The organism is Rossellomorea aquimaris (assembly GCF_003315075.1).
Taxonomy (GTDB): Bacteria; Bacillota; Bacilli; order Bacillales; family Bacillaceae_B; genus Rossellomorea; species Rossellomorea aquimaris_C.
The window spans coordinates 340,375-398,045 of the sequence record NZ_QNRJ01000002.1; the positions used below are offsets into that span (position 1 = coordinate 340,375).

General features: G+C 40.7%; 54 protein-coding genes (1 of these 54 running past the window's edge). 13 read left to right on the forward strand and 41 right to left on the reverse strand.

The features are described 5' to 3' along the window. Positions 1-171: 171 nt before the first annotated feature. The 5 genes from ctaF to cyoE form a co-directional block, all read right to left on the reverse strand. Entirely contained in the window at positions 172-504 is a 333-nt protein-coding gene (gene ctaF / locus DET59_RS04160) for a cytochrome c oxidase subunit IVB (protein ID WP_113968342.1), read from the reverse strand. A gap of 4 nt (positions 505-508) precedes the next feature. Continuing rightward, the gene (locus tag DET59_RS04165; RefSeq protein ID WP_113968343.1) at positions 509-1,138 is read right to left on the reverse strand and encodes a cytochrome (ubi)quinol oxidase subunit III; all 630 of its coding nucleotides are present in this window, start codon (positions 1,136-1,138) and stop codon (positions 509-511) included. Beyond that, the gene (gene ctaD, locus DET59_RS04170) at positions 1,138-3,009 is read right to left on the reverse strand and encodes a cytochrome c oxidase subunit I (protein WP_113968344.1); all 1,872 of its coding nucleotides are present in this window, start codon (positions 3,007-3,009) and stop codon (positions 1,138-1,140) included. Before ctaD ends, DET59_RS04165 begins: the two co-directional genes overlap by 1 nt. 29 nt (positions 3,010-3,038) lie before the next feature. Next, entirely contained in the window at positions 3,039-4,115 is a 1,077-nt protein-coding gene (gene coxB, locus DET59_RS04175) for a cytochrome c oxidase subunit II (protein WP_113968345.1), read from the reverse strand. A 103-nt stretch (positions 4,116-4,218) separates the two neighbouring features. Beyond that, a complete protein-coding gene (gene cyoE, locus DET59_RS04180) occupies positions 4,219-5,130 on the reverse strand; it encodes a heme o synthase (RefSeq protein WP_113968346.1) in 912 nt (303 codons plus the stop codon). A gap of 482 nt (positions 5,131-5,612) precedes the next feature. Here cyoE and DET59_RS04185 point away from each other — a divergent pair, with 482 nt between their 5' ends. After that, on the forward strand, positions 5,613-6,530 hold the full coding sequence (locus DET59_RS04185) for a COX15/CtaA family protein (RefSeq protein ID WP_309472427.1): 918 nt from the start codon (positions 5,613-5,615) through the stop codon (positions 6,528-6,530). 37 nt (positions 6,531-6,567) lie between these two features. Here the strand turns inward: DET59_RS04185 and pyc are convergent, their stop codons facing one another. The 4 genes from pyc to glsA form a co-directional block, all read right to left on the reverse strand. Continuing rightward, positions 6,568-10,008 carry a pyruvate carboxylase gene (pyc, locus tag DET59_RS04190; protein ID WP_113968347.1) on the reverse strand — a complete coding sequence of 1,147 codons (3,441 nt, stop codon included), beginning with the start codon at positions 10,006-10,008 and terminating at the stop codon, positions 6,568-6,570. 142 nt (positions 10,009-10,150) lie between these two features. Further along, entirely contained in the window at positions 10,151-11,368 is a 1,218-nt protein-coding gene (locus tag DET59_RS04195) for an FtsW/RodA/SpoVE family cell cycle protein (RefSeq protein WP_113968348.1), read from the reverse strand. A 114-nt stretch (positions 11,369-11,482) separates the two neighbouring features. Continuing rightward, a complete protein-coding gene (locus DET59_RS04200) occupies positions 11,483-11,764 on the reverse strand; it encodes an Fpa/YlaN family protein (protein WP_113968349.1) in 282 nt (93 codons plus the stop codon). A 215-nt stretch (positions 11,765-11,979) separates the two neighbouring features. After that, positions 11,980-12,906, reverse strand: a complete 927-nt coding sequence (gene glsA / locus DET59_RS04205) for a glutaminase A (RefSeq protein ID WP_397540915.1) — start codon at positions 12,904-12,906, stop codon at positions 11,980-11,982. A gap of 136 nt (positions 12,907-13,042) precedes the next feature. On the opposite strand from glsA, the gene DET59_RS04210 reads away from it, so the two are divergent. Further along, the gene (locus DET59_RS04210; RefSeq protein ID WP_113968350.1) at positions 13,043-13,540 is read left to right on the forward strand and encodes a peptidyl-prolyl cis-trans isomerase; all 498 of its coding nucleotides are present in this window, start codon (positions 13,043-13,045) and stop codon (positions 13,538-13,540) included. 95 nt (positions 13,541-13,635) lie between these two features. Here DET59_RS04210 and DET59_RS04215 read toward each other — a convergent pair whose 3' ends face one another. Then, entirely contained in the window at positions 13,636-14,964 is a 1,329-nt protein-coding gene (locus DET59_RS04215) for a PhoH family protein (RefSeq protein ID WP_113968351.1), read from the reverse strand. Between the two features lie 178 nt (positions 14,965-15,142). Here DET59_RS04215 and DET59_RS04220 point away from each other — a divergent pair, with 178 nt between their 5' ends. Further along, the gene (locus DET59_RS04220; RefSeq protein WP_113968352.1) at positions 15,143-15,745 is read left to right on the forward strand and encodes a YhcN/YlaJ family sporulation lipoprotein; all 603 of its coding nucleotides are present in this window, start codon (positions 15,143-15,145) and stop codon (positions 15,743-15,745) included. Positions 15,746-15,795: 50 nt separating this feature from the next. Here DET59_RS04220 and DET59_RS04225 read toward each other — a convergent pair whose 3' ends face one another. Further along, positions 15,796-16,251: a pyridoxamine 5'-phosphate oxidase family protein gene (locus DET59_RS04225; RefSeq protein ID WP_113968353.1), complete on the reverse strand. Its 456-nt coding sequence runs from the start codon at positions 16,249-16,251 to the stop codon at positions 15,796-15,798. 189 nt (positions 16,252-16,440) lie between these two features. Here DET59_RS04225 and DET59_RS04230 point away from each other — a divergent pair, with 189 nt between their 5' ends. Both DET59_RS04230 and DET59_RS04235 read left to right on the forward strand, forming a co-directional pair. Next, positions 16,441-16,641, forward strand: coding sequence for a YlaI family protein (locus tag DET59_RS04230; RefSeq protein WP_113968354.1), 201 nt, complete (start codon positions 16,441-16,443; stop codon positions 16,639-16,641). Beyond that, positions 16,631-17,083 carry a hypothetical protein gene (locus DET59_RS04235; protein WP_113968355.1) on the forward strand — a complete coding sequence of 151 codons (453 nt, stop codon included), beginning with the start codon at positions 16,631-16,633 and terminating at the stop codon, positions 17,081-17,083. The genes DET59_RS04230 and DET59_RS04235 overlap by 11 nt, the downstream gene beginning before the upstream one ends. Positions 17,084-17,132: 49 nt before the next feature. Here DET59_RS04235 and DET59_RS04240 read toward each other — a convergent pair whose 3' ends face one another. Next, positions 17,133-17,441 carry a YlaH-like family protein gene (locus tag DET59_RS04240; RefSeq protein ID WP_113968356.1) on the reverse strand — a complete coding sequence of 103 codons (309 nt, stop codon included), beginning with the start codon at positions 17,439-17,441 and terminating at the stop codon, positions 17,133-17,135. A 22-nt stretch (positions 17,442-17,463) separates the two neighbouring features. After that, positions 17,464-19,302, reverse strand: coding sequence for a translational GTPase TypA (typA, locus tag DET59_RS04245; RefSeq protein WP_113968357.1), 1,839 nt, complete (start codon positions 19,300-19,302; stop codon positions 17,464-17,466). Positions 19,303-19,591: 289 nt separating this feature from the next. Here typA and DET59_RS04250 point away from each other — a divergent pair, with 289 nt between their 5' ends. Continuing rightward, a complete protein-coding gene (locus DET59_RS04250) occupies positions 19,592-19,777 on the forward strand; it encodes a YlaF family protein (RefSeq protein ID WP_113968358.1) in 186 nt (61 codons plus the stop codon). Positions 19,778-19,822: 45 nt separating this feature from the next. Here the strand turns inward: DET59_RS04250 and DET59_RS04255 are convergent, their stop codons facing one another. Both DET59_RS04255 and DET59_RS04260 read right to left on the reverse strand, forming a co-directional pair. Continuing rightward, positions 19,823-20,620, reverse strand: a complete 798-nt coding sequence (locus DET59_RS04255) for an inositol monophosphatase family protein (RefSeq protein WP_113968359.1) — start codon at positions 20,618-20,620, stop codon at positions 19,823-19,825. 305 nt (positions 20,621-20,925) lie between these two features. After that, positions 20,926-21,120 (reverse strand): hypothetical protein, encoded by a 195-nt coding sequence (locus tag DET59_RS04260; RefSeq protein ID WP_113968360.1) that lies wholly within the window; start codon positions 21,118-21,120, stop codon positions 20,926-20,928. Between the two features lie 179 nt (positions 21,121-21,299). Between DET59_RS04260 and DET59_RS04265 the strand changes: the two genes are divergently transcribed. Next, complete coding sequence (locus tag DET59_RS04265; protein WP_113968361.1) at positions 21,300-21,920, forward strand: YktB family protein; 621 nt, start codon at positions 21,300-21,302, stop codon at positions 21,918-21,920. 65 nt (positions 21,921-21,985) lie between these two features. Here the strand turns inward: DET59_RS04265 and DET59_RS04270 are convergent, their stop codons facing one another. Next, positions 21,986-22,258, reverse strand: coding sequence for a UPF0223 family protein (locus DET59_RS04270; RefSeq protein ID WP_113968362.1), 273 nt, complete (start codon positions 22,256-22,258; stop codon positions 21,986-21,988). Between the two features lie 31 nt (positions 22,259-22,289). Next, the gene (locus DET59_RS04275) at positions 22,290-23,246 is read right to left on the reverse strand and encodes an NAD(P)H-dependent flavin oxidoreductase (protein ID WP_113968363.1); all 957 of its coding nucleotides are present in this window, start codon (positions 23,244-23,246) and stop codon (positions 22,290-22,292) included. 287 nt (positions 23,247-23,533) lie between these two features. On the opposite strand from DET59_RS04275, the gene DET59_RS04280 reads away from it, so the two are divergent. Then, on the forward strand, positions 23,534-25,003 hold the full coding sequence (locus DET59_RS04280) for an aminotransferase class I/II-fold pyridoxal phosphate-dependent enzyme (protein WP_113968364.1): 1,470 nt from the start codon (positions 23,534-23,536) through the stop codon (positions 25,001-25,003). Positions 25,004-25,098: 95 nt separating this feature from the next. Here the strand turns inward: DET59_RS04280 and DET59_RS04285 are convergent, their stop codons facing one another. From DET59_RS04285 to DET59_RS04295, 3 genes are all read right to left on the reverse strand, one after another. Continuing rightward, complete coding sequence (locus DET59_RS04285; protein ID WP_113968365.1) at positions 25,099-25,218, reverse strand: GapA-binding peptide SR1P; 120 nt, start codon at positions 25,216-25,218, stop codon at positions 25,099-25,101. Between the two features lie 281 nt (positions 25,219-25,499). Beyond that, entirely contained in the window at positions 25,500-26,339 is an 840-nt protein-coding gene (locus tag DET59_RS04290) for a polysaccharide deacetylase family protein (protein WP_113968366.1), read from the reverse strand. A gap of 65 nt (positions 26,340-26,404) precedes the next feature. Further along, entirely contained in the window at positions 26,405-26,653 is a 249-nt protein-coding gene (locus DET59_RS04295) for a hypothetical protein (RefSeq protein ID WP_113968367.1), read from the reverse strand. A 300-nt stretch (positions 26,654-26,953) separates the two neighbouring features. On the opposite strand from DET59_RS04295, the gene DET59_RS04300 reads away from it, so the two are divergent. Continuing rightward, a complete protein-coding gene (locus tag DET59_RS04300) occupies positions 26,954-27,349 on the forward strand; it encodes a hypothetical protein (protein ID WP_113968368.1) in 396 nt (131 codons plus the stop codon). Between the two features lie 113 nt (positions 27,350-27,462). Here DET59_RS04300 and lpdA read toward each other — a convergent pair whose 3' ends face one another. The 5 genes from lpdA to DET59_RS04325 form a co-directional block, all read right to left on the reverse strand. Then, the gene (gene lpdA / locus DET59_RS04305) at positions 27,463-28,872 is read right to left on the reverse strand and encodes a dihydrolipoyl dehydrogenase (RefSeq protein ID WP_113968369.1); all 1,410 of its coding nucleotides are present in this window, start codon (positions 28,870-28,872) and stop codon (positions 27,463-27,465) included. A 4-nt stretch (positions 28,873-28,876) separates the two neighbouring features. Continuing rightward, on the reverse strand, positions 28,877-30,238 hold the full coding sequence (locus DET59_RS04310) for a dihydrolipoamide acetyltransferase family protein (RefSeq protein ID WP_113968370.1): 1,362 nt from the start codon (positions 30,236-30,238) through the stop codon (positions 28,877-28,879). A 157-nt stretch (positions 30,239-30,395) separates the two neighbouring features. Next, complete coding sequence (locus DET59_RS04315) at positions 30,396-31,373, reverse strand: alpha-ketoacid dehydrogenase subunit beta (protein WP_113968371.1); 978 nt, start codon at positions 31,371-31,373, stop codon at positions 30,396-30,398. 3 nt (positions 31,374-31,376) lie between these two features. After that, a complete protein-coding gene (pdhA, locus tag DET59_RS04320; RefSeq protein ID WP_044337545.1) occupies positions 31,377-32,492 on the reverse strand; it encodes a pyruvate dehydrogenase (acetyl-transferring) E1 component subunit alpha in 1,116 nt (371 codons plus the stop codon). A 515-nt stretch (positions 32,493-33,007) separates the two neighbouring features. Then, positions 33,008-33,667 carry a YkyA family protein gene (locus DET59_RS04325; protein ID WP_113968372.1) on the reverse strand — a complete coding sequence of 220 codons (660 nt, stop codon included), beginning with the start codon at positions 33,665-33,667 and terminating at the stop codon, positions 33,008-33,010. A gap of 334 nt (positions 33,668-34,001) precedes the next feature. Between DET59_RS04325 and def the strand changes: the two genes are divergently transcribed. Then, positions 34,002-34,556, forward strand: a complete 555-nt coding sequence (gene def, locus DET59_RS04330) for a peptide deformylase (protein WP_113968373.1) — start codon at positions 34,002-34,004, stop codon at positions 34,554-34,556. 49 nt (positions 34,557-34,605) lie between these two features. On the opposite strand, the gene DET59_RS04335 is transcribed toward def, so the two are convergent. Next, positions 34,606-35,376 (reverse strand): Cof-type HAD-IIB family hydrolase, encoded by a 771-nt coding sequence (locus DET59_RS04335; protein ID WP_113968374.1) that lies wholly within the window; start codon positions 35,374-35,376, stop codon positions 34,606-34,608. A 955-nt stretch (positions 35,377-36,331) separates the two neighbouring features. On the opposite strand from DET59_RS04335, the gene DET59_RS04340 reads away from it, so the two are divergent. Then, positions 36,332-36,538 (forward strand): DNA-dependent RNA polymerase subunit epsilon, encoded by a 207-nt coding sequence (locus tag DET59_RS04340; RefSeq protein ID WP_113968375.1) that lies wholly within the window; start codon positions 36,332-36,334, stop codon positions 36,536-36,538. A 3-nt stretch (positions 36,539-36,541) separates the two neighbouring features. After that, entirely contained in the window at positions 36,542-38,209 is a 1,668-nt protein-coding gene (rnjA, locus tag DET59_RS04345) for a ribonuclease J1 (protein WP_113968376.1), read from the forward strand. Positions 38,210-38,261: 52 nt separating this feature from the next. Here rnjA and DET59_RS04350 read toward each other — a convergent pair whose 3' ends face one another. From DET59_RS04350 to DET59_RS04380, 7 genes are all read right to left on the reverse strand, one after another. Further along, complete coding sequence (locus tag DET59_RS04350; RefSeq protein WP_113968471.1) at positions 38,262-38,918, reverse strand: potassium channel family protein; 657 nt, start codon at positions 38,916-38,918, stop codon at positions 38,262-38,264. A gap of 112 nt (positions 38,919-39,030) precedes the next feature. Further along, positions 39,031-40,044 carry a cytochrome d ubiquinol oxidase subunit II gene (locus DET59_RS04355; protein WP_113968377.1) on the reverse strand — a complete coding sequence of 338 codons (1,014 nt, stop codon included), beginning with the start codon at positions 40,042-40,044 and terminating at the stop codon, positions 39,031-39,033. Between the two features lie 73 nt (positions 40,045-40,117). After that, positions 40,118-41,455 carry a cytochrome ubiquinol oxidase subunit I gene (locus DET59_RS04360; RefSeq protein WP_113968378.1) on the reverse strand — a complete coding sequence of 446 codons (1,338 nt, stop codon included), beginning with the start codon at positions 41,453-41,455 and terminating at the stop codon, positions 40,118-40,120. Positions 41,456-41,763: 308 nt separating this feature from the next. Continuing rightward, a complete protein-coding gene (locus tag DET59_RS04365) occupies positions 41,764-43,587 on the reverse strand; it encodes an ABC transporter ATP-binding protein (RefSeq protein WP_113968379.1) in 1,824 nt (607 codons plus the stop codon). 10 nt (positions 43,588-43,597) lie between these two features. Further along, positions 43,598-45,352: an ABC transporter ATP-binding protein gene (locus tag DET59_RS04370; protein ID WP_113968380.1), complete on the reverse strand. Its 1,755-nt coding sequence runs from the start codon at positions 45,350-45,352 to the stop codon at positions 43,598-43,600. A gap of 205 nt (positions 45,353-45,557) precedes the next feature. Continuing rightward, positions 45,558-46,013, reverse strand: a complete 456-nt coding sequence (locus DET59_RS04375) for a TlpA family protein disulfide reductase (RefSeq protein ID WP_113968381.1) — start codon at positions 46,011-46,013, stop codon at positions 45,558-45,560. 131 nt (positions 46,014-46,144) lie between these two features. Continuing rightward, positions 46,145-46,687, reverse strand: a complete 543-nt coding sequence (locus DET59_RS04380; protein WP_113968382.1) for a peroxiredoxin — start codon at positions 46,685-46,687, stop codon at positions 46,145-46,147. A 357-nt stretch (positions 46,688-47,044) separates the two neighbouring features. Between DET59_RS04380 and DET59_RS04385 the strand changes: the two genes are divergently transcribed. Continuing rightward, on the forward strand, positions 47,045-47,911 hold the full coding sequence (locus DET59_RS04385; protein WP_113968383.1) for a mechanosensitive ion channel family protein: 867 nt from the start codon (positions 47,045-47,047) through the stop codon (positions 47,909-47,911). 36 nt (positions 47,912-47,947) lie between these two features. Here DET59_RS04385 and DET59_RS04390 read toward each other — a convergent pair whose 3' ends face one another. The 8 genes in view from DET59_RS04390 to DET59_RS04425 are tightly spaced (at most 11 nt apart) and all read right to left on the reverse strand, a layout consistent with a single transcriptional unit that may run on beyond the window. Beyond that, positions 47,948-50,719, reverse strand: a complete 2,772-nt coding sequence (locus DET59_RS04390; protein ID WP_113968384.1) for a VWA domain-containing protein — start codon at positions 50,717-50,719, stop codon at positions 47,948-47,950. After that, entirely contained in the window at positions 50,703-52,466 is a 1,764-nt protein-coding gene (locus tag DET59_RS04395) for a vWA domain-containing protein (protein ID WP_113968385.1), read from the reverse strand. Before DET59_RS04395 ends, DET59_RS04390 begins: the two co-directional genes overlap by 17 nt. Before the next feature lie 6 nt (positions 52,467-52,472). After that, positions 52,473-53,354: a DUF58 domain-containing protein gene (locus tag DET59_RS04400; RefSeq protein ID WP_113968386.1), complete on the reverse strand. Its 882-nt coding sequence runs from the start codon at positions 53,352-53,354 to the stop codon at positions 52,473-52,475. After that, positions 53,351-54,352: an AAA family ATPase gene (locus DET59_RS04405; protein WP_113968387.1), complete on the reverse strand. Its 1,002-nt coding sequence runs from the start codon at positions 54,350-54,352 to the stop codon at positions 53,351-53,353. The genes DET59_RS04400 and DET59_RS04405 overlap by 4 nt, the downstream gene beginning before the upstream one ends. Continuing rightward, the gene (locus DET59_RS04410) at positions 54,349-55,854 is read right to left on the reverse strand and encodes a hypothetical protein (RefSeq protein ID WP_113968388.1); all 1,506 of its coding nucleotides are present in this window, start codon (positions 55,852-55,854) and stop codon (positions 54,349-54,351) included. The genes DET59_RS04405 and DET59_RS04410 overlap by 4 nt, the downstream gene beginning before the upstream one ends. A gap of 11 nt (positions 55,855-55,865) precedes the next feature. After that, a complete protein-coding gene (locus DET59_RS04415; RefSeq protein WP_113968389.1) occupies positions 55,866-56,711 on the reverse strand; it encodes an ABC transporter permease in 846 nt (281 codons plus the stop codon). Next, on the reverse strand, positions 56,708-57,643 hold the full coding sequence (locus tag DET59_RS04420; RefSeq protein ID WP_113968390.1) for an ABC transporter ATP-binding protein: 936 nt from the start codon (positions 57,641-57,643) through the stop codon (positions 56,708-56,710). The genes DET59_RS04415 and DET59_RS04420 overlap by 4 nt, the downstream gene beginning before the upstream one ends. Beyond that, a protein-coding gene (locus DET59_RS04425; protein WP_113968391.1) for a hypothetical protein crosses the window boundary here: on the reverse strand, positions 57,640-57,671 show its end. 2,371 nt of this gene lie beyond the right edge of the window; the window shows 32 of its 2,403 coding nt (coding positions 2,372-2,403); its start codon lies off the right edge, out of view — the gene reads right to left on this strand; its stop codon occupies positions 57,640-57,642. Before DET59_RS04425 ends, DET59_RS04420 begins: the two co-directional genes overlap by 4 nt.

Sequence of the window (57,671 nt, forward strand, 5' to 3'; positions counted from 1 at the left end):
TACCGGAAAGGCGCTCTTTGCCTTTTTGGTATGTTTGACTTATGACCTCGAGCCTCTAAGCCCCGGAGCTGGACAATTAGAAAAGCGGAGCCGACTTGGTTGGCCCCACAAGCATACGGGAAAACCCAAACTCCACACAAAAAAAGCCAGCCATCCGGCTGACTTTTTTCTTTAGATCCATACAATCGTTACAAATGCTAACACTGTGATCAATGCAACAAGTGCACCAGAGTACAGGAACAATGCAGGTGCTTCATGACCTTTATGACTCATATGCATGAAGTAATAAAGTTGAAAAATTAGTTGAACAACTGCAAGTAAGAGGATGAAAGGTACAATAAAGTACTTATCAAAATCTCCTGCCACTGCAATGAACGCCACCAATGTTAAGAAAATCATTAACATGAAGGATGTAACCTGCATTCTCATATCCTCTGCATTTTTCTTACGACGATATTCGTAATCTACACTTGGGTTACCTGAATTTGATTGTTGATTCGCCATCAGTTTATCCCACCATTCCCATTAAGTATACTACTGTAAAGATAAATACCCATACAACGTCGATAAAATGCCAGTATAGAGAAGCTAAATAGAACTTTGGAGCATTGTAAAGATTTAGTCCACGTTTAGCGTTACGAAGCATTAAGCTAACAATCCATAGAAGACCGAAAGCTACGTGCGCACCGTGGAATCCAACCAGTGTATAAAAGGCTGAACCAAATGCACTACTAGTAAAAGTATGCCCGTATTCCTTTACGTATTCACTAAACTCATAAATCTCTAGTCCCAGGAATGCTGCACCTAGAAGAACTGTGACTAATAACCAAGCCTGCATGCGTTGGAAATTATAGTTCTTCATATGATACATTGCATAAACACTTGTAAGAGAACTTGTTAAAAGTAACATCGTTGCAATAAATGCAAGTGGTAAATCAAAGATGTCAGCAGCAAGTGCATGACTATCACTTGGTACTCTGTCTTTAAGCGCTAAATATGTTGCGAAAAGAGATCCGAAAAGGACTGTTTCTCCACCAAGGAAAAACCAAAAGCCCATAAACTTGTTTTTTCCCTCAAGGGTTGCCTTTTCAGGGGAGGCTGGCCAGGTCTTTGGGGTAAATTTTTCTTCAGTATGCATTATGCCTTACCCCCTTTATCATCATCCATTAAATCTTCTTTATGAACATGATATCCATGATCATCAATTACAGAACGGAAGAACATTGCACCCAATGTGATAAGCATTCCAATTACCAGAACAGGGATTGCCCATGCTTTATCTCCATCCGATTGATACATAGCACCAAATGATGCTATGAATAACCCAAGTGAAATGATTACCGGTAGTATCGAGTTATTCGGCATATGGATATCTCCGATAGGTTCTGCCGGTGTTAAATCTTTTTTACCTTCCATTTTTTCTAACCAATAAGCATCCAAACCACGGATAAGCGGAGTTTGCTTAAAGTTATAGAATGGTGGTGGTGATGGAATCGCCCATTCAATGGTACGTCCGTCTCCCCATGGGTCATTAGAAACTTTAACCCCTTTGACTTGAGTCATAATGACATTAACAAGAAGTACAATAACCGCGACTCCCATGAACCCTGCTCCAATAGAAGAGATTAAGTTTCCTGTTTCTAATCCTTGACCAGGCAAGAACTTCCAAATACGACGAGGCATGCCCATTAAACCAAGGAAATGTTGAATAAAGAATGTTAAGTGGAATCCGATAAAGAATAACCAGAAAGTGATCTTCCCCAAGAAATCACTTAACATTGTACCGAACATTTTTGGCCAGTAATAGTGAGTACCTGCCAATAGAGCAAATACTACCCCACCAACGATAACGTAGTGAAAATGGGCAACAACGAAATACGTATCATGGAACTGATAGTCAGCTGTTGCAGCTGCGTTCATGATTCCGGTTACTCCACCTGCTACGAAAGTAGGGATAAACGCAACTGCGTAGAGCATTGGAGTCGTGAAGCTGATACTTCCTCCCCACATCGTAAGGAGCCAGTTAAAGATTTTGATACCTGTAGGAACGGCAATGGCCATTGTCGCAACGGCAAAGATGGCATTTGCGATTGGTCCAAGACCTACTGTAAACATATGGTGAGCCCAAACCATGAATCCTAAGAAACCGATAAGTACGGTCGCAAATACCATGGATGAGTAACCGAATAAACGCTTTCTGGAAAAGTGTGGAATGATCTCAGAGAAAATTCCGAAAGCAGGTAATACAAGGATGTATACCTCAGGGTGACCAAAAATCCAGAAGAAATGCTCCCAGATAATGGTGTTACCTCCATTCGCTACATCAAAGAAATTCGATCCGAACATACGATCAAATAACATTAAGAATAATCCTACCGTTAAAGCAGGGAACGCGAATAAAATAAGTGCCGAAGTAACAAATACTGTCCATGTAAATAGGGGCATACGCATATATGTCATACCCGGAGCACGCATATTAATGATGGTTACAAGGAAGTTGATCCCACCTATTAATGTACCTGCACCTGAAATTTGTAACCCCAGTACATAGAAATCAATCCCATGTCCTTTAGATGCCATTGCGAGTGAAGCATATGAAGTCCACCCGGCATCTGGTGCTCCACCTAAGAACCATGAAAGGTTAAGGAAAACTCCACCTGCGAAGAATAACCAAAAACCTAATGAATTCAGGAAAGGAAATGCAACGTCACGAGCACCGATTTGTAAAGGTACAACCGCATTCATGAATGCGAATATTAACGGCATGGCCGCTAAGAAAATCATCGTTGTACCGTGCATTGTTAAAACTTCGTTGTATAAGCCGGCACTAACAAAGTCATTGTTAGGAACAGCAAGCTGTATACGAATGATAAGAGCTTCTAATCCACCGACTAAGAAGAAGAATCCTCCAGCCATAAGGTAAAGGATGGCGATCTTTTTATGGTCTACTGTTGTTAAATAGTCCCAAACAGTCGCGCCGAAGCCTTTTTTCTGTGCATAGCTACTCACGATTAAACCTCCCTTTAACTAATCCCCAATTAATCTTGAACTTTTAATCCCATCAGATATTCTGCAAGGGCATCAAGTTCGTCTTCCTGCAGGTTACCATATGTACCTGTCATTTTGTTACCTGGCTTATACTGTTCAGGATCTACCAGCCAATTTTTCAGCTCTTCTTTGTTGTGATCCAGAATACCTGCGATTCGAGTACGCTCACCAAATGTTGCTAAGTTAGGAGCAAGACGAGCTGATTCCGGACGTCCATCCTGAGGTGATACTGCGTGACAGCTTAAGCATTTTTGGTTGAAGATTTCTTGTCCTTGTTGTGCTAAATCAGAAGATGGGTTAGGTTCTCCTGCATTTTTCATATCTTCTACCCATGCCGTAAACTCGTCCTTAGGAAGCGCTTTTACTTTAAAGTCCATTAAAGCATGAGAAGGTCCACATAGCTCAGCACATTTTCCGTAGAATAATCCGCCTGCGTCTTTAGACTTTTCCCCATCAAATTCAAGGAAAAATGTGTTTACGTTGTCGACGTTTGAATCAATCTTTCCTCCAGCAGCTGGAATCCAGAATGAGTGCTTAACGTCAGAAGCTGTAACATTGAAGTAAACTCTTTGATCGGTTGGTACAACTAAATCCTGTGAAGTGATGATTTTTTCATCCTCATACTCAAATTCCCACCAGTAAAGGTTTGCGCGAACGTTTATAACTAAAGCTTCGCGATTACCATCTGCATCTTTTTTATCCATAGCCTTTGTATCAGCTAATTCGAAAGTAGACGTTACGGTCGGAACAGCCAGGATAAGAAGAAGGATGATTGGAATGACTGTCCACACGATTTCAAGTGTGTGACTTCCTTCAACCTGTTTCGGGATAGTAGTATCTCCCTTTTTTCTACGGAAACGAATAATCGCTACCATATAGACGATAACTACTACAATGATTACTAATACCATTATTAATGTAGACAGTATCATTAAATCATATTGTGACTGTGCTACTTCACCAGCTGGCTGTAATGTGGAGAGAAATGGCTCTCCACAACCAGAAAGAACCAGCGCTAACATTGCTACAATTGAGAATAAGCGCCACTTAGATAGCCTTGCTTTCATAGCTTAATCAAACCCCTCTTTCATGTAATATACTTTTGAATAAAACAAGGACTCATAAAAAATATCTATTTGGATTTCTTATCAGAAAGAATTCCCACTAATCTTATAGTACGGTAACGATAACCATCGCTACGAACAAGACAGTTAAATAATTCAGTGAATAGACAAACATAAGTTTTGACCACTTAATATCATCTTTCATTTTGTAACCTGCGAGGCCCAGTGCTAGCCAGCCAATGTTAAAGGCTGTTGCAAGGATAAAGAAGAACATTCCTAAATCCATCAAGAAGAATGGCAAAGGCAGTAAAGCTGCAACCCATGCAACGATATGGTGCTTCGTTGTAGCAAATCCCTTTACTACGGGAAGCATCGGTATATTCGCTGCTCTGTATTCTTCCACTCTCTTCATCGCTAAAGCGTAGAAATGAGGCGGCTGCCAGATAAACATCATCAGGAATAAAACCCATGCGGTGATATCCAGATTTGCATCTACAGCTGACCAACCGATAAGTGGTGGGACCGCACCTGATATACTCCCTACAATGGTGTTACTTACGTATTTCCTCTTAGACCACATTGTATATAATACAACGTAACTAAATACCCCAATGATTCCTATCACACCTGCAGTGACGGTGGTCATAAATAACATTATGATTCCCACTGCAATCATAATTAATCCCAAAGACAATGCTTTAGGTGCATTGATTTTACCTGTTACGGTAGGACGTCCTTTCGTACGTTCCATCAGAGGATCGATGTCTCGATCAAACACATTATTTATGGAGCAGGAACCTGCGATAATAAGGGAAGAACCTATCAATGTCAGGAACATCGTATCAAGAGAATTTAGAAAGTGTGTATTAGTAAAGTAAAAAGCTAACCACATACCTGTAAAGGTAGTAATTAAGTTGGAATTAACGATACCAATTTTGATTAGTGCTAAAAAATCCTTCCAAGCAGTTGAGGTTGTCAAATCTGCTTCTTGAGCGTTAGTCATCATTTGACTAGACATTCTCTTCCTCCTCTCTATAAAAAGCCAGAGGCCAATTGCCACCTCTATACTATATAGGAAATGATTCACTATTTCTATATCCATCTGTTAATTCATGTACAGATAAGAAATAGTATATATGCTATCAATATTATATTAAACCATATATTTTAGCCTTTTGGGGGGAGAATTAGACAAGAATGTGAAGAAATTGTGAAGAAAGAAAAATGCAGACGTTTCTTCATATTTCTACAAACATTTTAAACCCATCATACCATAAAAAGATGCTAAGCGCTTACAGATTTTGTTTTTCTGCAAATTAGTCATTATCTACTAATAGTTATTCTCTTCATATAAATATAAATCATGCTCATAATTCTGTAACATTTTATCGGTTGAGTTTTACCGACCTTTTATGTATTATCGTAGGGGCATATATATTTTTCTACTATATTTATAAATTAGAAAGTGTGTAGAGTCTATTAATTAAGAAGGTGAATAGATTGCATAAAGGTGTCCACAAAGGATTAAAGTGGCTTGCCGCCCTCACTACTCTTGGTATGTTATTTGTTCTATTGGGCGGAGCCCTCGTAACGAAGACCGAATCCGGTATGGGCTGCGGACGAACTTGGCCACTATGTAACGGACAATTGATTCCAAGCGATATAACGTTCGAGCTTGTCATAGAATTGGCACACCGGGTTGTCTCCGGTGGTGTAGGATTATTAGTGTTGGCATTATCGATATGGTCATGGAGAGCGATTGGATATAAGCGTGAAACAAAATTCCTTGCTGCACTCTCTTTCTTTTTCTTAGTACTGCAAGGTTTAATCGGGGCTGCCGCTGTACTCTGGGGGCAATCGGACTTCGTACTTGCCCTGCATTTTGGGATTTCACTTATATCATTTGCTTCGATTCTATTATTAACACTTCTGATCTTTGAAGTCGATCAGAAATTTGATGCCAACTCATTGGTCATTAATAAACGGATGAGATTCCATACAATAGGAGTCACTCTATATAGTTATATGGTTGTTTATACCGGTGCTTTAGTCAGACACACGGATTCGAGCTTAGTATGTAAAGATTGGCCGTTATGTGTCAACTCGTCTCCTGGTCTCCCCTCCAATCTGTATGAGTGGATTCAAATGGGGCATCGGACAGCAGCGGGACTCATTTTCTTATGGATTGCTTACATCACTTATATTGCGATTAAAGAGCATAAGCACCAAAAGGTTATTTATTGGGGATGGATCATCGCATTTACGCTGGTATCCCTTCAAGTCATGTCCGGAGCACTCGTGGTGTTCACAAGATTAAACTTGGGAATTGCTTTATTGCACGCTTTGATCATCTCTTGTCTATTTGGATTACTCTGTTACTTTATTCTGCTCATTTCAAGAAGTAAGCTGAAAGCATAAAAAAAAGGATTCCGGTCATGACCGGAATCCTTTTAATTTATGCTTTTTGAACTTCTATTAATAGGTCACCAGGACTGATGGCGTCACCATTTTGCACGTAGATGTCTTTCACTACCCCTGCAAACGGAGCTTGTACGGTCGTTTCCATTTTCATGGCTTCGGTGATCATTAAGTGATCCCCTTTTTCAACCGCCTCTCCTTTCTCTGCAATTACCTTAATCACGGTTCCAGGCATGGAAGCACCAATATGAGTCTCATTTTTAGCATCAGCTTTCATCTTGGTTGCGACTGTCGATTTAATGCTTTCATCTTTTATCACAATTTCACGTGGCTGACCATTCAGTTCAAAGTAGACGATTCGTGTACCATCTGCCTGAGCCTGGCCAATGGAAACGAGCTTGACAATAAGTGTTTTCCCGGTTTCAATTTCAACCTCGATCTCTTCACCCAGTCTCATTCCGAATAAGAAAGTAGGCGTGTCGAGAACGGAAATATCACCAAATTGATCCATTGTATGTGCGTATTCCATAAACACTTTAGGATATAGAGCATATCCAAGAGCATCGAAACTAGTGACAGGGCGTTGCAGGTCTTCGAATAGCTTTTCTTTGAGTGCTGTGAAGTCTACGTCATCGAGGAGCTCCCCAGGTCGAACGGTTAATGGAGTGCGCCCTTTCAGAATCACGCTTTGTAAGTCTTTCGGGAATCCGCCATGGGGCTGACCCAGATATCCTTCGAATAACTCAACCACTGAATCAGGGAAATCGATCTTTTCCCCTTTTTCAATGACATCTTTCTCTGACAGATCATTCTGAACCATGAACAACGCCATATCCCCGACAACTTTTGATGAAGGAGTAACCTTTACGATATCCCCAAAGAGGTGGTTGACCCTTGCATACATTTCTTTTACTTCTTCCCAGCGATGACCCAATCCTACAGCTTTTGCCTGCTGCTGAAGGTTACTATATTGTCCCCCGGGCATTTCGTGCTTGTAGACCTCTGAATGAGGAGACATCATGCCGCTCTCAAAGTCTGTATAGTATTTTCGAACGTCTTCCCAGTAGTGGGAAAGAGTCTCCAGTGATTGAATATCTACATTCGGTTCTCTTTCGGTTCCTTTCAAGGCGTAATAAAGTGTATTGGCACTTGGTTGAGAAGTTAATCCAGACATCGTGCTAAGGGCTGTGTCGACAATATCCACACCTGCTTCAACGGCTCTTGCGTAAGTGTATATACCGTTTCCACTTGTATCATGGGTGTGTAAGTGGATAGGCAGACTGACCGTATCTTTCAGTTCTGAAATAAGCCGGTAGGCCGCCTGTGGTTTTAAGAGCCCCGCCATGTCTTTAATCGCTAAAATATGTGCTCCGCTTGCTTCTAACTCTTTTGCCAGATTCTTATAGTAATCAATACTATATTTGGTCCGGGTAGGATCTTCAATGTCCCCTGTATAACAAATGGCTGCCTCGGCGATTTTCCCGCTTTGTCTCACCGCATCAATGGCTACTTCCATCCCCTTGACCCAGTTTAAACTGTCAAATATCCTGAAGACGTCAATACCTGCGAATGCTGATTTCTCAACAAATTCTTTAATGACATTATCGGGGTAGTTCTTATATCCAACGGCATTTGATGCTCTCAGCAGCATTTGGAATAGAACATTGGGAATGTCCTCTCTCATTGTTAATAATCGATTCCAGGGATCTTCCTTTAGAAAACGGTAGGCTACATCAAACGTTGCCCCTCCCCACATTTCATAGGAGAACATATCTGGAAGCAGGTGGGATGTCGGTTCTGCAATTTGCTTCAGATCATTGGTTCTGACACGCGTAGCCAGTAAAGATTGGTGAGCATCCCTGAAAGTTGTATCAGTAAGGAGCACTGAGTTTTGTTCCTTGACCCAATTAACCAACCCTTCTGCACCATGTTGATCTAAAATTTGCTTTGTCCCAGGTTTGAAGTCTTGTTTCAAGTCAAGAGCGGGAATCCTTGGCTTTGAAAATACAGGCTTTTTCTTCTTCTCGATTCCCGGGAAACCGTTCACGGTTACATTTCCGATATAAGAAAGCATCTTTGTGCCACGGTCTTTTCGTTTCGGAAAAATAAACAGTTCAGGTGTCGTGTCAATAAAGGATGTATCGTATTTACCTGTTATAAAGTTTTCATGCTTAACGACATTTTCCAGGAAAGGAATATTCGTCTTGATTCCACGTATTCTAAATTCTTGAAGATTTCTGACCATTTTGGATGCAGCTTGTTCAAATGTCAAAGCCCACGTGGACAGTTTAACAAGAAGGGAATCATAGTATGGAGTAATGACGGCTCCCTGGAACCCGTTACCTGCATCCAATCGAACCCCGAATCCGCCGCCTGAACGGTAAGCCATGATCTTGCCGGTGTCAGGCATAAAGTTGTTCAATGGATCTTCTGTCGTCACACGGGATTGAATCGCAAACCCATTTGTCCGGATTTCTTCTTGAACAGGTATGCCAAGCTTACTACTATGTAGTGCATGACCTTCGGCAATCATTAATTGTGATTGAACGATATCCACTCCGGTAACCATTTCCGTAATCGTATGCTCTACTTGAACGCGAGGGTTTACCTCGATGAAATAGAACTGCTCATTTGCAACGAGGAATTCAACCGTGCCTGCGTTCACATACTTTACTTTATCCATCAACCGGACCGCTGCCTCACAAATATCCTCTCTCAACTGATCACTCAAAGATACGGATGGTGCTATTTCTACTACCTTTTGGTGACGTCTCTGGATGGAACAATCGCGTTCATATAAGTGAATAATATTGCCGTCTTCGTCCCCAAGTATTTGAACTTCTATATGTTTAGGATTCTCAACAAATTTCTCAACATAAATTTCATCATTACCAAAAGCTGCTTTTGCTTCAGATTTAGCGCGCTCGTAAGCTTCCTTTAAGCTTTCCAGGTTACGGACGATACGCATTCCCCGTCCTCCGCCACCTAATGAAGCTTTGATGATGATCGGGAAGCCGTGGTCCTTCCCGAAGGCAATGACCTCTTCCAAAGTCTCTACGGGGCCATCTGTTCCAGGAATAACCGGTATATTGGCTAATTGGGCCTGATGACGTGCCTTTACCTTGTCACCGAACATATTTAAGTGCTCTGAATGAGGCCCTATGAAGGTGATCCCCTCTTCTTCACATCGTCTGGCAAAATGAATATTTTCGGACAAGAAACCATAACCGGGATGGATGGCATCGACATCGGCGTTCTTTGCGATTCGAATGATCCCCTCTATATCTAAATAAGCATCAATTGGTTTCATTCCTTCTCCTGTCAGGTAGGCCTCATCAGCTTTATATCGATGATATGCTCCCGAATCTTCTTTACTGTAAATGGCGACGGTTCTAATATTAAGCTCCGTACATGCACGAAACACACGGATGGCAATTTCACCGCGATTTGCTACTAATACTTTTTTGATTTTCTTCAATACACTCTCTCCTTTTGGCTATTCATGATTGAAAATCTCTGTAAAGCAGTCTATGAAAAAAGGGCTGACCCGAAAGATAATAAAGAAGTATCTTAGGGGGCAGACCCTAGACTTAGAGTTTTAGATACTCTATCAAAGTGACCTACATTTTTACACCATATATTTTTTTGCTATTATCCATATTCTCCGAAGGATAGCCATTTTCCTTCTTTATTTTATATTTTTCTTCATATTTTACAAACATCGACACATTCACAAGGACACCCATCGACAAAGATAGCACTAATAATGATGATCCTCCATAGCTGATGAATGGAAGTGGGACACCTGTAATCGGAATTAGTCCCGATACCCCTCCTAAATTAATGAAGGCTTGAATACCGATCATACTGGATATTCCGATGGCCAGCATCGTTCCAAACGGGTCCTGGCATTTAACTCCCGTATATATCCCCCGAAGCACGATATAAGAGAGTCCGAGTATGACGAAGCTTACACCGAATACACCTAATTCCTCAGCAATGATAGCCATAATGAAATCCGTTTGCGGTTCAGGAAGATAACCCAGCTTTTGAACACTCTGCCCTAATCCAAGCCCTTTTACCCCTCCAGAACCAATGGCAAGGTATGAGTTCACCAAGTGGTAGCCTTCCCCTTGGGCATATTTAAACGGTGATAAATACGCTTCAATCCTGCTAAGCCTTTCTCTTGTAAAAATAAAGCCTCTTGCAAGGTATATGACCGGTGACAGTACGACCAACAGACCTACTCCCAGACCAGCCAGCTTGGAGAATGTTTTAAAACTGATCCCTGAACAGGAAATAACGATTGCTCCAATGGCGAAAATGATAGCCGCCGTACCAAAGTCAGGCTCTAAAAAGACTAAAAAACATATAAAACCTAAAAATAGTAATGGCGGGGCAAGGCCCTTATTAAAATCATCTATGTATGCCTGTTTCTTGGAGTATACAGAGCCAAGATAAATAATGACGGCAAGCTTGGCGAACTCCGATGGCTGAATGGGCATGAAACCTAAATTAATCCAGCTTTTTGCGTTATTTACTTCATAACCGAAAATATGGACCCCGATTAATAATCCGATAACGATAAACATGAGTCCCTTGATTATTTTCCCCACTTGGAATGCTTTGTATGGAAACCATGCTGCTATCGTAAAGGCAAAGAACCCGATAAGAATATTGATCATCTGCCTTTTATAGAAATGGTCACTTTCCCATCCAAATCGTTCTACAGCCATGACCATACTCGCACTATAAATCATTACCAGACCAAACAGACAAAGAAATACATATACAGCGATTAACGAATAATCATAGGACTTTGCTATTTTTTTAATCATGACATTTCAATCCTTTTTCTCTTATATCATTTAAATTAATCCCAACCAGTCAGAATCTGTAACAAAAAAACTCAAACAACAGATCTATGTATTGTTTGAGTTGTCATGACTATTTTACTTTTTTGTAGATGCTTCATGAAGGGCAGAAAGTTGTCTTTCTAAAGAATCAATCAGCTCTTTTCCATCTTGATCATCTACTAATCCTAAACGGACTGCAAATTCTATTTCACGAGATAATCCGAACATTTGGGTATCCAATACTTCCTCATAAAGAGGACATTGGGGCATCGTTAAATTATCCATTTGTACTTTAATAAGTTGTAAAATCTTTTCTGCGTCGGCCTTTAGCAGTTCATAGGCTTTTTCTCGATGATTAATTGTCATTTCTGACGCCACAGTGATCCCCCCATTCCGAACAAATAGCTTTCCTGTCTTAAAATTTTATCGTTAAATCAGAGAAATTGCAAGAAAAATAAGTGTATTCCCCGGGATTCTATGACAGAAATTCGAATTATTATTTCGGAGGGATCCTCATGAAAATTCTTTTACAAATACCTATCCGAAAACTCCCTAAAAAAACATCCCTTTACGTGACATGGCATGACCCTTCTTTAAAAAATACTCCAGGAATATTCATCACTGAGCATTTCAAGAAGCTTTAGCCCTGCACTGCTATTCCCGACATGGTCTAGTGCAGGACCAAAGATACCGATTCCACACTTCCCGGGAATAGCACCCATGATCCCACCTGACACTCCACTTTTCGCCGGAATACCCACTTTAATGGCAAATTCTCCGGAAGTATTATACATCCCGCACGTAACCATGAACGTTTTACAAATTCTCGCAACATCTCTCGTAATAATTTCGCGCCCGCTTTCAGGGTCAACGCCATCATTGGCAAAAACCGCCCCCATCTTAGCAAGGTCGACACAGCTCATTTCCACCGCACATTGTTTTGTATACAGAACAAGTAAATCTTCGACATTTCCGGTAATCACACCGTGCTGCTTCATATAATAACAAAGCGATCTGTTTAAATTGGCTGTTTGAAGTTCTGAATAAGCCACATCCTCATTATATGATACTTTGTCCCCGGTCATATGATTGATGAACTCTATTAATCGTTCCCACTTTTCCATTCCTGTGTTTCCTTTAATCATATTCGTGACTGCGAGTGCACCAGCGTTGATCATCGGATTAAGGGGTTTCGAGGGCTTATGTGTTTCGAGCTTCGCTATGGAATTAAAAGGATCACCAGTAGGCTCCATGCCAACCTTGGAGAAGACATGATCCTCCCCATAGTCCATCAAGACAAGAGCAAGAGTAATGACTTTCGATATACTTTGCAGTGTGAACTTCTTTAAATGATCTCCTGCATAACAAGAATGATTTTCCAAAGTATATATACTTATCGCCAAGTCACTTGGGTTTTGATCCTTTAATGCAGGTATATAATCTGCAACCTTTCCTTCAGCTGAAAAAGGTCTTGCTTTCTCCACTAATTCTTCCAACAGCTCCTGAGTTCTAATCACTATGGTATCAGCTCCTTTAGTCCTACCTTTAGTTTCCCTACTTTCACCGATTGAAAACGTTGAAAATGCTTTCAGCTTTGTGTGACAAACCTTTAAATAACAGATATACTGATACTATCAGCGAGAGGAGGAGTCTCAAATGGAAAGCATAGTACCCATAAAAGGTAAGGTGAAATTCACAATAACCCTGGATTCCGGCGTTTGGATATTTGATGATCGAAAAGTGGATTTAACTACATATTTTGATGAAGTAAATGAGAAGATCGACGAATTGGAAGAATATACAAAAGCCGTATCCAAGCATTGGTCACGGGAAATTCAGGAAGGTGCAACCTATCCCCCGACACTAAAGACAGAGAAAAAGTATGAAAAGGAAAAGATTTTAAACGGTTCATTCGCTATTCCGTTTGCACCTTTTCTTACAAATGCGGAACCTCTCGAGAATGCGTTATCTCTTGTGATTGAAACAGAAACGGATGAACATCGCATGGATCTTGCACACGCAGATCAATTACTCATCGGGTTCTCAAAAGACGGAAAGCCACTAAAGGAAACTGGCCCCGTTCATATCTACTACAAAGACGGATCAAATAGAGAAACCCCCATTACCGATGTAAGAGCCTTTCGGGTAGAATAAGAACATCAAGAAAGCGCGATATTGATAAAAACCGGTCCAGGAACCCCTGAACCGGTTTTTTCATACGTTATTATTGTGTTTAAAATACGATTGTATTAAAGAAGATCAGCAGCAAGTTGAGCAAGGCCCGATCTTTCACCTTTCATGAGCTTAACATGCCCGGCCAGTTTTTGATCTTTAAATTTTTCTACCACATACGTTAAGCCATTATTGTATTCATCCAGGTATGGATGATCGATCTGAGCTGGATCTCCCATCAAAACGATTTTACTTCGCTCTCCCACCCTGGTTAAGATCGTTTTCACTTCATGTTTCGTTAAGTTCTGGGCTTCATCAATGATGATATATTGATCTGGAATGCTTCTACCCCTTATATAAGTTAAAGCTTCCACTTCAATTGAACCCATACCCGCGAGGATATCATCCAGCTCCCCAGGCTTCTTCGTGTTGAATAAGTATTCGAGGTTATCGAAAATGGGCTGCATCCAAGGTCTGAGCTTTTCTTGTTTTTCCCCTGGAAGATAACCAATATCCTTACCTACCGGGACAATTGGACGAGCCACAAGCAGTTTATTGAATTTATTGAAGTCCTCTGTCTGAAGGAGACCTGCGGCCAAGGCAAGCAGGGTTTTTCCGGTCCCGGCTTTTCCAATCATGGTGACCAGCGAAATATCATCTCTCAGTAACAGTTCAGTTGCCATTGTTTGCTGAACATTGCGGGCCTTGATTCCCCACATATGCTCTTGGTCATAGACCAGCTTCTTCACTTTAAGACCTGATGCATCCACCATTCCAAGCGCCGAAGCAGAGCTTCCGAGAGCATCCTTCATAATGAGGAATTGATGGGAATAAAATCGTTGTTTCGTTATATCGGTAAGGGTGAGTTCCCCTTTATCATAAAATTTGTCCAGTAACTCTCTCTCGGTGTACAGTTCAATAAAACCTGTGTAAATATCGTTTACCTCGATGACCCGGTCACTCAGAAAATCCTCTGCCTGTAATCCCAACGCATCAGCCTTTACCCGAACGAGGGTGTCTTTACTAACCAGAATGACCGATTTCCCATCCTTTTTCGCTTCTTCTTCGAGAGATAAGTTTTTTGCTACGGCAATAATCCTGTTATCGTTTGTTTTCTCTAAAAAGATTTCCTGAAGCTGCTGAAATGAGCGGTGATTTAGTTCAATCCTTAGTGATCCTCCCGTATATAGGGGGATTTTTTCATGAAGTTTTCCTTGTTGCCGTAAATTATCTATCAGCTTCGATACATGTCTTGCGTTTCTTCCGATTTCATCCATATAACGCTTTTTGGAGTCCACTTCTTCTAAAACGACTGCAGGTATAACCACCTCATTATCTTGAAACGAAAAGATGGCTTGTGGATCTTGTAATAAGACATTGGTATCTAATACATAAATTTTATTCAAATCGATGCCTCCTGCTCCTGATTTCTTATTACTATTGTATGTAGCCAATGTTGATCCGGTTATTCCCAGCTACTCAAATAGGACGGCCCGTTTCTTAAAATATATGAATAAACGTATAAAGATAGAAGAAAATTACACAATAAGAAAAGATATTGATTCTAAATCGGGAGGTATTCACATGTTTAAACTCATCTCTCTACTTGTGGTAACCATCATTCTTGGTGCCTGCGCCAATAAGAATGAGGTCGGGTATGATAATGATTCAAACAGTAACAACAGTAAACCGATCACTGTACAGGATAGCAATATCCAACATACTGAACGAAAATCAGGACAGCAAATTTCAAGGCATTTAGTTGACCTGACGACGAGTGTACCAGATGTTAAAGACGCAACAGCTGTAGTATTTGGTAAATATGCGTTTGTTGGAATAGATATCGATTCCGACATTGAGCGCTCACAAGTCGGTTCAATCAAATATTCTGTAGCAGAAGCTCTTCAAAAAGACCCATATGGTGCAGAAGCCATCGTCATCGCTGACCCGGATCTTTATGCCCGTTTGAATGAAATCAGCAAAGACATTCAACGGGGTGAGCCTGTCCAGGGGATTATGAACGAACTGGCTGACATATCCGGCAGGCTAATGCCTGAAATCCCTCGATCGTTAAAGCAAGCAGATCCAGAAAATGCTCCGAATGAACCAAAAAAGAAAATGAATAACACCAAAGAGAAACAACTTAGGGAAAAACAGGAAAATCAGACTTACGATAAGATTGAATAATCCTTTAGATCACTTAACAATATGAGAAAAAGCCATGAAAAAGCTTAGTACTAAGCTTTTTTCATGGCTTCAATTACTTGACGGTCCAAACGGTCCGCGGCCGCCTTATCATATGTCTTCACATAGGCAGGTTCTGTCGATATTTTCGATCCATAGAACATGACATCTCTTACTTCATTGATAGCAAGTTTAACAAGAGTCAGCTTTAAAGGCACTCCTACCAGTTTTTCCTCAGAAACCCCTGCTTTTCCGCTTATGGAATAGGTTGATTCATTTGCTATCAGATTCACAACGGCAAGTGGATTGCTCTTTAAATTTGCGACAATCCGGGAGCGTTGATCAACAGCAAATAACAATGTGTGTTCGTCCTTTGCATAAATCCAAGAGATCGCACTTACATTTGGTCCATGCGTTTGGTGATCAATTGTCGCGAGTGTAACAAATTTTTCTGATTGAAGTTCTTCAAAAAGTGCAGGAATCAAGCTGGGTTCCACTTGGTTAGCCATACAATCCCCCCTTATGCAGACTCATTTTTTCTCTGTTAGTGTTTCATTTCATTCTTGATTCACCTTGATTATACTATACCAAATTCTATTGTTAAAAGCATACAGGAAAGTTAAATAAAGCGTTTGACTATACTACATGATATACTAAAAAGACTAGACTTATGATTAGAACAAATTGAGGTGTAATGTATGAGAGTAAAATGTGCTCTATGTGAAGTGATAGAAAGTATTGATGATTATTCCTTACAAGCGAAGAAATTGCGTAACCGGCCCATTCATACCTATATGTGTGATAAGTGTCATGTTCGTATTAAAGAAAAGACGGAAGAACGTGTGTCGAGTGGGAATTTCAGGTTTTACCGTTCTCCTCAAGTAGAAGATGACTTTTAGACAAATCGGTTCAGGAACGCTTATTGGTCTTGTTTCCGGTACCTTGTTAGGATTGTTTCTAAAATGGATGCAAGTATTAACTGGCATCAAGGTATACGTCCTGTTATTGAATGTGGATTTCATCCCTGGCTTCGGTAATAAAGACCTGCCTGAATGGGTGGAGTGTTTGTTTCACTTGGTTATTTCATGTGCGATCGGGGTAGTGTTCGTGTACATGATGGAAAAGCTGAAAGTTTCTAGTAGTGGCTCTTGGCTTCTCTCCCTTGTGCTGACAGTCCCGACTGTGTTTCTGTATTTCCCTCTTTCGCACCTGGCAATTAAAGATGTACCCGGTCTAATGTATGGTGAGGCAATTTTCTTATGGACAGCTGGACATATCCTCTACGCTCTGTCTTTACCCCCACTATTTCATCTATTTTCTGCACGAGGTTCATCCACATAACGAAAAAAAGCTGTAGTCTCATTCATTAGAGACTACAGCTTTTTTCAGCTTAAAACGTGCCTTTTTTCTTCTCGTTCGTTAGTCGAATCTTATAGATCACTAAGATAAGAGCTGCAACGACCAGACCTTCTGCTACTGGTAAAAAGATACCCAGAAACGTTAATACGGTACATCCCAGAATAAGAAAAGAATAAATCAATATTGATTTCATCACCGGCAGTTTCTTCGCAAAACCGAGCTTATAAACTAAGATTGAGAGCCCTACTATGGTTATATAAAGCAACCACATACCCATTTCCGCGTTCTGATCAACACGATAAAGGGATGCGAAAAAGGACAAACGCTCAGTTACATCCATTTCCTACTCCCCCTCACTTAGTTTATTGAGACACCTTGCTCTTCTTTTCTGCTCTTTCACGTTCATTCTTATCAAGAATCTTTTTACGAAGACGGATCGATTCAGGAGTTACCTCACAATACTCATCATCGTTTAGATATTCAAGAGATTCTTCTAAAGTCATGATTCTTGCCTTTTTAATGGTTACGGTTTGATCCTTGTTAGCCGAACGAACGTTTGTCGCTTGTTTAAGCTTTGTGATATTAACAGTAATATCATTTTCTCTTGTGTGTTCCCCAACGATCATTCCACCATAAATTTCTGTACCGGATTCAACGAAGATAATACCGCGATCTTCCACTTGCATGATTCCGTATTGTGATGCTTTCCCTGTTTCCATAGAAACAAGTACACCTTGACGACGTCCGCCAACGCGTCCTTTTTGCAGGGGCTGATAGCCGTCGAATGTGTGGTTGATGATTCCATATCCACGAGTAAGAGTCATAAACTCCGTTGAATAACCGATTAATCCACGTGCAGGAACCATAAACATTAAACGGACCTGTCCGTTACCGTTGTTTACCATATCAAGCATTTCGCCTTTACGTTGACCAAGTGATTCGATTACCCCACCCATGTATTCTTCAGGGATGTCAATTTGAACACGTTCTACAGGCTCACTCTTCACGCCATCGACTTCTTTGATGATAACCTGTGGTTTAGATACCTGTAATTCGTAGCCTTCACGACGCATGTTTTCAATAAGGATGGAAAGGTGAAGCTCACCACGACCTGAAACCGTCCATGCATCAGGTGAATCTGTCGGTTCAACACGTAAACTTACATCCGTTTGAAGCTGAGCCAATAAACGTTCTTCAATTTTTCTTGAAGTAACAAATTTACCTTCTCTACCCGCAAATGGACTGTTGTTCACCAGGAATGTCATTTGAAGTGTAGGCTCGTCAATACGAAGAACAGGAAGTTGATCCTGATGTTCAACAGGACAAACCGTTTCACCGACATTAATATCTTCCATTCCGGAAACAGCGATTAAATCACCCGCTTTTGCTTCTTGGATTTCTTCACGTTTTAATCCGAAGAAACCGAAGATTTTTGTTACACGGAATTGTTTAACAGAGCCGTCAAGCTTCATTAATGCTACCTGTTGGCCAACCTTCATTGTCCCTCTGAATACACGTCCGATTCCGATTCGACCAACGTAATCATTGTAATCGAGCAATGCAACTTGGAATTGCAGTGGATCTTCAGAGTTGTCTACTGGTGCAGGAATATGCTCAATGATCGACTCATATAGACACTGCATGTTTTCGTCTTGTTTTTCCGGATCCGGATCTGTACTTGCTGTACCGTTGATAGCTGAAGCATAGACAACCGGGAATTCAAGCTGTTCATCATTTGCATCCAGTTCAATGAATAATTCCAGAACTTCATCGATTACTTCTTCCGGACGTGCTGAAGGCTTGTCAATTTTATTTACAACTACGATAGGTGTAAGGTTTTGCTCAAGTGCTTTCTTAAGGACGAAACGAGTCTGAGGCATACAGCCTTCATACGCATCTACTACTAGTAAAACACCATCTACCATTTTCATGATACGTTCAACTTCTCCACCGAAGTCAGCATGTCCTGGTGTATCAAGAATGTTGATACGAGAATCTTTATATTGAATCGCCGTATTTTTCGCTAAGATCGTAATACCGCGTTCTCTTTCCAAATCATTTGAATCCATCGCGCGTTCAGAAACTGTTTCATTTTCGCGGTAGATTCCAGATTGCTTTAAAAGCTCGTCTACTAATGTCGTTTTCCCGTGGTCAACGTGAGCAATAATAGCAATATTTCTAAGGTCATTTCTTAATTTCATATTTCCACTCCTGAATATTGGATTTCTTTATACTATTAAAGATAATATATTTCAGTTCAACTAGACCATTATATCACAGCATATAGAAAAGCCCTAATAAATATTTCATAAAGCCTTTTCTCCCCCCCTAAAAGTTTCCATAATAACTTCAATCACAACGAGTTACCTCTTTGTCTACTCTACCCATTGCACATTATCGAATTGATAGGTAAACTTTAATTGGAAGAGCTATTATGGTTTTAATCTAATGAGGAAAATGATTTTTTTCATTTTATTTGGAGGTTTTTTCTTGGGGAATATTAAATGGATTTTTGTATTATTTTCTATATTAGCGGCTGTTTCTCTAATGGGAATCGCAATTTCAATCAGTTTACAAAGCATCCTGCTTGCTATTGTCAGCTTCATTTTTCTATTTATAGTGATGGGATTCGGTTTCAAGACAAAGAAGAAATATCGTGATGAAGGACGATTGTAGATTAAAAAGGGGAGACGAAGCAATGAAATTGCCCGTCTCCCTTCTTTATTTCTTTCGTTCAAGATAATCAGTCAAGATGGTTTGGTGCAGTCCGGGCTTTCCTACAAACAGCGAACTTTTATTCAACGGATTCAGGGGATCCCCATTAAGATCAGTTACAATTCCCCCAACCTCTTCAATCATAATTTTCCCGGCTGCAAAATCCCATGGAGCCAGGCGCATTGTTAAGTAAGCATCCAATCTACCTGAAGCGACATAAGCCAATTCAATGGCTGCCGATCCATAGGACCGTGTTCCCCTTACATCCTTCACGAGTGGTTCAAGAATTGTTCGGTCAATCCGTTTATTCTCAGTCACCCACAGTGCATTTAAAGCTACAATGGCATCTTGAACCGGAACTGGAACAAGCTCCGGCAGCTTCACATCATTCATATAAGCTCCGTGTCCTTTATTTGCAAAATACAGCTCATCATGGACGACATCATATATGTATCCCAATTTACCTTCTTCTCCATCATAGATGCCGATAGAGATGGCAAAATTTCGTTGTTGATGAACAAAATTCATCGTTCCATCGATTGGGTCGATTATCCACGTGATACCTGATAACTCCTTAAAGTCATCGCCATATCCTTCTTCACCGAGGATTTGATGATCCGGGTACGTATTACGGATATTTTCAGTAAAGAAATGTTCTGTCGCTTCATCCATATCGGTTACCAAATCGTTTCGATTCGACTTCGTCTTAATATTCAACTCTGTCTTGAATGATTGACGAATTCTTTCTCCGGCTTCCCGTATCCACGATCTAACATTGTGATCTAATTCCGTCCAATTTGTCATTGATCATTAGCCTCCAATTTATGTAACGAAAATCTTATTACTAATATGGTCGTTTTCATTAAATACGACTCATAATCATCCTTTAAACAAGAGCCATAATTTACTACTACTCCCTTAGCTAAATAGCTTAATGGAAATGAAAGGCTGTTTCAAGTTATTCACCTTGTACTGCAGTATTAGACTGATCCTAATCACAGGTCTTTATTAATACCCACAAAAAAGCGAACTCTCTATGCCTATGAGCTCGCCGTTCAACAGTTGAATTTTGACAATATACTTTATACCCACTAGAAAGGATTAAAGCTTTATAAGGCCTTCATTTTCATTAATTCTTCCCGAATACTCATGAGTTTCTGTTTGGACTTGGTCTGGGTTTCTTTATTCTTCATTTGAATTGCTTCGAACAATACAGCTAATTCATAATCCATTTCAAGTCTTAATACATTCATTCTTTGCTGCTGGACATCACGTTTTTTAGAAGTGTTCATTACTTGTTTCATGGCCATACACCCCTTCCGAGTTTTCAATTTATCTGATTGTTCTGATAATATTTACTACATGTTATGAAGTATCATCCAATCTTGTAACTAAAATGTGCAGTCACCCATAGATAAATCGATTCACTACAAGCTTGTACCTCATTATGTTAAGATATTGGTGGTTATAAGGAGGATACAACATGAAATTTAATGGTTTCACACAAGAAGATTTCCAAGTTTTCACGATTAATGGGTTAGAAGATCGAATGACTGCCATCCAAGAACAGATCAGACCCAAACTTGATTATTTAGGCGATCATTTCGCACCCACTTTAAGCGCATTAACAGGAACGGAGATGTTTTACCATGTGGCTAAACATGCACGTCGATCGGTAAACCCTCCTGATGATACCTGGGTTGCGTTCGCGAACAATAAACGGGGTTATAAAAAACATCCACATTTTCAGATAGGTTTATGGGAAACCCATGTTTTTATCTGGTTCGCTATGATCTATGAAGCCCCAAATAAAGTTGAATTCGGTAAAAAAGTTGAAGAAAATGCAGATAAGATAAGATCAATGATTCCTGGTCACTTTGTTTGGTCCGGAGATCATACAAAGCCGGATGCCACTCCTTTTTCTTCCATGTCACAAGATGAATTCATCGCTTTAAGTGAAAGAGTACAGAATGTTAAAAAAGCTGAACTTCTATGCGGACTTCATCTCGACCGGGATACAGCTGTCAAGCTGAATGGTGATGAATTCATCCAAGAAGTTAACAGTGCCTTTGAAACACTTTTACCCCTTTATAAAATGAACTAAACCATATCACGGTTGGGAAAAATGCAGAAAGAACGACTGCCAAAAATGGCAGTCGTTCTATTCGTTTAGTTCATTGAAATTTTGTCAGACTCCTGAAGCTCCTTCATCTTCTTTACTACACGATAGGAGGAATAGCCACTGGATTCTTCAAATTCATTGCATATTCTCTTTTCATCTGCTTTACCGGGAACGATTTCTTTAAAACGCTTATACCGATTCATAAGGTCATCTCTAGAGACACCTTTTTCATAAGCTTTCTCGATTGCTTCGAAAAAGGCAATAACGTCGATGACTTCTTCTGTTGACCAGTCTATATCAAAAGGATATTGATATTCCATTGTTTACAACAACTCCTTGAATGATGATGTGTTAATTCCATTTCTTCCGGATGCCCTCTGCTTGAGAGATCATTCGTTGAATGAGATCTTTAACCGATGGGACGTCATTGATCAACCCCATCACTTGTCCTGCCCACGCAAACCCTGCGTCTACTTCCCCATCGTAAATGTATCGTTTATTGGCTTCACCGCTTATGTATGCTTTTAATCCTTCATAGCCAGCGTTCGATGTTTCAGCAGCCAGTATCTGTTTGGTCCAAGAGTTTGAAATGGCCCTTGCCGGTGCCCCTAAAGATCGTTTGATGACTACTGTACCATTCTCGTCCCCTTCAATCAAGGTACGCTTATAAACTTCAGAAGCATGTACACATTCCTTTGTAGCAATAAATCTCGTACCCATCTCAACTCCCTCTGCACCAAAGCTGAGACCAGCCATCAATCCCCTTCCGTCCCCAACGCCTCCGGAAGCAATGACCGGAATGGAAACGGCATCCACCACTCCGGGAATCAAGACGAATGTACCAATATCATCTTTCCCCAGGTGACCTCCTCCTTCTTGACCAACAACCATCACTGCATCCGCACCCAGCTCTTCCGCTTTGATTGCCTGCCTTTTCGAGGCGACCAATACAAGCTTAACTATGTCCATTCCCTGGAGTTGCTGAAACAGGGGAGTCGGGTTCCCTCCAGTAACGGATACGACCGGCACCTTCTCTTCAATGGCAACGTCAACAAACTCGTTAAAAGGGCGTCCATGTTGACCTATGGCAAAATTCACCCCAAAAGGCTTATCTGTTAATGACCTTACCATTAGAATTTCTTCTCGTAACTGTTCAGGATTGTCTAAAGACATGGCAGTGATCTGGCCAAGTCCACCCGCATTCGACACCGCCGCTGCCAGCTCTGCATACGCCAGATGTGCAAGCCCTCCTTGTATAATTGGATATTGAATGTTTAATAACTCTGTTACCCTCGTATTCCAATTCAATTGAATCCCTCCATTCACTGAACTATTCTCGGTAAAGGGGGGAAAATCCTTTTCTTATTGGGAGTATTACAAAAAGAGAGGCTATAAAGCAGCATGATCTATGGCGGTAAAATAACAATGGATGGTCATATGCCACTATGCAAAGATTTTCTTAAGTGCTATAATTCATTTGTTTGTTGAAAATATAGTGAGAAAAGTTATGAAATCATGAGCAAGATCCTATATAATAATAACTTTAGCGTGGCTATTAAATTTGCTATTAAGAATTTAAAGAGGTGTTGAATGAATTGTCTCAGAATGAAACGCCGTTATTTTCCGGCTTAATTGATCATAGTAAAAAAAATCCCGTCCAATTTCACATTCCCGGTCATAAAAAAGGTGCAGGTATGGATCCTGAGTTTAAGGATTTTATTGGAGAAAATGCCCTTTCCATCGATTTGATTAACATTGGTCCTTTAGATGATTTACATCAGCCTAAGGGGATGATAAAAGAAGCTCAGGACCTTGCAGCCGAAGCGTTTGGTGCCGATCATACCTTCTTCTCTGTACAAGGAACGAGTGGTGCCATCATGACCATGGTCATGAGTGTATGTGGCCCTGGAGATAAGATCATTGTTCCCAGGAACGTCCATAAATCCGTCATGTCTGCCATTGTATTCTCAGGAGCCACTCCGATCTTTATCCACCCGGATATTGATGAAGACCTGGGTATCTCTCACGGAATCACAACAGATGCCGTAGCAAAAGCATTGGAACAAAACCCGGATGCCAAAGGTGTTCTGGTCATCAATCCTACTTATTTCGGAATTTCGGCAGATCTCAAAAAGATTGTAGAAATTGCTCACTCGTATAATGTTCCAGTACTTGTGGATGAAGCTCATGGCGTTCATATACATTTCCATGACGAGCTCCCCCTTTCAGCAATGCAGGCAGGTGCAGATTTAGCGGCTACCAGCGTACACAAACTTGGCGGCTCTATGACTCAGAGCTCTGTCCTTAATATGAAAGAAGGGCTTGTTTCATCGAAACGGGTACAAACGATTTTAAGTATGTTGACGACCACTTCGACTTCCTACTTATTACTGGCTTCCCTCGATGTTGCCAGAAAACGTCTGGCCACCGAAGGTCGTGAGCTCATCACCAAGACGATTGAACTGTCACAGGATATGAGAAGACAGATCAACGAAATTGACGGTTTATACTGTGTAGGAAAAGAGATCCTCGGAACGAAAGCCACCTATGCCTATGATCCGACAAAGTTGATTGTGTCAGTGAAAGATTTAGGGATCAGTGGATTTGATGCTGAGAAGTGGCTGCGGGAAGCTCATAACATTGAGGTTGAGATGTCTGATCTTTATAACATCCTTTGCATCATCACTCCTGGTGACACCGAGGTTGAGGGAAATCAGTTGGTCATGGCTTTAAAAGAGCTTGTCACGAGTCTCAAGAAACAGGGAGAAATGATACCTGTTAAAGTCATGCTCCCTGATATACCTGTTCTCTCCATTACTCCCCGGGATGCTTTTTACGCAGATACCGAGGTCATTCCGATTGATGAATCCGTCGGGAGGACAATCGCTGAATTCATTATGGTTTATCCTCCGGGAATTCCGATTTTCATTCCTGGTGAAATCATCACACAGGAAAACATCAACTATATTAAAACCAATATAGAAGCAGGTCTTCCTGTACAGGGACCTGAAGATTATGATTTACGTCACTTGAGAGTCATTAAAGAGCATAGAGCGATCAGGTAACAAAAAAAGGATGAAGAAGGCCCCACCCTTCTTCATCCTTTTATTTATAAGAACCCCTTTAAGACAATTACACTCCCTGCTCCCCTTGGCAGGTATCAGTCGTCTAATTCTTTATCGTCGTTGCAATCACAGCAGTTAGAGAATAAAACAGAAACCTTCTCATCCTCATAGTGATCGATAGTGATAAGGCATGATTGACATACAATTGTTCCCATCTTTTTTCCTCTCCTTCACGTTGTTTTTTGTAAACGCTTTATCTTATCTGTTTCTATAATAATATAACACATTTAAAATATCAAGCCTAATTTGTATAACATATTTAACTTTTTATCCTCTCAATCAATCATACTATTAAACATTAAACTATATGTAAGTGTTTTCATTATCATACCTGATTTTTAAGTGATTTTTTTGCTCAACTGCCTTTGGACGGGGAAGAAAAACAAATAAAAAAAGATGCGCGAAAGAAGGGCTTCTTTCACGCATCTCATTAGCATTATTCAACGGTCTTTATTCTATTTGGATCCAAGGTTTCATACCCCTTATCCCGCAGGCCCTTTACAATATCGGATAAACCCTCGCTCGTCCACGTGCGATCATGCATGAGCAGGTTTGCCCCATCATTCAGGTAAGGGCTATTAACCATAATATCGATGATTGCTTCTTTGTTCTGATATTGCTTTTCCCAATCATATCCGTATGTCCAGTTCATTAGTGACATCTTTTCTTCTGCTGCTACTTGTCGGCTATAGTCAGTATTCTGACCAAATGGAGCCCTGAAGAATTTAGGTCGTTCCCCAATGATGGATTCAATAAGATCATTCAGCGACACAATTTCTTCTTTTTGTTTTTCAGGAGAGATTTCTTTCAGACTGCTGTGACTAAATGTGTGATTACCAATCGCAAATCCCATATCATGAATCTTTTTTAAAGTCTCTTTTTCTTCTGGTGTATCAAGAAAATGACCATTAACAAAGAAGATAGCCGGAGCATTCAGTGCTTTGAGATCATTTGCCATCTGTAAGGCATGTTGATCCGGTGCATCATCGATCGTAAGGAGGACCACTTTTGGATTTGCATCACCTATAGGATTAATGCTCCAATTGTTTTCATTGATCGTATAATCCTTTGATTGAACTGCCTCTTCTGAGGGCTCAGATGTTTCTTCTTGCTCAGTATCATTTTTTGGTGAAGCGCTACCCTCACTTGTCTTCTTGTTCTCTTTATCCACTTCAGACTGTTCAGGCTTCTTGGCTTCTTCATTGGTGGTTGTTGATTCACTCGAGCATGCTGTTAATAGTAGTAGGGTTAATCCAGTTGCTAAAATCTTTTTCATGTCAATCACCTTTCCGTATTCACTTTGAATATTTTAACATATTTTTAAGCGAATCTGGGAAAGAATTAAAATATTTCCAGTATATTTTCAAATACAACTTTAAAGGCAAAAAAGCATGTTAAACTGAACGACGTAATAAACAAGGTCAACTTTCTTGACTGAACGATTTTCTTCGCAGCAATAAACGCCAAGTAAAAAAATATAACAAACATGATCCACTTATATCCTAAATGATCCTTATCGGACATCCATTCAGCTATATAAAAAACACTCCATAAAATCATTTGTACCAAAAAAGCAATATACGATTTCATGTTCATTACATCCTTTAAATGATTTATTTTAAACTTCCTTCTTTTTATTTACCCCGATTCATGGATTAAAACCTAAAGATTATTAGATAAAGGCAAGGAGCAGCCTTCGATCATCGTATTATTATAGTATATTCTTTTAAGATTACTTTCATTATGTATGTCTTTTCAATTATGTAACATTTCAATGACTTGACCCTTTAATGATTTTCCTTATGATAAAATGTGACGTAAGAACGGTTCAAAAGTCATTTATTTACAAATCCAAAGTTCATAGCATCGTTTAAGAAAAGAGGATGTTGTATGAAACATATACTCGCTTTAGCAATACTAATCATTTCCACGATGTTGTTTTTGACTTCATGTGATTATATTTCTTCCAACAAAGTTGTTTTAGCAGAAGATCAGTTTATAGAAAAACAGGTTATCTTTTTTACCGATGAACGAAACGTTTCTAAAGAAATACCCTACTACGATGCAATCATTGAACTGAAAAAACAGTACCCTGATAGCCTTAAACGTTTAAAGGTAGTGAGCCTTAATAACGAAGCACCCAATAAAATAGCAGAATCTCCCCCGACTTCACCAGCAATCGTTGTGGTAGAAAACAATCAGATCATATGTAAAGTGGAAGGCAATATTACTAAAGAAGACATTATAAAACCCGTTTCAAGTGCAATTGAAAGTTGGGATCAATAATTTTCGAAATAAAAAAGGGATTGAAGCAAAAAAACGCTTCAATCCCTTTTTTATTGTTCCCGATAGTAAAAGGAGTATCCCGGTTTGCCGGGATACTCCTTGATTAACTTATATTATTTTACGATGTGAATCGGGCTTCCCATAGCAACTTCTGCTGCTTCCATGGAAATCTCACCTAGTGTTGGGTGAGCATGAATAGTCATTGCAACGTCTTCAGCTGTCATACCGGATTCAATAGCAAGTCCAAGTTCAGCAATCATGTCTGATGCTCCTGCACCAACAATTTGTGCACCGATAATTAAACCGTCTTCTTTACGAGTTACAAGCTTCATGAAACCATCTGTAGCATTAAGTGCCAATGCACGACCATTAGCCGCGAATGGGAATTTAGCAGCGATTACTTCGATGCCTTCTTCTTTCGCTTGAGCTTCAGAATAACCTACTGTAGCTAATTCCGGATCTGTGAAGCACACAGCTGGAATACCAAGGTAGTCGATTTCCGCTGGTTCACCAGAGATGACTTCAGCAGCAATTTTACCTTCGTAAGAAGCTTTGTGAGCAAGTGGTGGTCCATCTACGATGTCACCGATCGCGAAGATGTTCGGGATGTTCGTGCGGCATTGCTTATCAATTTTTACAACTCCGCGGTCAGTCATCTCGATTCCTACTTCTTCAAGACCGATTTCATCCGTATTCGGGCGACGACCTACCGTTACTAGAACGTAATCAGCTTCAACAGATTTCTCTTCGCCTTTTACTTCATATTTAACGACAACGCCGCTGTCACTTTCTTCAACGCCTTTAGCCATGGCCTTGGTAACAACCTCTACGCCTTTTTTCTTAAGATCTTTTTTCACAATTGCTGTCATTTGCTTTTCGAATCCGCTAAGAATATCGTCAGCACCTTCTAGGATTGTTACTTCTGATCCAAGATTTGCGTAAGCAGTTCCAAGCTCGGTTCCGATGTAACCTCCACCGATTACAACAAGCTTGCTTGGGATCTCTTCTAATGCAAGAGCACCTGTAGAATCAAGTACGCGTTTTGAGAACTTGAAGCTAGGGATTTCAATTGGGCGTGAACCTGTTGCAAGGATCAAGTTGTTGAACTTGTATGTTTGGGCAGAGTTATCATCCATCACGCGAAGTGTATTAGCATCTACAAGATAAGCTTCACCACGTACGATTTCTGCTTTGTTTCCTTTTAGAAGACCTTCAACACCGCCAGTTAATTTCTTAACAACGCCAGCTTTCCACTCTTGAACCTTATCAAAGTTCACTTTTACGTTTTCAGCAACGATACCCATGTCATCAGAATGTTGAGCATTGTGAAAACGGTGACCAGCTGTGATCAAAGCTTTAGATGGGATACAACCAACGTTTAAGCATACTCCACCTAAATTTTCTTTTTCAATGATTGTTACTTTTTGTCCCAGTTGTGCTGCACGGATTGCAGCTACATATCCTCCAGGACCTGAACCGACTACTATCGTATCTGTTTCAATTGGGAAATCTCCTACTACCATTGTATTACGCCTCCATTAATAATAATTCTGGATCGTTCAACAAACGCTTGATATGGTTAAGTGCATGTTGAGCAGTAGCTCCGTCGATCATACGGTGATCGAAGCTCAATGATAATGCTAACACAGGTGCTGCTACAATTTCACCATTTTTAACTACAGGTTTTTCTGCAATACGTCCAACTCCAAGAATTGCAACCTCTGGGTGGTTGATGACCGGAGTAAACCATTGTCCACCGGCTGAACCAATATTAGTGATTGTGCATGAAGCACCTTTCATTTCATCACCAGAAAGTTTACCATCACGAGCTTTTCCAGCTAGTTCGTTAATTTCATTAGAAATTGAGAACATAGATTTACGATCAGCATTCTTCACAACAGGTACTAATAGACCTTTGTCAGTATCTGCAGCGATACCAATGTTGTAATAATGTTTTTGAACGATTTCGCTCGTTGAATCATCAATGGATGTGTTTAGTGCAGGGTATTCACGTAAGGCACTTGTTAATGCTTTAACGATGTAAGGTAAGAACGTTAATTTCACACCTTTTTCAGCTGCAACTTCTTTGAACTTCTTACGGTGAGCCCAAAGTTTCGTTACATCGATTTCGTCCATTAATGTTACGTGAGGAGCTGTATGTTTAGAATTTACCATTGCTTTGGCAATTGCTTTACGCATACCACTCATTTTCTCACGAGTTTCAGGATATTCACCCTCTGGAGCTTTTGGTGCAGCCGCTTTAGAATCAGCTTCTGGTGCTTTTTCTTCTGTTTTCGCTTCTTCAGCAGTTTCAGCCGGCTTAGAATCTCCGCTTAAGAAAGCATCGATATCTTCTTTAACGACACGTCCGTTTTTACCGGAACCGGATACTTGGCGAATTTCCACACCGTTTTCTCTCGCATATTTACGAACGGAAGGCATAGCGATGACACGCTTATTAGGATCAACTTCTGCGTCAGCATTTTGCTTTACACCTTCAGATTTCTCTTCGGCAGCTTCTGGTGACGCTTCTTTCTTAACATCCCCGCCCTGTTCTGCGGTACCTTGAACTTGACCTTCTGTTTTCTCTTCAGCTTTAGGAGCTTCTTTCTTCTCTCCATCGTCTCCTTTGAACTGAAGATCTTCGTAACCGGGAGCATCGAACTTAATCAGTGTATCACCTACAACTGCTACAGTACCTTCGTCAACAAGAAGTTCTTCAACTGTTCCTGCTACCGGAGATGGAATTTCTACTACTGCTTTATCATTTTGGACTTCACATAGTACATCGTCTTCTTCAACTTTATCGCCAGGCTTAACAAACCATTTTACGATTTCACCTTCATGAATACCTTCACCAATGTCTGGTAATTTGAATTCGAATGACATGGATTCTACCTCCTGTATTGAATAATGATTAAAAATAGATGAATGTAAGCATTATCTCTGTCTAATTTTCTTATATCTATAATTGGAAAAGAGAAGGGTGGAATACCCTTCTGTTTTCATTTGAATATTAAGGAGGAGCTTAAATACTCCTTACCCATTAAAAGTTAAGTACTTTTTTCGCCGTTTCAAGAACATCTTTGTGGTTTGGTAACCAGATTGGCTCCGCTTGGGAGAAAGAGTACACTGTATCAGGCGCCGCTACACGAAGTACCGGGGCTTCGAGGCTAAGAATTGCACGGTCATTGATCTCAGCAACAACGTTCGCTGCAATACCGGCTTGTTTTTGAGCCTCTTGAACAACAATGGCACGGTTCGTTTTTTCAACAGATGCCATGATTGTATCGATATCCAGTGGGCTGACTGTACGTAAATCGATTACTTCAACTGAATGACCTTCTTTTTCAAGCTCTTCAGCCGCTTTTAATGATTCGTGTACCATAGCTCCGTAAGTGATGATGGAAAGGTCTGTACCTTCACGCTTCACCTCGGCTTTACCAAGTTCGATCGTGTACTCCTCTTCTGGAACCTCTTGACGGAATGAACGGTATAATTTCATATGTTCCAAGAAAATGACAGGGTCATTATCTCGAATGGATGAAATTAATAAACCTTTAGCGTCGTAAGGTGTTGATGGAATAACAACTTTCAGACCAGGTTGCTGGGCCATCAATCCTTCCAAGCTGTCCGCATGAAGTTCTGGAGTATGTACTCCACCACCGAATGGGGAACGGATTGTGATTGGAGAAGTATACGTTCCACCTGAACGGTAACGCATACGCGCCATCTGTCCACTTACTGAATCCATTACTTCATATACGAAACCGAAGAATTGGATTTCCGGTACTGGACGGTACCCTTCTAATGCTAAACCGATTGCTAAACCACCGATTCCTGATTCTGCTAGTGGAGTATCGAATACACGGTCTTCACCGAATTCTTTCTGAAGTCCTTCCGTTGCACGGAATACACCACCGTTTAGACCTACGTCCTCACCAAAAACTAAAACGTCTTCGTTGTTGCGTAGCTCTGTGCGCAGTGCATCAGTGATCGCTTGAATCATTGTCATTTGCGCCATGGCTTATTTCGACTCCTTTTCTTTGTAGATTTCTAATTGTTCTTTCAAGTTGTAAGGAAGCTCTTCATACATATTGTTAATGAAATCAGTAACTTTTTGTTTAGGAGTTCCATCTGCTTCTTTAATAGCTTGTTTGATATCTTCTTTCGCTTCTTCGATCACTTCGTTTTCTTTCTCTTCACTCCATAATCCTTTACCTTCCAGGAATTTACGGAAACGCACCAATGGATCTTTCTTTTCCCAGTCTGTATCCATTTCTGAAGTACGGTAACGAGTTGGATCATCACCAGCCATTGTATGTGGTCCATAACGGTAGCAAAGTGTTTCGATCAATGAAGGACCTTCACCATTCACAGCACGATTACGAGCCTCTAATGTAGCTGAATACACGGCTAATGGATCCATTCCATCCACTAATATACCAGGGATACCAGCTGCAACTGCTTTTTGAGCAATGGTACGGCCTGCTGTTTGTTTATCACGAGGTGTTGAGATTGCGAACTGGTTGTTTTGAACAACGAAGATCGCTGGAGCTGCGTACGCACCTGCAAAGTTGATTCCTTCGTAGAAATCACCTTGTGAAGATCCACCATCACCTGTATATGTAACGGCAACAGCTTTCTTACCACGTTTCTTAAGACCCAATGCCACCCCGGCAGTTTGGATGTATTGAGCACCGATGATGATTTGAGGTGATAATACATTCACTCCTTCTGGAGGCTGATTCCCTTTAAAGTGTCCACGTGAGAATAAGAATGCTTGAGCTAACGGAAGACCGTGCCAAACGATTTGTGGAACATCACGATATCCAGGCAGGATCCAATCTTCCTTCTCCAATGCAAAGTGAGAAGCAATTTGTGATGCCTCCTGTCCAGCTGTTGGTGCGTAGAAACCTAAACGTCCTTGACGGTTCAGGGAGATTGATCTTTGATCAAGAATACGAGTATAAACCATACGACGCATTAATTCCTGCAGATCCTCATCAGAGATCTCCGGCATTGCGTCTTCGTTTACTACTTCGCCTTCTTCGTTCAAAATTTGGAACATTTCAAACTTGTCTTCAATTTGTTCGAGCGTCTTAACTGCATCGAATTGAGCCTTCTTTGATTTAGAAGCCATCGAAGTCACCTATCCTTTCTTTATACATTTATTTTGGTTTTTTACATACAAAGTTTAGATTACCCAAATTCAGTATGACCTACTACAATACTTGTGGATACACACTATTACTAGTTTTCCACAAATACCAAGAAAGAAAACCCGAAATTACATTCGAGCTTATCTGTATCAGTCATAATTTCACAATGACTAATACAATCCATGAATACCTTTACTAGTTTACAATATAGAAATTCAGGAAGTCAACGACAAAGTATTATAAATTCCTGTTTCCGATTGACCCCGGAATTTTTTCCTGCCAATTCTTTTCAAAACTGTATCAATACTCATTCAAACTCTGTTATATATAAACACCTGAGACAACTTCATCTGTTATAGAGTAAGGATGCTCCTGATCTCCTATATTACATGATGATCTTGTGAACTATTAGGAATGAAGATCAATATGGTAGGTCAAAAGACAAAAAAAGTGATGGACGAGGAAAACTTCCTCGTCCATCACTTTTTATCATCCTTTATTCTGAATCTTTCACATCAAGCCCGGCGCTTGAATAAAATTTTTGTTTAAGATTATTGAATTCTTCTGTCTTTTTATTATATTCCTCATTATAATTCACTATTTTTTCATATTGGTCATTAATAGAGGAAATTTGTTTCTCAAGCTCTTCCATTGTAAGTTCTTTCTTTTTGAACATATTATAAAGTTCTTTATCCAGAGACAGCACCTCCAGATAAGAAGATGTTAGCTTTTCATGAAGCTGATAACGCTCTTCCATCGTTTTTTTCAGCTTTTCTGCTTCCTTTTTAAGCTCTTGGCTTTCTAACTTATCAACATATTCGTCTGCTTTCGCAAACTCTTCCTCTGCTTCACTCATGGACGTACGTTCTTGATCGATGAATTCTTTTCTTTTTTTGATGTTGTCCAGAGCTTCATCGGAAAGCTTTACAATTTGGTCAAACTCTTTCATCCCAAGATCCATAATCTTAGTATAAATCTCTTTTTCTTTTTCTTCTAATTCTTGAAGAGGTTTTTGAACTTCAACATACTGACCTTCTTTAGATACTGTTTCTTCAAGAACATTATACATCTTTTCTTCGGGTGAAGAACCACCGACACAGCCCATTAGTACAAAGATAGCGGCTCCTAAAATGAAAGCAAAACGAAATTTCGACACAACTAGATCCCCCTTAACTATTTACCACCTTCTACTATATCTATGTCTACAACATTTGACAATAGGGATTTACAACTGTGGAAAAAAATGTCGATTAGACTATTCTTCCTATAAAAATGAATATGTCATTTACCCGGTGAGTATTCCACCTTATAATAAATCTCATTCATTAACTTTTCCGGAGTAAAATGATAGACTATTATCATACATAATAGATAATTTTAATGAATAAAGTAGAGGAGTGATTGATCATCCGGCCCTGTCTGTAAGTATTCTTTAAAGACAAGTTACGCCTTTTGATTCATATCTCTGCCGTACCCGAGGAGGAAAAACAATGATTACGATGAATGACATCATCCGTGAAGGTCACCCTACATTAACAATGGTGGCAAAGGAAGTGGCTATCCCACCATCACAAGAAGATCAGGAAACATTAAGAAGCTTGTTAGAGTATGTAGTAAACAGCCAAAATCCTGAAACGGCAAATAAGTATGGGCTTAGACCCGGGATTGGTCTTGCTGCACCTCAAATCAATATTTCTAAGCGGATGTTAGCTGTGAATGTGACAGACAATCAAGGTAAACTATACAGCTATGCTTTATTTAACCCGAAGATTATCAGTCACTCAATCGAGAAAGCTTATTTAACATCAGGTGAAGGATGCTTGTCGGTAGACAGAAATGTCCCCGGATTTGTTCCCCGTTATGCCAGAGTGACGGTTAGAGGGTGGGATGTTGATGGAAACGAAGTGAAGCTGCGTTTAAAGGGACTCCCTTCCATCGTGTTCCAACACGAAATCGATCATTTGAATGGGATCATGTTCTACGACCATATCAATCCGAATAATCCTTTCGAGCCGATCCCGGATGCGATTGCCATAGAAAGATAATATAAAAAGACTTCTTCCCGTAATCAGAAGAAGTCTTTTTTGTTGTTCATTATATTAATTCAAGTTCCTTCAAACCATGATATATCCCATCGTCATCGACGTGTTTCGTAATCAAATTTGCATGTTTTTGTACTTCTTGCACAGCATTCCCCATAGCAACACCGGTACCGACGGATTGAATCATTTCAATATCATTTAATCCGTCTCCAAACGCATATACATCTTCCATTTCAAAACCGAGCTTCGCGATCATCTTTTTGATGCCTTCCGCTTTCGAACCACCTTTTGGCAGGATATCCATGGAAAATTGATGCCAGCGTATGAACGTGAAGTCATTGTATTTCTCCCGGTAAAAGCTCTCATCTTCCTTTGTACAAAATAACAATGATTGATAAATATCTCTATCCTTATAAAAATCCGGAGCATAATCGGGATGGGGAAATTTCAAACTTCCCATACTCTCTTCTATATATTTATGATGTTTCAGGTTTGACTTCATCGTTTGATGATTTAAGTGAACCACCGGATGCTCATTTGTATACGCATCCTTTAGTAACTCTTCTAACTTTTCGATTTTTAAAGGGTTTGTGTAGATTACCTCATTTTCAAAAACCACATACTGCCCATTAAAGGAAACAAAGGACTCGATTCCTAATTCTTCTCTCAGGCTCTCGTACATGAATGGAGCCCTGCCAGTTGCAATGGCTACATAAGTACCGTTGGATTGTAAGGTTTGGATGGCTTCTTTCGTTGCTTGAGGCAGCTTCTTATCGTGGTCAAGCAGTGTACCATCTATATCGAAGAAAACTATTTTAGACATATCTGATCTCCTTTTCATACGTAATCGATCATCTGTTTTACCCGTTGTTTAAGGTAATCCTTTGTGGCATAAATGTCAATGAATGAGCATAGACGCTTCCTTTTACCAAACTTAACCATGTAAGAGATTCAATAAATTCCGTACAATATAAGTAAGACAACAGAGACTTCGGTATTATCTTTCCTTTACTTCAAAGGAAAATCTCGGTAAACTATTGATAAGGAGTGATCCACCATGTTAAAAAAGCTCAGAAAGAAGCTTTTAAAACAGTGGAAAGAATTGCTTAGAAAAAAAACGATTGCATAGTATTTCATGCTGCCGGACGAACGTAAGCAGTCACACTACTAAAATACATGCAATTCGGCTATACTTTCATACGTTTACACAATTAATAAGGGACTGATGCCACTAGTGAGCTTTTTCGTCTCCATTGGTTCAGTCCCTCTTCTCTATTTTTGTAATGTTTTAATGAAGGATTCTCGCAAAAACTTTATTTACACGAGAGAATCCTTTATAATTTATAGCATACATAAACAAGTTGATTCATCCCTACTTAAATGATAGGGTCATTTAAAAGAGTTAGAGTGAGGACCGTAGGCTATGGTGAACTCTCGTGAAGGATACATTCCACTCGCCTTTCATTCATATCGAAAGGTCGCCCTGTGTTAAGGAAATGATTCATGGATCAATCGTTTTTTTACCACAGGGCGTAAAAGAGCCATATATGAACATAGTAACTGTTCAGACCATAATGGTATATCCATACCTATTAGCAGGGAAGCTAGCCCTCTAATGTCCAGCTCCAGCGTCAAGCCCTATTCGTCATGCCATATCCCTCTAGCGGAGACTGGTATTATGCCTAGAGGTGCCTAGACGCCGCTTATGTTAGTTGATAACTTTTTTATCATAGATGAAAGTTAGATTTTTTGAAAACGGATAAGGAGAGAGAAAAGACATGATTTTTAAAGTATTTTATCAAGAAAGTAAAGCAGAAGTGCCTGTTCGCGAATGCACTCAATCTCTTTACATGGAAGCAGATTCAGAACGTGAAGTACGTCTGAATTTAAAAGACAAACCGTATAACATTGAATTCGTACAAAAGCTAGAGGGCGCTTTTTTAGAGTATGAAGAAAACCATCATTCTTTCGAGTTGGAGCAATAATCCATGAAATTTGTCAAGAATGACCAAACCGCAGTATTTGCCCTTGGCGGTTTAGGTGAAATCGGTAAGAACACATACGGCGTACAATTTCAAGACGAAATCATCCTGATCGATGCGGGAATCAAGTTCCCTGAAGATGAACTTCTCGGTATCGATTACGTAATCCCGGACTATACGTATCTGGTGAAGAATGCGGATAAAATCAAAGGCCTTTTCGTGACACACGGACACGAAGACCATATTGGTGGAATCCCGTATTTACTGCGCGAATTAAACATCCCGATATACGGCGGGAAGCTCGCACTGGGACTTATTAAAAACAAGCTTGAAGAGCACGGTCTATTAAGAAATGCGAAACTAAATGTCATTCAAGAAGATGACATCATTAAATTCCGCAAGACGTCCGTAACCTTCTTCAGAACGACTCACAGTATTCCGGATTCATACGGAATTGTTGTGAAAACACCACCTGGTAATGTTGTACACACAGGTGACTTTAAATTTGATTTCACGCCGGTTGGTGAGCCCGCGAACTTAACCAAAATGGCTGAAATCGGAAAAGAAGGCGTACTTTGTCTTCTATCTGATAGTACGAACGCTGAAGTTCCAAACTTCACAATGTCGGAACGTAAAGTCGGAGAAAGCATCAATGACATCTTCCGCAAAGTGGACGGCCGTGTAATATTCGCTACATTCGCTTCTAATATTCACCGCCTTCAACAAGTGGTGGAAGCAGCTGTCTTTCATAATAGAAAAGTCGCTGTTTTCGGAAGAAGCATGGAAGCGGCCATTACGATCGGTCAAGAATTAGGGTACATTAACGCCCCTAAAGATACATTCATTGAACATAACCAAATAAATCGATTACCTGCGAATGAAGTCGCGATATTATGTACAGGTTCCCAAGGTGAACCAATGGCTGCATTATCAAGAATCGCAAACGGTACTCACCGTCAGATTCAGATCCAGCCCGGGGACACCGTTGTATTCTCTTCTTCACCGATTCCTGGAAATACGATCAGTGTAAACCGCACAATCAACCTGTTATATCGTGCTGGAGCAGAAGTCATTCATGGACCATTAAGTGATATCCATACATCTGGTCATGGTGGACAACAAGAAATGAAGTTAATGCTCCGCCTGATGAATCCAACCTTCTTTATGCCGATTCATGGTGAATTCCGCATGCAGAAGATGCACGCTCAGCTTGGTGTAGATTGTGGAGTACAGTCTGAAAACTGCTTCATAATGGACAATGGTGAAGTTCTTGCATTAAGCAATGACTCCGCACAAGTAGCTGGGAAAATCCCTTCTGGAAACGTCTATATCGACGGAAGCGGTATAGGTGATATCGGTAATATCGTACTTCGCGATCGCCGTATCCTTTCAGAAGAAGGCTTAGTCATCGTTGTTGTAAGCATCGACATGAAAGATTTCAAGATTGCTTCCGGCCCGGATCTGATTTCAAGAGGATTTGTGTACATGCGTGAATCAGGTGACCTTATCAATGAAGCCCAAACGCTTATTTCTAAACATCTGAACAAAGTTCTTGAGAGAAGAACTTCTCAATGGTCAGAAATCAAAAATGAAATCACAGATACACTGGCTCCATTCTTATATGAAAAAACAAAACGACGTCCTATGATTTTACCAATCATCATGGAAGTCTGATCTATCAAAAAAGAGGCTGACCTTAATATTAAGGTCAGCCTCTTCTTTATGATTATAAAACCTTCTTTTCAAAACGGTTAATATCCGTATCTGCACCGATTACAATCAGGATATCCCCTTCACGAATTTGTTCATCGGCTTGTGGAGACACAATAATATCCTTTTGTCTCTTTATCGCCACGATATTGATTCCGAATTGAGCACGGATATCCAAATCAATTAATGAATTCCCACTCAAATGTTCATTCGCCACAATCTCTACGATGGAGTGTTCATCCGACAGTTCCAGGTAATCCAATACATTATTCGAAACGATGTTATGAGCAATCCTTCTTCCCATATCGCGTTCCGGATGAACGACTTGGTTCGCACCTATTTTCCGCAATACTTTTTCATGATAATCATTTTGAGCCTTGACGGTAATTTTTTTCACACCGATTTCCTTCATCATCAAGGTGGTTAGGATACTGGATTGGATATCGTCTCCAATAGCCACGATGACGTGATCAAAATTTCTGATTCCCAGGCTTTTTAAGACGGATTCATCCGTTGCATCTGCCACTACCGCATGAGAAGCAATGGAAGAGAATTCATTTACTTTATCTTCATCCTGATCAATCGCCATAACCTCCATGCCTTGATCTGATAATGAACGGACAATACTGCCTCCAAATCGTCCTAAACCAACAACCACAAACTCTTTTTTCACCATACATCCCCCCGCACTCTCTATATCCTTTATTTTAGCATAAAAAAAAGGAGAAAATGAAAATTCTCCCTATTGTACTCCGTATTAAATTTAGATGGCATTTGTAGATCGATCACTTCTTGCCTTTAATATAATCTGCATCAAATAAAAACAGCCTCATTAACAGATATAGAGAAGGAATCAATAATAGCAACCCTGCTACGAAGACGATGACCAGGGCCATTCCCATCGTTGGATTCGTCACACTTGTTTCTATCGTAATAAACGGTTTAAGAATATAAGGTAAATGCGATGCACCATAGCCAAAGAAGGCAAAGAAGAATTGCAGCATAACCAATATAAATGCCGTTCCAAATTTCTTACGCATGTATATCATTAGCGATGCACCAAAGAAGCAAAGAAGTGACAACCCAAACATCCACCAAATATCAATCGCCTTCGCAAAATGCTCTGCATTATGCTCTCTCAACGATACAAATACTAATAAACTTGCGAGAATCGTAGGTGCACTCCAAAACAGGGAAAACGTTCTTAATTCCTCCCTGGAATCCATATCTCCAGCACGGTTTGCATAATAGGTTAGAAATGTCGCACTGATAAATAACACCGACACAATGGAGAGGGTCACTACACTCCATGAATAGGGACTGGTAAAGAGCTCCTTGGCGAGGAAGATCACCTTATCCCCCTGCTCTTCCAGAAATCCACCTTCTGAAATGGTTAAAGCCGTTGATAAGGAAGCAGGAATTAATAATCCCGTCGCCCCATATAAAAACAGATACACGATATTGTCCTTTGACCCGTAATTTCCGAAAGCATAGAAGCTCCCTCTTATGGCTAATAATATGATGGCGATACTCCCCGGAAGTAATAATGCCGTTCCATAATAATAGGCTGTGTCAGGAAAGAATCCGACAAGACCCACAAAGAAGAAGACAAAAAAGACGTTGGTAACTTCCCATACCGGAGAAAGGTATCTGCTAATCAACACGTTCAATGTATGCTCCTTGCCTTTCAATCTTCCATAAAAGGCGAAGAAGCCGGCTCCAAAATCAATTGAAGCCACTATCAGGTAACCATAAAGGAAAATCCACAATACGGTAATCCCCACAACTTCCAAACTCATACCCATTCCTCCCTTAAAGCTTGAAGCCCCTTCTTCTCAGGCACCTGAAAAGAAGGAGTACTTTTATATCTGCTTAACTCGCTTTCTTAGGAAAACGTTGTTCTAATTCAGCTTCTGCAGGCTTGTCTTTAAACATTTTAATCAATACAACCACACATAGCACACCCAGAAGGATATAGAGGCCAACAAACAATGCAAACGTCAAGCCTACTCCATCGGCTTTCGTTGCCGCATCCGCCACTTTCATATATCCTCTCATAATCCACGGCTGTCGACCCACCTCGGCATAAATCCATCCGAATTCAATCGCGAGCATCGCCAGTGGTCCACTCGCTACAATTCCCCATAGTAACGGTTTATTCCATTCATTCCGCTTCTTCCACTTCCAGAATAAAACAAATGCTGCAGAAATAAAGATACTGTAGAACCCAATTGATACCATCAGGTCAAACATATAGTGAACCCATAAAGGCGGCCGCTCATCTTCAGGAAATTCATTCAAACCTATAACCTCTGTCTCAAAGGAACTCCCGGCCAGGAAACTTAAGAATCCAGGTAAGCGGATCTCATTATGGACTTCATTATTTTCATCCAGCGTTCCGAATATGATCAGGTCAGCATTCTCTTCCGTTTCAAAATGCCATTCCGCTGCTGCAAGCTTTTCGGGCTGATACTCGGCAAGAAATTTAGCCGATAAGTCCCCTGCCAGGGCAGTGGCAAAAGCGAAAATCAAAGCAGAAACCATCGTTAAACGCAGGGCTTTCTTATGATATTCCCCGCCTTTTTTACGAAGAATCGCGAATGCCGTAATCGCCGCCAACACTAAAGCCGACGTCAAATAGGCAGTCGTCAACACGTGAAACACTTTCGTAGGTGTCGCAGGATTCAGCATCGCTGCAATCGGGTCGATATTAATCGCTTTTCCATCCTCTAACTCAAATCCTCGAGGAGTGTTCATAAACGCATTCACCGTTGTAATAAACAGCGCTGAAGCCGAAGAACCAATCATAACCGGAATCGTCAACAGCCAGTGAATCCACTTATTCTTAAAGCGGTCCCAAGTATAAAGATAGATTCCTAAAAAGATAGCCTCAAAGAAAAACGCAAAAGTTTCCATAAATAATGGCAGGGCAATTACCTGTCCGGCCACCTGCATAAACGAAGGCCACAACAAGGACAGCTGCAACCCTATGGCTGTACCTGTTACAACCCCCACGGCAACCGTAATCGTAAAACCTCTTGCCCATCTTCTGGCAAGCAAAAGGTAATGAGGATCATTTCGTTTGATTCCCATGAACTCCGCAATGGAAATCATAATCGGCACCCCTACCCCAATCGTCGCAAAAATAATATGGAATGCAAGGGTTGTCGACGTGAGCATTCTGCTCAAAATCACACCATCTAAAACCATTCTATACTCCCCCTACTGATCTACTTACTATCGTAAACAGCTCTTTTCTACTGTTTATCACTTATTGTTCATTATAAAACCTGAAAATGAGTTTGTGATGTGTTGAACATGAATATTTTGTGACATTTTTCACAAACATCGATTTGTCTTTTATTTTAGAGGTTTTTGGGGTGGGTGGCAATGATGTTGCTTGGGGGAGAGGGGCTTGTTTTTCAAGATGGTATGGGTACAACGCCTATTCCACCACCACTCCCTTCCATAAAACAAAAAAAGAACCCCCCACACACCAGTGCAGGGGGCCTCCTAACTCACATCGCATCCAACATTCTGAACTGTGATTTAACCAGCTCATAATAATCACCCAGTTGCTCCATCAGCTCATCGTGGTTACCGGATTCTTTGATTCTTCCATTCTCCAGAACAAAGATATTGTCCGATTCACGGATCGTAGATAAGCGGTGGGCGATGATGATCGCGGTCCGGCCATTCAACAGTTGTTTCAATGCGTTTTGAATTTTGACTTCTGTTTCTGTATCGATTGATGCTGTCGCTTCATCCAATATGATGATACGGGGGTTCGCCAAGAGTGCTCGAGCGAATGACAGTAATTGTCTTTCACCGACGGATAAAACGTTGCCTCGTTCTTCCACTTCGGTTTCGTAACCATTTGAGAGTTTTTCGATAAATTCATTAGCTCCGATCGCTTCGGCGGCTTTCTTTACTTCTTCGTCCGTAGCATCAGGGCGTCCGAATCGGATGTTATCCATGATCGTACCCGAGAAGATGAAGGTATCCTGCAGGACGATGCTGATTTGGCTCCGTAAGCTTGAAACCGATGCATCCCTCAGGTTCACCCCATCAATCTTCACTTCACCCTTCGTTGGATCGTAAAAGCGGCTGATCAGGTTGGCGATCGTGGTTTTACCAGATCCGGTATGACCGACTAAGGCGACGGTCTGGCCGGCTTTCATTTCAAGGTTGATGTTCTGGAGTGCTTTTCGTTTGTCATCATAGGAGAATTCTACATTCTCAAACTGTATTCTTCCTTTGATGTCAGTCAGGTTCAGCGCATTTGTTTTTTCATTTACAATTGGCTGTTCATCAAGGAATTCGAAGATACGCTCTGATGAAGCCATTCCGATCAGTAGTTGATTGTATACTTGACCGAGCCTTGAAATGGGTTCCCAGAACATCCCCAGATAGAAGGCGAATGAAACGAATTCTCCCAGTTCCAGTGAGCCGCCTTGGATCAGATGGGCACCGTACCATATGAGGACCGCTGTCCCGATGGCGTTTGTCAGTTCTACCAGTGGGCGGAACATGGCATTTTTCTTTGTGGCCGTTCTCCAGCTATCGAAGTTCTCGGTGTTTACCCCGTCAAAAAAGGCCATATTTTCTTTTTCTTGAGTGAATGATTGAGTAACCCGGATCCCCTGGATGCTTTCATTCAGGTGGGAGTTCAATTTCGATTGCTTGAGACGCACCATTTGCCAGGATCTGCGGATGTTCTTTCGTAAGCTTGTGGAGATAAAGAACATGATTGGCAGAATGACCATGACGGCAAGTGTCAACTCAGGGCTTAACGTAAAGAGAATGACGATGATTCCAATGAGTAGAATGATATCCATCAATAGATTAATAACTCCGTTTGTGAAGAGCTCTTGTAGGGAGTTTATGTCATTCATGATTCGAACCAGGATAGAACCGGCTGATCTCTGATCAAAGAAGCGATGGGATAGCCATTGAACATGGCTGAATAAGTGCTTTCTTAAATCATAAATAACCCCTTGCCCCAGCTGATTCATCCACCTGATCCTGAGCACATTTGCAACGTAATTCAATACATAGAGTCCTCCGATAATTCCAACGAGTGTAAAAAGTAAATTGGAATCCTTCTGCCTGATTGCTTTGTCTAATGTGTATACCCCAATCAGGATAGGTACGATCAACCTTACTGCTGTTGTGATTAGAACGGTAATGATCGATAAGGGCAGAAGTTTTTTAGAATAAGGCTTTAAATACGTTAATAACCGGTAGAGTTGTTCCCAGTTAAACGGTTTATCGATCACTTGATCTGTAGAGTAATGGAATCTGCTTAATACACTTTTGTTCACTTTGTTTTTCTTACTCAAACCCTCTCACCTACCCTTCCTGAGTTTGTAATATTTTTTTCTGATCTTTGTATTGGATGTCATAGATTCGTTGATACGGTCCATTATTTTTCAGTAGGAAGTCATGAACTCCCCTCTCTACGATTTTCCCATTTTCCAGTACAAGGATTTCATCTGCATGCTTGAGGGATGAAATACGATGGGCAATAATAAAGGTCGTTCGATCCGACATGACTTCTTTTAGCGCTCTTTGAATCCTGAATTCAGTTTCCATGTCTACGGCGCTTGTTGCGTCATCAAGAATCAGGATCGATGGATCTGTACAAATCGCACGGGCAATGGCAATCCGCTGCTTTTGGCCACCTGAAAGACCTAAGCCTCTTTCCCCGAGCCTTGTGTCGTAGCCATCGGGTAATTCTGAAATGAAATCATGGGCTTGTGCCCGTTTTGCTGCTTCCATGATTTCTTCCATGGTTGCTTCCGGTCGTCCATACGATATATTGGCTTTGATGGTGGAGGAGAATAAGAAAGATTCCTGAAGTACGAAACCGATATTTTTTCGAAGTGATTTTAAAGAGTAGTCCTTCAGATCCCGTCCATCGATGAGAATTTCTCCCTCTTCAGGTTCATAGAAACGAGTGATAAGCTGGGTAATACTCGTTTTACCAGAGCCGGTACCTCCGATCAGACCGATGACTTTTCCAGGTTCAGCCTTAAAGGTAATATCCTCGAGGGCAGCTTCATCATGAACGGTGTAATTCAGTGACACGTGCTTGAACTCTACTTCACCATTCATCCGATCGACGTGAAGAACCCCTTGATGATCTTTTATCTCTTCGTCCACTTCAAGGATTTCGAGCAAGCGTTCCCCTGATGCTTTCGATTGGGAAAAAAGGTTAATCGTAAATCCAAGATTCATGATCGGCCAGATAATGTACCACACTAAACTGTAAAACGCGACGAGCTCTCCTGGTTGAAGATTACCATTCATCACCAGATAACCACCGTATGCGAGAAGTGTCACCACACTTACATTTCCCAAAAACTCCATTAACGGAAAGTACTTTGCCCATATGTCCGAGGTGAAAAGGTATTTATCTTTGTAATCCCCGTTTGATTGGTTGAATTTGTTGATTTGATGATTTTCTCTCGATAATGATTTTACTGTATTGATTCCTGAAATATTTTCTTGAACATTGGTATTCAGTTTTCCGAATGATTTACGGATTCCCCTGAAAGCAGGGTGTACCGCTTTATCAAATTTGTATACGGATATTGCCAGAAATGGTAACGATACTAGGGTAACGAATGTCAACTGAGGTGAATAATAGAACATAACACCAAAGCTTACCGTTACTAAAAGGAAAAAGCGAAGCAGTTCGGAAAAACCAAATGATAAGAAGAAACGGAATGCTTCTACATCTGCCGTCAACCGGGACATCAGATCCCCCGTTTTGGCGTTATCATAGTAACTGAATGGAAGGAATTGAAGCTTTTCATACAGTTCATTTCTCATTCGATAAACAGAGGTTATCCCGAATAGATCCCCATGGTATTGTTGAATAAATGTGGCAACGCCTTTCACGATCATAATGCCGATAAATCCAAAAGCTAAGTATGGGATCCACTGATAGTTCCCTTGCAGAATCACATCATCTATCGTGATTTGCAAGATCATTGGATAGACTACAGTGATTAGTGTAACAAAAATCAAGAAAATCATTGAAATGATAAAATGCCTTTTATATGGCCAATAAAAGGCTTTCAATTTTTTAAAAGTATCCATATTTTCTCCCCCTTCAACGTTGCATAAAAAAAGAACGTACTAATAAATATATCGGCTTTCGAAATATTTATCTACCCTTTTTTAGAATTTTTTACTTTTTTATGAATTATCCTTCTAGTCTTATTATTCATATTAATTGTAAAAATGAATCCAAAAAAATAGATCGGTCTTTTGACCGATCTATTCCCACATATTTCGTTTGAACTTATTCGCTTTTTTCCATTTCATCAAGCACACGATTGACGCGCTTTTCAAGCATTTTCATTCCGCTTCCGCCCGCTTGGAAGTGACGAAGATTCCCGTCTTTATCAAATACATAGTAAGCTGGCACATACTGATTTTCGAATGCATCTGTCAGTTTATGCTCACTGTCTACGAAGATTGGCTGAGTGATATCGTGCTCAGCTGCTACCTTCTTTATTTCATCCAGGTTCAGATCATCCTCGGACCGTGGCATATGGACAGCCATAACATTCAGTTTATCGCTGTATTGATCGCGAAATTCATTTACTTGTGGCATGGCTTCTTTGCACATGTGACATGAGATGGACCAGAAGTGAATAAGTGTCGGCTTTTCTCCTACCAGCTCTCCCTTTTTCACTTCTCCATTTAACCATTCTGTAGCACCGTTTAATTCCGGCATCGGTTCACGAAGCTTCATTATTATACACTCCCTTAATTTGTATCGATCCTAATTCTATTGTTCGCAGGATGGATTTGTACTACTCCTGAAAAAATCAACATGATAAGAAAAAGGCCTAACAAACGGTTAGGCCATTATTCATTTGAAAATTATAAAGTTTTTTGACCTGGCTTCCAGTTTGCCGGGCAAAGTCCACCGGTTTGAAGTGCTTGAAGAACACGTAAAGTTTCTTCAACGTCACGGCCGATATTGTTGTGGAATACTACTTGATATTGAAGTTCCCCTTCTGGGTTGATGATGTATAGTCCGCGAAGAGCAATACCTTCATCTTCAATTAGGACTCCGTATTCGCTGGATACGCTGTGGTTTGTATCTGCAGCTAATGGGTATCTTAACTCACCAAGACCATTTTCTTTACGGTCAGTGTTGATCCAAGCTAAGTGTGTATGAATAGTGTCTGTAGAAACACCGATAACTTCTGCATCTAAATCTTCGAACTCATCGTAACGGTCTGACATTGCTGTAATTTCAGTTGGACAAACGAAAGTGAAGTCCATTGGGTAGAAGAACAATACTGTCCACTTACCGTTTTTCATATTTTCTTCGAGTGACACTTTACCGAATTCTTTGTTTGGCAATACAGCGTCCATTTCAAAACGTGGAGCTTGTTTGCCTACCATGCGTTCTGCCATGAGTGAATCCCTCCAATGAGTTTTAATGAAATATTTCACCTGAGAAAGGAAGACGTGACAGCCTGTCCTTTCAAAATCACAATTTTCATTATAAAGGATTAGTTTTTTTAAGTCAATGTTAAATTATAATCAATTTAATATTAAAATGATTATAATTTAATGACTGCATCCCTTACTTGGTTTTCCCTATTATATAGAAGTTTACTCACTTTTCTCCTCGAATAAACATCTACATAAAGTTTACCATTTCTCAACTGGGGAATAAAACAATATGCTTTTTGATATACTCTTTGACATGTCCTATGGTGAATTGTGTATACTAGAATGGTCATTATTTAAAAGGAAGGATGTTTTGGATTGAATTACATACTTGGTCTAAGTGCTTTAAGTGACCGACTTTCCAATTTTAATTGGGGCGGTCTATTGGTGACGATCGGAATTGGCGCATTACAGATAGTAGCGATTTGGATCGCTTTCATTATCGTGAAAGGTGCGGCTAACAAAGTGATTGAGAGAGTCTTTGATAAGTACCGAAAGAGAAATGAAGTTTCTGAAGGTCGCGCCCAAACATTACAAAGTCTTTCAAAAAATATAATCGGATACATCCTGATTTTTGTTTTCTTTGTCACGATTTTACAAATCTTCGGTATCCAGGTGACGGCGATTCTTGCAGGAGCAGGAATTATTGGACTTGCAGTCGGCTTTGGTGCTCAAGGATTAGTAAGTGATGTGGTGACAGGATTCTTTATTCTATTGGAAAAACAAGTGGATGTAGGAGATTACGTCTCCACTGGAAATTTCTCAGGGATTGTAGAAGAGGTCGGTTTACGAACGACTCATATTCGTGGGTTCGATGGCACTCTTCATTTTGTACCAAATAGAGAAATTACGAGTGTCAGCAATCATTCCCGCGGAAATATGAGAGCACTTGTGGATATCGGGATCTCGTATGACGATGACATTGATAAAGCGATGGTAGTACTTCAGCAGGTTTGTGATACGATCGCTCAAGAAGATGACAATATTGTAGATGGACCAAATGTGCTAGGTGTTCAGACACTTGGCGCTTCCGATGTAGTACTGAGAGTGTTGTGCAAAACGAAAAATATGGAGCAATGGGGAGTGGAACGGAAGCTTCGTAAAGCTCTAAAAGAAGCTCTTGATCAAAATGGAATTGAAATCCCTTACCCTCATCAGGTTTACATTGAGAAAAAGGAAGGCTGATGAAAGAGTAAAGAGAAGGCGCCAGCCTTCTCTTTTTTATTTGTCTCTCCTCCTTTTTGCTTCAAGTAGACGCTGAAGGCGATCATCATCCCTGGTTTCTTGAGGCTCCTCTTTAACCTTGGGTTTATTTACCGGCACCTTTTTCTCTGAAACTTCAGGAATAGGCTGCTTGTTGTTTATAGGTTTATCCCACTCATTCGGCTTGCGGTTATGTTTCACTTTTCTGCCAAGTTGTTCTAAGCTTGTTTGTTCTTTAGGAACGGAAGCGGGTATTCTTCTTTTAAGCTTATTAACAACTCCCAATATCGGGCCTAATCCAAACCTTCTAATGGCAATTTCAGCAAAGAAGAGTAGAATGCCTATCATAATAAAGAGAGATTGAGTCGATTGTTCTCTGAATGGTTTGGTTTCAAACTTTCTAAAGACTTCTTTAGTTGAGGAATACCTCTTTCCCCCTGTTTCTTCTACTATCTCGTCAAGTGTCCGGGTCCCCCCTTTGTAGGAGTACTCTTTCGAATATGGAACCGAAAAGCCTGTTTGGAATGAGCTTCCACCCTCTTCACCTGTCTTGGAGATATTCATATGATATAGTCCAGGAGATAACCGGCTCTCAAATTCGACTTCATAGTCTCCCGGAGCCTTGATTCTTGTCGTTGCAGGAATCTTTTTTCCACTTTCATCAAGTGCCGTTACCTCAAGTTGTGGGACATCCCCCGCAGATGACGAAAGCTTTAGCTGAGTATGTCCCGGATCGTCCTTCACATCAATGGTGTACGGGTTGGATTGAATATCAGGAAACGATCGTGTAACAAGCTGATTAACGAACGTCGGCCATCCTTTCCACCTGATGAAATCCCCTGTCCATTTTCCAGTTGTATCAGAAGTAAATGCAAATGTCCTCCCAAGACCATATCTCCAAGTGGCCAAGATTGGATCATTCTTTTCACTCTTCATTTCAACTAGAGCAGTACCTTTAGGACTTGTGGCAATATAGGCATTCATTTGCGGAATGCCCTCGGTGAATAAAGATTCCCATTTAGACGAAGAAATCACTGGATAAAATGGATTGTCTTCAATATAGGTCCTTGTAGTAATGACAGTCTCCCTTGTTAAGATACTCGGTATCACACTGGCGTCGACCACATCATAAAATCGACCTTTTCCCCATTGGGACAAATCATTTAACAGACCTCTATCTGCTCCTTCACCAATTGAGACGGTGGATAGCGTGATTTGTTTACCGTGACCATCTTCTACAAGTGACTGGTAACTACCTGTCGTCGCAGACTGCCCATCCGTTAAAAGAATAATATGTTTTCTTTTTAAAGGTAGATCTTCTAAACTTTTATACGCTTGCTGTAAGGAGGAAAAGATTTCTGTTCCCCCACCAGGAGAAATGGAACGTATTTGCTTTTCTGCTTTTTTACGATCAGAAAGTGGTTTCGTCTCGACGATTTCCCATGGTCGATCGTCAAATGCAATGACTCCCAACGTATCTTTATCTCTTAGAAGAGAGACGGTTCTCGCCGCTGCTTCTTTTGCAAGGGCAATCTTGTGACCATTCATACTGCCTGATCGATCGAGAACAATGACAAGCCCAAGCGATGGAAGCTCCTTTTTCCCTTTCACATCCATATCGACGGGCAGCAATCGTTCGATCGGTGTTTTAAAATATCCTCCAAGGGCAAAACTGTCGCTTCCACCAAACATGATAAACCCTCGTCCAAATTCTTTGACGCTTTTTTCCATGAGGAGCATTTTTTCCTCAGGGATGCTTGTGGCAGATACATTATCAAATAGAATCGTCTGATATTGCAGATAGGAAGTCAGCTTTCCCGGTAACTGCTCAGGTTTGTATGAATCGACGCTAAACCCAGCTGATTTCAGTAGGGGCGTTAATGGACTTTCTCCAGAAGGGTTTTCCACCAGGAGAACTTTGGCTGGACCTTCTGAACGGGCGAGATTGTATAAGGTATTATTTTCTTTGCTTCCATCCCCTGCAGTAAACACTTCAGCCTTATATTCCAATAAACCCGATTCACCTACGACGTGATTGAACTGAAATTCATTGTTGCCTTCTTGCACTTGTACAATCTCCTTAATGATTGATCGATCATTTAAGGAAATCCGGATCTCTATCTCTTTTTTTGTTGTGCTGTACACATTAACGTTTATGGTTGTTTCTTCTCCCTCATATTGGATGGAGGGCGTCGCAACATTCGTTACAGCGACGTCTTCTTTTGTATCCGATGAAAGGGGAATCCAGTCCACTTCAATCCCTTTTTCCTTTAATAAAGGTATGACATTCCCCCCAGAACCCGTCGTTTCCCTCCCGTCAGTGATGGCGACGATCCTTCCTCCACGGGTAAGGAGATTCGATGCGTATTCCAGTCCTTCTTCGAGGTTTGTTTGCCCCTCTTTGATCTCACCTGCAAACTGATCGATGTGATTTCTTTCTGGTGAAATGGTTCGTTCAATTTCCGGGTTTTCTCCAAAGGCAACGATTCCGTATCCATCATGCTCCCTCGTGGTACTGGTTGCTTGATTGATCAGATTCAGGATGTGATTCTCTTGTTCCGCCACAGATGCAGATCGGTCAGCTAGAATGATTACCGACCTCCCTTTATCCGGCAACATTATAAACGGGTTAGCAAGGGCTATGATCAATAGACCCATCCCACATCCCCTTAGTAGGAGGACGAACTGTTCTTCCTTCCTCTTCAATCCCTGTTTGGCAAATAGGAAGAGTACAAACCCCAGGGGAATCATTAGCCATAACCAAAGGACTTCTTTAAATTCGATTCCCACGTCTGTACACCTCCCATTCGATGAATAATAATAGAATCGCCAAGATTAGAAACCAGACAGAAAGGGTTTGGGGAATGCTCTTTGGTTCCTCATTTTTCATTTCTTTAGTGGGTGCAAGTGAAAAAGAGGACCCTTCTGATAATTGTTTTTCACGATCGTCAAGTACAACACTGAAATATTTCGTTTCACTACCCCGTATAGCCTGATATACTCCCGGTGCTTCAGGTGCCTTGAACACTCCCTCCCCATTCCATTCTTTTACAAACTCACCTTCAGTGGAGTATATATCCCATTTATCACTAGAAAGAGGTAATGTCCTCTCTTCTCCCGGTTGATAATAGCCTAGAAAACCGTGATTTTCTGATAAGAACTGATAAGAATTATAAAGAAAAATCGGAAAACCCGGATGTAATGGGAAGTCTGATTCGTTAAGGTGCAGATTTAACAGGACAAGCTTCTGACCATTCACTTCTCCCTTCTGTATGAGAGGAATGGAAGCACCTGTGGCAACTGTTTGGAGATTCTTAATTTGGATGGAATTCACTTTTTCCACATACACTTTTTCCAGGTCAACATGTTTTAAAAGGGGATCTTCATTCGATGCTTGAATCCCTTGTTTCAAAGGCGTGGACTCTTTTGACCGAGTCGGAACGATCATGGCAGGGCTCTCGACGGATAATTGCTGCCACTTCTCCTTTGTGGTCAGGATGATTTCATCCCCGGACTTCTTTTGATCCTCTTCAATGGTTTTCACGTCAACTCCGATCGATTGGAATCCTTTTAATAAGAAAGGGTTAATTTCCCCTACGACGTGAATGGCTGGTTTTGAAGCGGCCTGGATACTTGAAAGACTATTATCTTCCATGTAATCGTCATTAAAATCGATGACCGCCTTATAAATCGGGCTATGGGAAAGATCAGATAATGGAACAACGGTTTCCTTACCTGAATCCAATATCACTTCCACTGAGAAGATTTCTTTCTTTTCATCGTAAATGGAGAGGTGTCCCCTTCGTGATACATCACTTTGATTTTCGATCACAGCGACTCCTTTATAAGAAGATCCCTGACGTTCAACCCCGAAACTTGTAAGGGAAACATTCATAGGATTAGTCAAAAGATTATGTACCTGAATAGGACTGGTAGGTTCTTCTGTAAAATCCTCTTTTTCCATTGAATCCGAGAAGATATGTATGATTGATTCCGACCCAATGGCCAATGCCTCTCCAAGGTGAATCGCTTTTTTCATATCTTCGTTGTCATTAGATAATGGAAGGTTCTTTAAACCATTGAGAACAACCCGGTCGTTTGTTTCTTCTGAGACAATGGTGGTTACAGATTTCCCCACTCCTAATAGGGTTACTTTTCCATCTGATCCTTCAATCAATGATTCAATGTCTTCTTTTGCTTCTTCAAAGTGAGATCGATTGTTCACCACTGCGTTCATAGAGGCAGAGGTGTCGAGTAAAATAATGAGATGATCCTTTTGGGCCATTTCGTTAAATGTGTAAGGCTTAACCAGGGCAATCATTAAGCAGAAAAGGATCAGAACTTGTAAAAGAAGTAAGAGATTTTTCTGTAATCTATGAAACCATGGAGAAACTTGCCATTCCTTCATAACCTCTTCCCATAGTAGATTAGAAGGAACAACTTGATCTCTGTATTGTTTTCGAAAGAAATACATTAAAATAACAGCGGCTATAAAAAAAGAAAATAAAAAAAAGATTGGATTCCCTATTCCCATCATATCACCTCAGCGGATCCATCCATTTTCTTTGAAATCCTTAAAGAATACTTCGTTTAAGGGTGGCAGGCAACTTGTTTGGATATAGCCAACCCCCCATTTTTTGCATAATGCTTCAATCTCTTTGTTGTGGTTCAGTAATCGCTCCTGATAGAGCTCTACCATCCTGGGACTTAATGAAACATTCGTTTCCCGGTGTTTTTCACTATCTAATAATTTGACATCACCTTGATAGGATGGCTTTAGCTCTTCTTCATCGAGGAGTTGAATAAAATAAACCATTTCTCTTTTAATCGAAAGTTTTCTGAGTGCTTCCTCTATCACTGAGAGTGATTCGAGTCCATCTGAAAGAATAAAGGAAACAGAGCTTTTTTTTCGTACCCCTTTTCCTACTTCCTCAAAAAAGGAGACTCCATTTTCCCCTGAAGAGTCAAGGGAAAGCTCTTGAATGTCATGGAGAATCGCACTTGCGTCCCGTGCCCCTTTTTTCCTAAAGCACTTTTGGTGATGAACTCCCATGCAATGCAATGAAAGCCGATCATCATTTGAAAGAGCTAAAAATGAAAGTGCTCCAGCTAATTCTTTTGCTCGCTTCCATTTTCTATCTTCTATTAACATGGAGTTCGAGCAATCAAGGTAAATATGAACCTTTATTTCTCTTTCATCCAGATACCTTTTGATATATACCTTTTCCGTTCTGGCATACACATTCCAGTCGATTTGCCTTACATCGTCCCCAAGTTCATACATTTGATAATCGGAAAATTCCAGGGAACTCCCATGATTGGTCGCGAGACGGGAGCCTTTATGATGACCGCTCTTTAATCGTTTACCGGTGATCCTGTGCCTTTTCAATTGAGCTAGAAACTGGCTGTGCCAAAGTGTTTTCACCGACTATCACCTTTTTGAACGTAATCGATCATTTCAAGGATGAGTTCATCCGTTCCAACACTCATTGCTTCTCCTTCAAAGTTCAGGATCATACGATGCCGCAATACGAGAGGAGCCACCTTTTTCAGGTCCCCCATGGAAACATGGTACCTGCCTTGTGTCAATGCTCTCGCTTTGGCCATAAGGATGACATGTTGAAGCCCTCTTGGTCCACTTCCAAATTCAACATATTGTTTGATCCTATCCGTTGTTCTTTCACTATTCGAGTGTGTTGCATCAATAAGATCAATGGCAAAGTCAATCATTTCATCTGTAACCATAATTTCTTTCACCAGACCCTGAATATTTAATAATTCAGCTTTATTCAGCTTTTTCTCAAGAACGATGTCATCGGTTCCTGTTGTACGCTGGATAATTTGTTTCAACTCAGATTTAGTAGGATAGGAAACTAAGATTTTACACATGAACCGATCAACTTGTGCTTCAGGTAAAGGATACGTTCCTTCAAGATCAATGGGATTCTGTGTGGCCAAGACAAAGAAGGGCTTGTCCACTATCATCGTTTCGCCTACCACCGTGACCGTGTTCTCAGCCATTGCCTCAAGCAGGGCACTTTGCGTCTTGGGAGTCGAGCGGTTGATTTCATCCGCTAACACCAAGTGATGAAACAAAGGACCTTGATGGAAAATAAATGGATGTTGATCGTCCCGACTTTGTTTCATGACCATTGTTCCCGTGATGTCTGTAGGCATCAGATCCGGGGTGAACTGAATTCGTGAAAAGCTAAGGTCCATAACATCCGAAAGGGTGCGCACCAACATCGTTTTCCCTAATCCGGGTAAGCCTTCCAACAGAGTATGCCCCCCTGCAAGGATGGACCAAAGCACACCCTCAACAATTTCCTCCTGCCCTACGATAAAGCGCTGAACTTCTTCCTTCACTTCTGTTATCTTCAACGCAGCTCTCTTAAATGGCTGTTCCTTATCTTCTATGTTCACTCTACCAACTCCCCTGGATCAATTTCACTAAAATAGGATTGTACGATATTCTCTAAATCTTTAGGAATCGTGGATCGATCTGACGATTTCCGGTAAGAAGAGTAATAGTCTTGATACACTTCTTCATATGGACGAAGGGTTCCCTTTTGTACCGGTCCATTGCTCTCAAATCGCTCTCCACGTTCACCCTCACCTAATTTGCCCGTATCACGTTCAATATGGTTCTGTCCTTCGATTTTTTCCGGGACCGAAAGCATCTCTCTTGATCCTTGCCCCTTGCCGGCTCCGTTTCCTGCTCCAGGGGAAGAACCGTTTCCAGTTCCGGCACCATTTCCGGCACTATTTCCATTCCCTCCCTGACCAGGTGAATTTGAAGCACTGTTGCCTGATTGATTTCCATTTGCAGATGAAGAAGGATCAGTATTTGCCTGTGACTTATTGTTTCCCTGATTAGATGGTGCTTTTCCGGAATTCTGTGCCAAAGAATCTGAGCCTGTTGTATCACTCTGTCCGATTGCATTCTTTAAGAGATCGGCTTCATTTTGTAGTTCATCATGAAGTTTAGCAAGTTGATCTAATTGTTCTTCTACGCTATCGGGTTCTTTCATTAATCCTGATAATTCTTCCAAGGAGGCAATATCCTGTGATTTCAAAGCCGTTAAAAGCTGGTCTTTTTGTTCTTTTGTCATTTCATTAAAAGCTCGCTGAAGTTTATCGCTATTTTTTTCTTGAAGTGCTTTTTTTACGTTTTCCACATTAATGTTTGCTATCTTTTTCTTCACTTCCTGCAGCTTTTTATTCTGTTTTTCTATTGATTTCTTCTGAAACTCGATCTCTTTCACTTTTTTGATTATTTCATCATATCGTTTGGTCGCTTCCTTTACTTCCCTCAGCTCTTCATTTTTTTTCAACAACTTTTCTTTTATAGAAGCATTCTCTTTCTTTTTCGCCTGTTCTGCTATTCTCTTATTTGAGTCTGCAATGATCTCCTTTTCTTTCTCAATCCGTTTCGCTTCTTTAAAAGAGTCATCCCATTGAGTGAAAATCAGTGAGGATATAAGGATAAGAATTCCGCTTGATAACAGGAATGAAGGCCTGATTCTCTTCTTTCCATATTTCAATACTTCCGGATGAACCCTTTTCATCTTCTTCAATGCATCATGCACAACCAAGGAGGATAGGGCATGGCCACTGTGAAGGCTACTGTAAGCGACAGTTACACGATTGTCGTCCACGAACCTATCATAGATTAAGGCACTGTCCTTCAAGGTGGCTCTTCTTCGATAAAACAATAACGCAACACCAATGAAAACAGAGGCGCAGCCTACCAGTAGGATTCTTTCCCAATATGGGATTACAACTACGGCTGCCGTCAAAACGATGCATAGAGCAAAGACTCCTGCATAAAGAAGCAGGAGCTGACTGTAATACCATAATTGATTGACCCAGAGCTTTTTTCTAATCTGCCGAAGCAATTGAAGAAATTGTTGAGTATGTTCCATCTTCTCACCCTTTATTTAGCGCTCTTCACCTTCATGCTTGGTCTTAGCTTCATGATACTGAGGGACAAGGAAATCACTGCAAGAACAGTGTATATGATCAGGAATGAAATCCATAGAGGAAACGTAATTCCGCTTCGGGTGTATATTTCTTCAATCGCCATGGGTTCAAAATGCCCCATCATGACGATCCCGGGATTAAACATGGCGATTAGATACGGTGCAGGATTGGTCTGATTCTGGTAAGGACCGTTTCCGATTGCCATTGATAGCATAAAGAGGAATAACGTCCCCCCTGCAAGAAACAGAACCGTTGCATAGGTTGTGACCATCGACACGATCGTCTTTCGAATAATGGTTGAATATAAAACTCCGACAGAACCAAATGCAAAAACCAGGAACAAACTGTATACGAACACAAAAAGTAAATCCGTTGGGGAAACTCCCCCGAACAAGAACACAAAGCTGTATAGAGGCAAACTTGAGACAACGAGTAATAACAAATAAGAAACGGACGATACCAGCTTACTCAGGATAATACTCATTGAGCTTTGCTCCGTCGTCAACAACATGCTTAATGTTTGCTTCTCTCTTTCCCCGCTGATGACACCGCCTGTTAACCCGGGTGTAATAAATAACACGAGAGCAAGCTGTAAGAATGAGAGAATCATAAACATCACCCGGCTTTCTTCAGGGCGAAAGTAACCAGTATTAGAAAACCTCGTCTGCATATAGATGAAGCCGATCACGACAATTCCTACGGCGATTAAGTAGCATAACATCCCGATAAATGCTTTAAAGGAACGAAAGCGAAGTTTAAATTCTTTATTTAACATGGGATTGATGAGTAACTGCTTCATGAAAGTGTCACTCCTTTCGTGATTTCCATAAAGACATCTTCCAAATTCGTTTCAGTCTCTTTGAAACTCACAATCTGGATGTCGTTTAAAACAGCTTTTTTCAATAGCTCTATTTGCTCCGTTTCTTCTCCTTTATAAAGGAATTGAAATGTTCTATTCTCCTCGTCTACTTCGACCTTTGAAACAAAGGGGTCGTCTTCAAAGAATGCCACAGCACTCTCCACCATCCCCCTTACCCTCACGACAATCAGTTTATCTGCCTGCAGTTGAAATTGTATATCCTGAACAGAGCCATGAGCTACGAGTTTCCCATTATCAATCACGCCAATTTCATCACACATTTCCGCAAGCTCCGGCAGGATATGAGAGGAAATTAAAATCGTTTTTCCCATTTTCTTTAATTCTTTAAGAATTTCCCTCATTTCGATCCTGGCCCTCGGATCAAGCCCTGATGCCGGTTCATCGAGAATCAGCACTTCCGGATCATGTATGAGGCACCTTGCTAAACAAAGACGCTGCTTCATCCCTCTGGATAAAAGGTCGACATAGGAATCTTTTTTATGAGATAGATTCACCAGTTCCAACAGCTGGGGAATGAGCTTCTTTCTTTGCTCTGCGGGAATTTTATAGCTTGCACCATAAAAGTCCAGATACTCGTCAGCTTTTAATTGATCATACACTCCAAAGAAATCAGGCATATAGCCGATTTGCCTTCTGACCAATTTTGGATCTTTACTTATATTGAATCCGTTCACGGTAGCCGTTCCTGCAGTAGGAGCTAAGAGAGTAGCCAAAATGGAAAAAGTCGTAGATTTCCCTGCTCCATTTTGACCAACAATACCGAATACGGTCCCCTTTTCAATGGATAAGTTCAGATCATCGAGGGCCAGGAACGACCCATAGCGTTTAGATAAGTTTTGAATCTCGATCATGGTTGAACCTCTCCTTTCAACACAATGT

Coding starts and splice junctions, on each gene's coding strand:
- DET59_RS04240 (WP_113968356.1), bottom strand. CDS start 17,441: ATGGATGTAACTGAGCGTTTGTCCTTTTTCGCATCCCTTTATCGTGTT.
- DET59_RS04335 (WP_113968374.1), bottom strand. CDS start 35,376: ATGTCTAAAATAGTTTTCTTCGATATAGATGGTACACTGCTTGACCAC.
- cyoE (WP_113968346.1), bottom strand. CDS start 5,130: ATGTCTAGTCAAATGATGACTAACGCTCAAGAAGCAGATTTGACAACC.
- rnjA (WP_113968376.1), top strand. CDS start 36,542: ATGAAATTTGTCAAGAATGACCAAACCGCAGTATTTGCCCTTGGCGGT.
- DET59_RS04315 (WP_113968371.1), bottom strand. CDS start 31,373: ATGGCGCAAATGACAATGATTCAAGCGATCACTGATGCACTGCGCACA.
- DET59_RS04230 (WP_113968354.1), top strand. CDS start 16,441: ATGAGAGTAAAATGTGCTCTATGTGAAGTGATAGAAAGTATTGATGAT.
- def (WP_113968373.1), top strand. CDS start 34,002: ATGATTACGATGAATGACATCATCCGTGAAGGTCACCCTACATTAACA.
- DET59_RS04255 (WP_113968359.1), bottom strand. CDS start 20,620: ATGACAAATTGGACGGAATTAGATCACAATGTTAGATCGTGGATACGG.
- DET59_RS04340 (WP_113968375.1), top strand. CDS start 36,332: ATGATTTTTAAAGTATTTTATCAAGAAAGTAAAGCAGAAGTGCCTGTT.
- DET59_RS04165 (WP_113968343.1), bottom strand. CDS start 1,138: ATGCATACTGAAGAAAAATTTACCCCAAAGACCTGGCCAGCCTCCCCT.
- DET59_RS04295 (WP_113968367.1), bottom strand. CDS start 26,653: ATGAAATCGTATATTGCTTTTTTGGTACAAATGATTTTATGGAGTGTT.
- DET59_RS04285 (WP_113968365.1), bottom strand. CDS start 25,218: ATGGGAACAATTGTATGTCAATCATGCCTTATCACTATCGATCACTAT.
- DET59_RS04195 (WP_113968348.1), bottom strand. CDS start 11,368: ATGATTAAAAAAATAGCAAAGTCCTATGATTATTCGTTAATCGCTGTA.
- DET59_RS04210 (WP_113968350.1), top strand. CDS start 13,043: ATGGAAAGCATAGTACCCATAAAAGGTAAGGTGAAATTCACAATAACC.
- coxB (WP_113968345.1), bottom strand. CDS start 4,115: ATGAAAGCAAGGCTATCTAAGTGGCGCTTATTCTCAATTGTAGCAATG.
- DET59_RS04410 (WP_113968388.1), bottom strand. CDS start 55,854: ATGGAACATACTCAACAATTTCTTCAATTGCTTCGGCAGATTAGAAAA.
- pdhA (WP_044337545.1), bottom strand. CDS start 32,492: ATGGCTTCTAAATCAAAGAAGGCTCAATTCGATGCAGTTAAGACGCTC.
- lpdA (WP_113968369.1), bottom strand. CDS start 28,872: ATGGTAGTAGGAGATTTCCCAATTGAAACAGATACGATAGTAGTCGGT.
- DET59_RS04265 (WP_113968361.1), top strand. CDS start 21,300: ATGAAATTTAATGGTTTCACACAAGAAGATTTCCAAGTTTTCACGATT.
- DET59_RS04260 (WP_113968360.1), bottom strand. CDS start 21,120: ATGAAACAAGTAATGAACACTTCTAAAAAACGTGATGTCCAGCAGCAA.
- DET59_RS04270 (WP_113968362.1), bottom strand. CDS start 22,258: ATGGAATATCAATATCCTTTTGATATAGACTGGTCAACAGAAGAAGTC.
- DET59_RS04355 (WP_113968377.1), bottom strand. CDS start 40,044: ATGAGTTTGGAAGTTGTGGGGATTACCGTATTGTGGATTTTCCTTTAT.
- DET59_RS04290 (WP_113968366.1), bottom strand. CDS start 26,339: ATGAAAAAGATTTTAGCAACTGGATTAACCCTACTACTATTAACAGCA.
- ctaF (WP_113968342.1), bottom strand. CDS start 504: ATGGCGAATCAACAATCAAATTCAGGTAACCCAAGTGTAGATTACGAA.
- DET59_RS04360 (WP_113968378.1), bottom strand. CDS start 41,455: ATGGTTTTAGATGGTGTGATTTTGAGCAGAATGCTCACGTCGACAACC.
- DET59_RS04235 (WP_113968355.1), top strand. CDS start 16,631: ATGACTTTTAGACAAATCGGTTCAGGAACGCTTATTGGTCTTGTTTCC.
- DET59_RS04300 (WP_113968368.1), top strand. CDS start 26,954: ATGAAACATATACTCGCTTTAGCAATACTAATCATTTCCACGATGTTG.
- DET59_RS04380 (WP_113968382.1), bottom strand. CDS start 46,687: ATGGCAGAACGCATGGTAGGCAAACAAGCTCCACGTTTTGAAATGGAC.
- DET59_RS04370 (WP_113968380.1), bottom strand. CDS start 45,352: ATGGATACTTTTAAAAAATTGAAAGCCTTTTATTGGCCATATAAAAGG.
- DET59_RS04220 (WP_113968352.1), top strand. CDS start 15,143: ATGTTTAAACTCATCTCTCTACTTGTGGTAACCATCATTCTTGGTGCC.
- typA (WP_113968357.1), bottom strand. CDS start 19,302: ATGAAATTAAGAAATGACCTTAGAAATATTGCTATTATTGCTCACGTT.
- DET59_RS04415 (WP_113968389.1), bottom strand. CDS start 56,711: ATGAAGCAGTTACTCATCAATCCCATGTTAAATAAAGAATTTAAACTT.
- DET59_RS04395 (WP_113968385.1), bottom strand. CDS start 52,466: ATGATGGGAATAGGGAATCCAATCTTTTTTTTATTTTCTTTTTTTATA.
- DET59_RS04420 (WP_113968390.1), bottom strand. CDS start 57,643: ATGATCGAGATTCAAAACTTATCTAAACGCTATGGGTCGTTCCTGGCC.
- DET59_RS04375 (WP_113968381.1), bottom strand. CDS start 46,013: ATGAAGCTTCGTGAACCGATGCCGGAATTAAACGGTGCTACAGAATGG.
- DET59_RS04225 (WP_113968353.1), bottom strand. CDS start 16,251: ATGGCTAACCAAGTGGAACCCAGCTTGATTCCTGCACTTTTTGAAGAA.
- DET59_RS04310 (WP_113968370.1), bottom strand. CDS start 30,238: ATGTCATTCGAATTCAAATTACCAGACATTGGTGAAGGTATTCATGAA.